The organism is Pseudomonas sp. HMSC08G10, assembly GCF_001808425.1.
In the GTDB taxonomy this organism is placed as follows: Bacteria; Pseudomonadota; Gammaproteobacteria; order Pseudomonadales; family Pseudomonadaceae; genus Aquipseudomonas; species Aquipseudomonas guariconensis.
Window position 1 is genome coordinate 20,923 of the sequence record NZ_KV793302.1, and the last position, 49,592, is coordinate 70,514.

Consider the following 49,592-nt stretch of genomic DNA (forward strand, 5'->3'; position numbering starts at 1 on the left):
GGAGGGCGGCGCATGCATGGAGAAAGCCATGATCGAAGCCACCGAAAAGCAGCTCGGCCTGCTCTGGCACACCCTGGGCCTGTGCACCGAGCGCTCTGACCGCCGCAGTATCAGCCGTAACTACTTCCTGACCAGCCCAGGCTACGACGACGCGAACAACCTGGATGTGCTGGTGGCTGCCGGTCTGATGACCTGCGGCAAGCCACCGGCCTTCTGCTCTCAGGACGAGGTGGTGTATCGCGCCACAGACGAGGGCAAGCAGTTCGCCCTCGACAAGCTCCCACCGATCCCTCCGCCAGCCAAGCGCACCAAGTTCGATGCCTACCTCGACGAGTGCGAATGCTATGACGGCTTCGCCCACTTTCTCGGCATCAACATGCCGCAGTACCAGCAGCGCGGTGAGTGGGGCGCGCGGGAATACCGCATGGTTCGTTACCCCCGTGGCAGCGTGTACCGCCAGTATCGTCGCCACTACAACTTCGCGAGCTGGTCACCCTACGAGACGCTTGAGGTTGCCGGCCAGTGGGCTCCGACCATGAAGGAAGCCAAGGCGAGCTACAAGGCGGCACTCAAGGAGTTCCGCGCCAGGCCCAATCTGCCGGCCAACGACTTCGAGCGTCTCTACTCCGCCTGACACTCCGGCGCTGCCCGCCAGCGCCTTCCCCTATTCAACGATAACGCCGACCCGGCGAAGCCAAGACCGGAGTTAGTTGGCATGATCAGAACCAGCTCAGGCATTTCTTCCTCGATAGTTTGATGAGTGCGCGCTGCAGGTCTTCAGCGTGAGGTCGAGCAGCGGAAACATATTCGTGAGCATCGTGTGACGAAGACTCCTCTATCAGCTCGAATAGCTTCTTTTGAAGGCCAAACCAGCTTTGAGAAGTCTCCGCGAACTCTTTCTCGGTGAATAGCATCTCCAGCATTGTGATGTCGGATGCCAACTCGTACCGAGTTACAGGCCAATTTCTATCAAGCTGGTCCTTTTCATGCTGCGTGAGCCCATGTATCTGATGCTCTCCATTGACTTCACTGTCAAGGAACCTATTGATTAGATCTGCCTTCTTGAGAGCCGAGCCTATTCGCTCATATCGCTCGCTCCAGAGCTTCTCCCTTTTGGTTCGAATGATGGCGAAGTAAGCGCCCACCGCCGTACCCAAAATGGCCAGCACCAGCGGTATCCAAAATGTATCCATCAACGCTCTCCTAGGGCTATCGCTGGTCTCTCAATACCCCACTTAAACGAATCACGCCACCCCGGCGAGGAACGCCCATGTCCAATCGAATCGTCTGCCAGTTCAGTTGCGGCGACGCTTCGGCGGTGGCCACCAAGCTGGCCCTGGCCGAGTACGGCAGCACGCACGACGTGCAGATCATCAACGCCTTCCTGGCCAACGAGTATGAGGACAATCGCCGGTTCGCCCAGGACTGTGAAGCGTGATTCGGTCAGCCGATCACCGTCCTGCGTGACGAGAAGTACGGTGCCGACGCTCATGAGGTATTCCGCCGCGAACGCTATATGAAAGGCCGTACCGGTGCACCGTGCACCAAGATCCTCAAGAGGCGGCTGCTCGACACGTGGAAGCAGCCGGGTGACGTGATGGTGTTCGGCTACACCGCCGAGGAGGCCGATCGGCTGGAGGATTTCAGAGAGCGAAATCCAGATCGCCCAGTTATGGCCCCGCTGATAGACCGCGGCCTGGGCAAGGACGACTGCAAGGCCATCTTGCTGCGCGCAGGCATCGAGCTTCCGCTGATGTACCGCATGGGCTACGACAACGCCAATTGCATCGGCTGCGTGAAGGGCGGCGAAGGTTACTTCCGGGCGATCCGTCAGGACTTCCCAGAGCAGTACGAGGCGCTGTGCGCAATCCAAGATGACTTGGGTGAAGGCTCATACCTCTTCCGCAACCGCACCACCAATGTGCGCTTCTCACTTCGCGACTTGGGCGATGGCCCAGTGCGCCGCAACGAGAAGCTGCCCGCCTGCTCCTTCTTCTGCGAGCTGGCCGAGGCCGACATCATCGCCCACGCCTGACACGGAAATCCATTTTTGGGGCAGTTGGTACCCACTATTGATATTGAGAAGGCATTCCCGACTCACACACATCAATTTTTGGAGATAACCATGCCATTTAACTATTTCATTATCGCGGTCCTGTTCACTGTCGTCGGCCTGATCGGCAGCTGCAGCGGGTAACTCCCTCCACCTCCTCGCGTTCGCACCGCGGGGAGGCCCCCAACCGAAAACTTTCGCATGCGAAAACTTCCATAGGCCAAAAGGCTAGGCATCCCCATGACCACAGCAATCGACCTGTTCGCCGGCCTCGGCGGATGGAGCACCGGCGCGCGCGCCGCAGGCGTCCAGGTTCTCTGGGCGGCAAACCACTGGCCGGTGGCCGTTGAATGGCACAGCGCCAACCACCCCGAGACGCAGCACGTCTGCCAGGATTTGCACCAGGCGCGCTGGGAGCAGGTGCCGGCGCACGACATCCTGCTGGCTTCGCCCTGCTGCCAGGGGCACGCCAAGGCTCGCGGCAAGAAGTCGGGCAACCCCGAGCATGACGCCTCGCGCTCGACGGCATGGGCGCCGGTATCGGCCCTTGAGTTCCACCGGCCACAAGCGGCGGTGATCGAGAACGTGCCGGAGTTCACCGACTGGGTGCTCTACCCGGCCTGGCTTCAAGCAATCCAAGCGCTGGGGTATCAGGCCGCGCCCCATATCGTGGACTGCGCCGACCTCGGCGTGCCACAGCACCGGGTGCGCCTGTTCATGGTCCTGACGCGCAGCAAGGCGCCGCTGATGCTGCAGTTACCGCAGGAGCGGCATGTGCCGGCAGCCAGCTTCCTCGACTTCGGCGCCGGGCGCTGGTCGCAGATCGAGAAACCAAGACGCGCCCAGGCCACACTCGACCGGGTCCGCAACGGGCGCCAGCGCTTCGGGGACCGCTTCATCATGCCCTACTACGGCAAAGGTTCCGGCCTCACCGGGCGCGACATCAACCGGCCGATCGGCACCATTACCACCCTGGACCGATGGGCCCTGGTCGACGGAGACCGTATGCGGATGCTCAGCGCCGACGAGGCCTTGGCCGCGATGACATTCCCGGCCGACACTCTGCGCCCGGACAACCACCGGCTGACCATGCACATGGCGGGTAACGCGGTACCGCCACTGGCTGGTCAGCGAGTAATCGAGGCGCTACTCAAAGCAGCCTAACCGCCACCATCCGACGGCCCATCGACCAATCTGAAGCGATATGTATCCGGACCACCAGGAAGCCCAAGCTTCTCGACCGCGATATGCTTGGCGCCGCATTCAGGACAGATCACGAACAGATCGTCCGAGCCGGTTTCCTGAATGATCCTTCCTTTGAACGTTGCAGCACACGCCTCGTTCTGACACCGAAACTCGCTGTTCATACGACCTCGAGAACTTTCCTCGATAAATTGTAGTCGAGCGCTACGAGGTATCCCCATGCCCACAGAAAACCCCAGCAACACTTATCGGCACACGTTCACCGCGACCTACCCTAGCGATGGTGAGATCTCATGTACAGCCTGGAAATTCGCAGCCAGGCAATGATCCGCGTCGAGCACATCAAGACAGCGACAGCGCTGATCAAACAGGCATGGCACGAGCAGATCGACGCCCAACTGGCTGAGCGCTTCGGCGTTGACCAAATGACGAAGGCGGCTCACCACGGCGACTGCATCGAGGCGATGAAGGTCATAGCTGACAACTCGTTGGTCATCGACCCACCACATGGGCTGAGTTTAGGCGCGTAACATCGACGAAACGGGAAGCAATCGAAGACTTTTGCACAGCTCGGTATCTTCTCCCGATAGGCAACACTAGCATGGTGGCAAAAGGAAACTAGTCTCTACCTTGCAAATACCCTAACTGCACAGTTCATGGAGATCAGGAATCATGTCATGGCACGTAACATTAGCTCTAATATCACTACTTGTTGCAGGATGCTCGTCCACTGAAACAAAAAAACTAGATTTTATACTTCCCGAAAGACCGGGAGACTTTGAATGGCCTCCTGACGACCCAAGAATTGACCAATACAACCAATCTTTTTGCATGACATTCTCTTACAAATCTCATGACTACTTTATTTACATTGAAAATTACGCAGAAGTATCCACAACAAGTGGCACCTGCGAAAGGCCAGGCCCAGCAATTTCTGCTGATGACATTTCGATGTACATAAGGTACAAAAACACTGGAAGAGCAACGCATGGATGCAATGGGACATCAATTTGCACATTCAGTGAACGATCATATTTGTCAGGGTCATCTATATACTGCCTCTCCGCGAAAGCTACAATTAACGGTAGTAGCGCGAGCGAGACAACCAACTTTGTCGAGTGCCCACGCTTATAGTTATCCAATTACACACTGCAAAATCCGCAAGCCAGCAGGGTCGATCAGCCTCTCTGCTGGCCTTGTCATTTAAGATTTAACTAGCAACTGGAAAGAAGGCTCAGTCAGGCGACCAAAACATCGGAACGACGAATAAATACCCATATTTTTACGCCCCACCCAATTTCACTCCTCTCCCCTCTATTCACTGCCGCGATATGGCGGCCAAGGAGCACCCGTGCGCCTGAAGAAAGCTGAGCGTGAGCAGATCCGCCTGAAATACGGCGGCCGCTGCGCCTACTGCGGCAACGCCTTGGGCGAGCGCTGGCACGCCGACCATTTCGAGCCAGTCGTCCGCAACACTGGCGAAGCGGCGAAGACGGTCCCGGCCCTTCGGCCAGCCAATCACAACATGGCCAACATGATGCCGGCCTGCGTGCCCTGCAATCTGAGCAAGCACCGCATGCAGCTGGAGGACTGGCGCCGCTGGCTGGCCGGTCACGTCAACAGCCTCAACCACTACCACCCCATCTACCGCCTGGCCAAGGCCTACGGCTTGATCGCCGAGACCGGGGCCGAGGTCGTCTTCTACTTCGAAAGGGTGCAGAACGATGCCATCCAAAACCTATCCGCTTGATGTGCGTAGCGTCGGCGAAGACACCTACATCTGCATGAGCAAGGGACACCACAACCTAGAAGAGTTCATGAAGGCTGCCGTTGCGGATCACCCTGGCTGGTGCCTGGGTGGCCCTGAGCATGTCTGGATCAAGACAACTCCGGGTCACGGCACCTACGACCGCATGTACAACATCGTGCCACAGGGTACCCGTGGCGCATGGCCGGCGACCTACTGCTGGGAGTTCGGCGAGGACTACAAGCGCTACAACGCCGAGGTGCAGCCATGACCGACCTGATCGAAGTGAAGACGGCAGACCTCACCGGCCACGCGCTCGACTGGGCCGTTGCCCAGGCCGAAGGGCTTGAGGTCTTCCTGGTAGGACCTCAGTACCACGTGCCGTGGCGGGTGTTCTGGAAGAAGCGCGGCCAGGCACTGCAGTGGGATGTGCTCTACAACCCGCACGAGGACTGGGCGCTGGGAGGGCTGCTGATCGAGAAAAACATGGTCAGCCTCCATTGCCCGCAGAGCACCGACGATGTTTGGGCAGCTTGGGTAATCACTGACAAAGGCGAGTTTTGCCAGCCGGGTGACACCGCTCTGGTCGCCGCCTGCCGCGCCATCGTTTCCGCCAAGCTCGGCGATACCGTCCAGGTGCCGAAGGAGCTGATGCCATGATCCCGCATACGGGCTGGCTACGGCGTCAGTTGGAATCGGCGCTGATCCTACTGGCTGCCTGGATTCTGGGTGGCCGCAACGTCACCAGGTCCGGGGTCGTCTCGCGCCGGGACAACAATGAGATGTTCGAGATGGACGGCGAACTGCGAGCCGTCGCCCGTCGTATCCGCAACCAGTACAGCAAATAACCCCTCCCCCAACTACTCAAGCCCGCCGACATACCTAGATGGCGGTCACGGCTTGATGGTTTTCAGGTAAACCAACGCATCGCTGAATCGCTGTGCGCGCTCTAGGCTTCCGGTCCGGATCGAGCCGAGCTCCCTACCATCATGCCCGCGAATAATCACCGTGAAGCGGCTAGACCTCGCTCGCTTCTGGTAGATAGAGATATTGTCGATGGAATTCAGGTAGATACGCCTATTGGCGTCTTTTGTAACACTTCTGGTGCTGCCGGCAGCGATAGCCCCCGCGCCAAGAGGAGCAGCAGAAGCAAAACCCGAAGCCTCTGAAATCACGCCGTCTGACAAAATGATGACCTTGTCCGTGATCAAAACAGACTGAGGTCGGAATTTCTTTCCGTAATCCTCAAAAAATGCCTGCTCGACCACCTCGGCAGCCTGCTGGCGATCACTGAAATGTGCAGCAGACGGCGCATAACTCAAACGTTGGCTACCGCAGCCTGCCACTAGAAGACTGAGCAGGATGGCTGCACACCATTTGACTCCATTCGACATGCGGCCCCCTGGCTCTGGAAAAGAAGCCGGAGATTACCCGCGAGCCGATGAATTATCCATAGCCCAACCTGCCGCCACCGGCGGCCTTGGAGACCATTCCATGGAAACCGAGATCCTTTCGGACGAAGAGTTGGCCGACCTGACCGGTTACAAGGCCAGGGGCTGGCAGCGCCGCTGGCTCAATGAACGCGGCTGGCACTTTGTCGAGAGCCGTGGCGGACGCCCCCTGGTGGGCCGCCAGTACGCCCGTATGAAGCTTGGCGTGACCCTCGAAGTCGTGCCATTGGCACCGCCCCCTCCAACTATCCCCGCGTGGACACCAGATATTTCGAAGGTGAGGTGAAATGCGCCCAAGGAAGACCGAGAACAGGGATCTGCCGCCCGGCATGTACCGACGCAAGCGCACCAGCAAGAGCAAGAAGAACCCGCACAAGGAATGGATCAGCTATTTCTACCTGGACAAGTCCGGCAAACCGATACCTCTAGGCAACGACCTGAACCTGGCCAGACTGAAGTGGGCCGAGTTGGAAGCGAAGGAAAAGCCAAAGGACCTGGTCATCATGGGAGCAATCTTTGACCGGTACATACGCGACATCATCCCGAAAAAGGCGCCTCGCACGCAGAAGGACAACCTGGCCGAGATACGCCAGCTGCGCAACTACTTCGAAAAAGCGCCAATTGACGGAATCACTCCAGCTCACGTAGCGAAGTACCGCGATGCGAGAACGGCCCCGGTCCGGGCGAATCGGGAGATCGCTACCCTCTCCCACATCTTCAACATCGCCCGGGAATGGGGCCTTACGACCAACGAAAACCCATGCCAAGGTGTTCGCAAGAACAAGGAGTTGCCGAGGGACTTCTACGCAAACGATGCCATCTGGAATGCGGTTTACGCCAAAGCGGTGGACGAATTGAAGGACGCCATGGACTTGGCGTATTTGACAGGCCAGCGGCCGGCGGACGTGCTGGTGATGAGAAGGGATGACATCGAAGGCAATGCCCTTGGCGTGAAGCAGAAGAAGACCCACAAGAAGCTGCGGATCATGCTCGAAGTGGATGGTGTGGAGAGCAGCCTGGGCGCGCTCATCAGGAAGATACTGGAGCGGAACAGGCCGCATAGCTCGCCGTACCTGCTTCTGACCGAAAACGGAAAGCGGGTTACGGCGCCGATGCTTCGCCACCGCTGGGACGACGCCAGGGAGGAAGCGGTTAAGGAGGCAGTCGCTGCCGGCGACCATGTGCTGGCAGGCCGAATCAGCCAGTTCCAGTTCCGCGACATCCGCCCAAAAGCGGCTTCGGAAATCACCGACGTCGATCACGCCAGCCTTCTGCTGGGCCACACCAAAGGCGACATCACCGAGCGCGTATATCGCCGAGTTGGAGCCTTGGCGAAACCCACCAAATAGCCAAAGTATTGTCAGCGCTGACAAATCAAACCATTACCAAGCCCATTCGTATGGGTAGGTTTTCTATGCTCCAAAAACGCAAAAAGCCCTGAATAATCAGGGCTTTAGAAGTGGCGGAAGCGTAGAGATTCGAACTCTAGGATAGTTGCCCATCGACGGTTTTCAAGACCGTTGCCTTAAACCACTCGGCCACGCTTCCAGGATCAATTTTGCGGCCGCAATCATACCGTAATGAAACAAGCTGTCAAACTCTCTGTGTCGCGGCTTGCAGCTGCTCTGGTATCCTCATTGCAACCATTCGTTTCGAAACCACAGATTCACACCACAGGAGTGTCGCCATGCGCGAACAGGATTATGCCGTCCACCACGGCCAGCAGGCCGAGCAGCAGGAAGTCAGCCGCGTCCTGCGCAACACATACAGTCTGCTGGCGCTTACCCTCGCCTTCAGCGGCGTCATGGCATTCGTGGCCCAACAGATGCGAGTCGGTTACCCGAACGTGTTCGTGGTACTGATCGGTTTCTACGGTCTGTTCTTCCTCACCGCCAAGCTGCGTGATTCGGTCTGGGGTCTGGTCTCCACCTTCGCACTCACCGGCTTCATGGGTTTCATCCTCGGCCCGATCCTCAACCGTTATCTGGGCATGAGCGGCGGCGCCGAAGTGGTGAGCTCGGCCTTCGCGATGACCGCCCTCGTATTCGGTGGTCTGTCGGCCTACGTGCTGGTCACCCGTAAGGACATGAGCTTCCTCAGCGGCTTCATCACCGCTGGCTTCTTCGTGCTGCTGGGCGCTGTCGTGGCCAGCTTCTTCTTCCAGATCAGCGGCCTGCAACTGGCGATCAGCGCGGGCTTCGTGCTGTTCTCGTCGGTCTGCATCCTGTTCCAGACGAGTGCGATCATCCACGGTGGTGAGCGCAACTACATCATGGCGACCATCAGCCTGTATGTATCGATCTACAACCTGTTCGTCAGCCTGTTGCAGCTGTTCGGCATCATGGGCCGTGACGACTGATAGCCCTGCTACTTAAAAAGAGCCCGCTTCGGCGGGCTTTTTTATGGGTGACTTTCGAGTTCCTGCACACCCCACCGCGGGGCCAGCCAGCCCTAGTGCCCTGCGAATACATGGACAACGCGTCATCCTGCTATAACCTGTCAGGCCTCAGGTACGGCCGCCTTCACGCATTTCCCCCTACCCCAATCCAGTCTTGCCCCGTAGAATGCGCTCCTTTTTTCATCCTTGGGCAGCTTCCCATGAGTTCCATCGAACACGGGCCGGGCGCGGCGGCGCCTGCCAATGAACTGGTCCTCGGTCTAGAGGACAAGCCAAGGCCGTTGATCGGCCTGCTGGCTGCACTTCAGCACCTGCTGGCGATCATCGTCCCGATCGTCACTCCTGGCCTGCTGATCTGCCAAGCTTTGGGGGTTTCCCCGCGTGATACCAACCTGATCGTCTCCATGTCGCTGGTGATTTCCGGTATCGCGACCTTCGTCCAGTGCAAACGCTTCGGGCCGTTTGGCGCTGGGCTGTTGATCGTGCAGGGCACCAGCTTCAACTTCGTTGGGCCGCTGATCGCAGGTGGTGCGCTGATGGTCAAGCAGGGCACCCCGGTAGAGAGCGTGATGGCTGCAATTTTCGGCGTGGTGATCGCCGGCTCCTTCGTGGAGATGGGCGTGTCACGCATCCTCCCGTTCGTCAAACGCCTGATCACCCCTCTGGTGACCGGCATCGTGGTGCTGATGATCGGCCTTACGCTGATCAAGGTGGGCCTGATCAGCATGGGAGGCGGCTTCACCGCCATGGGCAACGGCACTTTCGCAAACGGCGAGAACCTGCTGCTGTCGGGCGTTGTGCTGGCGATCATCGTGATCCTCAACCGCATTCCGGTGGTGTGGATGCGCAGCTGCGCCATCGTCATCGCCCTCGCCGTGGGCTATGCCCTGGCCGGCTACCTCGGCCGCCTGGACTTCACCGGCATGCATGAAGCCGCGCTGTTCCAAGTGCCGATGCCGCTGCACTTTGGCCTGAGCTTCTCGTGGGCCCTGTTCATTCCGATGCTGGTGATCTATCTGGTGACTTCGCTGGAAGCCATCGGTGACGTCACGGCCACCAGCAAAGTCTCGCGCCAGCCGGTCGAAGGCCCGCTGTGGATGCAGCGCATCAAGGGTGGCGTGCTGGTCAACGGTGCCAACTCGCTGCTGGCCGGTGTGTTCAACACCTTCCCAAGCTCGATCTTTGCGCAGAACAACGGCGTCATTCAGCTGACCGGCATCGCCAGTCGCCATATCGGTGTGTGGATTGCCATTATGCTGGTGCTGCTGGGCCTGTTCCCCAGCGTTGCCGGTGTGATCCAGGCAGTGCCTGAACCAGTGCTCGGTGGCGCAGCCATGGTGATGTTCGGCGCGGTAGCAGCGTCGGGTATCAACATCCTGGCCAGCACCCGCCTGGACCGTCGGGCACTGCTCATCATCTCGGTATCCCTGGCCCTGGGCCTGGGCGTGGCACAGGTGCCGGAGTTCCTGGCGCACATGCCGGCGGCGCTGCGCAACGTGCTGGAGTCGGGCGTGGCCACCGGCGGCATCTGCGCCCTGGTGCTGAACTGGTTCCTGCCAGAGAGCAAGGGCCAGGCCTGACGCATACTACCGTTGGCCCGAAAAGCCCGCGCCGACAGGTGCGGGCTTTTTTGCTTTATCATGGCCCCATTCCTTTGCACGAGCTTTCCATGAAATTCGCCATCGCGGTTTTTTCCCCGGCCCATGCGCCCTCCTCGCGTCGCGCCCTGCGCTTCGCTGAGGCAGTGCTGGCCGCTGGGCACGAGATTGCCCGGCTGTTCTTCTACCAGGACGGGGTACACAGCGCCTCGGCCAATATCGTTGCCCCCCAAGATGAACTGGACGTTGCTGCCCAATGGCGCACCTTCATCGATAACCATCAGCTGGATGCCGTAGTCTGCATCGCCGCAGCCCTGCGTCGAGGCGTACTGGATGAGAGCGAAGCCAACCGCTACCAGCGCCCGGCCGTAAACCTGCCGGCCCCTTGGGAGCTGTCGGGCCTCGGCCAGTTGCATGAGGCGGCACAAGTGGCCGACCGCCTGGTCTGCTTCGGAGGTGATTGAGATGGCCAAATCCCTGTTGATCATCAGCCGCCAGGCGCCCTGGAACGGCCCCAGCGCCCGTGAGGCCCTGGATATCGCCCTGGCCGGCGGCGCCTTCGATTTGCCCCTGGGCATGCTCTTTCTCGATGATGGCGTATTCCAACTCGCCCCCGGCCAGCAGCCAGGCGCACTGCAACAGAAAAATCTCGCCGCCAATCTCCAGGCGCTGCCGATGTTCGGTGTCGAGGAGCTGTTCGCCTGCGGCCACAGCCTGGCCGAGCGCGGCCTGGCGGGGGATGCGCTGGAGCTGCCGGTCGAGGTGCTGGATAGCGCAGCCCTGACCGCCCTGATTGCCCGTTTCGACCAGGTGGTAACGCTCTGATGACGACTTTGCATGTAATCAGTCATTCGCCCTTCGGCGACAATCGCCTGGACAGCTGCCTGCGCCTGCTGGGCGCGGATGACGCACTGCTACTGTGCGGCGATGCTGTTTATGCCCTGCGCGCCGGCAGTGAGCCTAGGCTCAAGCTCGAAGCTGCCGCCGTGGGTAACCGCCTTTACGCGCTCGCCGAGGATTTGCAGGCCCGCGCCATCGACAGCGCGCTGGCCAAGCCCGTGGACTACCCGGCCTTCGTCGAACTGTCACTGCACTACCACAAGGTCAACAGCTGGCTATGAGCAACCTCACTGTCGGCGATCAGCAGATCGCCCTGGACAAGGACGGCTTTCTGGCCGACTTGCAAGCGTGGTCCCCGGAGGTCGCCCAGGCGCTGGCCGCACGCGAGAACATTGCGCTGACACCTGAGCACTGGGAGGTACTGGAAGTGCTGCGCCAGTTCTACGACGAGTTCCAGCTGTCACCGGCCACCCGCCCGCTGATCAAGTACACCGCCCTCAAGCTAGGCCCGGAAAAAGGCAACAGTCCGCACCTCAATCGTCTGTTCAACGGCACTCCCGCCAAACTCGCCGCCAAGCTGGCGGGCCTGCCAAAGCCGACCAACTGCATATGACCATCGCTCGTCCACTCACTTTGCAAACCCCGGCCGAACATCCCTTCGCTGAATTCGTGCGCATCCTCGGCAAAGGCAAGCGCGGCGCCCGTGGCCTTACCCGTGAGGAGGCGCGCACGGCCATGACTCTGCTGCTCGAGGGCAAGGTCGAAGACACCCAACTGGGCGCCTTCCTCATGCTGCTGCGGCACAAGGAGGAAAGCGCCGAGGAGCTCGCCGGCTTCACCGAGGCCTTACGCGCTCACCTGCAGCCCCCTGCCATCAACGTGGACCTGGATTGGCCCACGTACGCCGGCAAGAAGCGCCACCTGCCTTGGTACCTGCTTGCGGTCAAATGCCTGGCGGGTAACGGGGTGCGCATTCTCCTGCATGGCGGCGGAGCGCACACCGCGGGACGCCTGTACACCGAGCAATTGCTTGACCTGCTGGACATCCCTCTGTGCCGTGACTGGCCCGCCGTGGCCCAGGCCCTGGACGAGCGCTGCCTGGCCTTCGCACCGTTGCAGGACTGGGCCCCGCAACTGCAGCGCATGATCGACCTGCGCAACACCTTGGGGCTGCGCTCGCCGATCCACTCGCTGGCCCGGGTGCTCAATCCGCTGGGCGCACGCTGCGGCCTGCAAAGCATCTTCCATCCCGGTTACCAGGCTGTGCATCGCGAGGCGAGCCGTCTACTGGGCGACCATGCCGTGGTGATCAAGGGCGACGGCGGGGAGATCGAGGTCAACCCCGATGTGATCAGCCATCTCTATGGCACCACCGCCGGCGCAGCCTGGGACGAAGAATGGCCGGCGCTGAGTGCCCAGCGCCACGTCAAGCCAGCCACCCTGCAACCTGAGCACCTGTTGAAGGTATGGCGTGGCGAAGCCGAGGACAGCTATGGCGAACTGGCAGTGCTGGCGACCATCGCGATCGCCCTGCGTGGGCTTGGCCAAAGCCGTGAGCAGGCCTTCGAAACCGCACGCAGCTACTGGGCGCAACGCAAAAGCATCGAATAAATCGATCTGATCACTGCAGTCTTTGCGCTATTTATTCGAACAGAGTTGCCTAGACTGAGCTCCAACGACAAACGACTATGTTCCGAGGAGCTCACCATGGGCCTTTTAATCGACGGCCGCTGGCATGACCAGTGGTATCAGAACAGCAAGGACGGCGCATTCCAGCGCGAGAACGCCCAACGCCGCAATCAACTACCTGCCGCCGAAGCCGGGCGCTACCACTTGTACGTCTCCCTGGCCTGTCCCTGGGCTCACCGCACCTTGATCTTCCGTGCCCTCAAGGGCCTGGAACCGCTGATCGATGTCTCTGTAGTGAGTTGGCTGATGGGCGAGCATGGCTGGACCTTCGATCGTCAGCACGGCTCCACCGGCGACCACCTGGACGACCTGCAGTACCTCCACCAGCGCTATACCCAGGATGACCCACACTACACCGGCCGCGTGACGGTACCGGTGCTGTGGGACAAACAGCAAAAGCGCATCGTCAACAACGAGTCGGCAGAGATCATCCGCATTTTCAACAGCGCCTTCGATGAGCTGACAGGCAACCGGCTGGATCTCTACCCCGAGCCGCTTCGCCCAACCATCGATGCACTCAACGAACGCATCTACCCGGCAGTGAACAACGGCGTGTACCGTGCAGGCTTCGCCACCACCCAAGAGGCCTACGAGGCGGCGTTCGATCAAGTGTTCGCTGAACTGGATCACCTCGAGACCCTGTTGGGCCGTCAACGTTACCTGGCGGGGGAATATCTCACCGAGGCCGACGTACGTCTGTTCACTACCCTGGTGCGCTTCGACGCCGTGTACCACGGCCACTTCAAGTGCAACCTGCGTCGCCTGACCGACTACCCGAACCTGTCCAACTGGCTGCGCGAGCTGTACCAGTGGCCGGGCGTGGCCGGGACCGTGAACATGGAGCACATCCAGAAGCACTATTACATGAGCCACAAGACCATCAACCCGAATGGCATCGTGCCCAAAGGACCGCTGCAGGATTTCAACCAGCCGCATGACCGCGAGCGACTGGCGGGCAAAGGCATCTGGCAGGCTTGAAACAGCTGGGGCCGCTTAGCGGCCCCAATCATGTCACCCTTGTTGTGATCCTTCGAACCACGCCAGCTTCTCGCGTAGCCGCACCACCTCCCCGACAATCACCAGCGTCGGCGCATGCACTTCATGACGCGCCACCAGCTCCGGCAGATCCGCCAGGGTCCCAGTGAATACCCGCTGGTTACGTGTGGTCCCCTGTTGCACCAACGCCGCCGGGGTACTGGCCGCGCGGCCATGGCGAATCAGTTCGGCGCAGATAGTCGGCAGGCCGACCAGGCCCATGTAGAACACCAGAGTCTGGGCAGGCGCCACCAGATCATCCCAAGGCAAGTTGCTGGTGCCATCCTTCAGATGCCCGGTGACGAAGCGCACCGACTGGGCATAATCCCGATGGGTCAGCGGAATTCCGCCATAAGCTGAGCAACCACTGGCCGCGGTGATGCCCGGTACCACCTGAAACGGGATACCCTCCTCGGCCAGCTCTTCGATCTCCTCACCACCACGGCCGAAGATGAACGGGTCGCCGCCCTTCAGGCGCAGCACTCGCTTGCCCTGGCGCGCCAGGTCCACCAGCAGGCGATTGATCTGCTCCTGCGGCACCGCATGATCGGCGCGGCGCTTGCCAACGTAGATCCGCTCGGCATCACGTCGGCACATCTCGATGATCGCCGGCGCCACCAGTCGGTCATACAGCACCACGTCGGCCTGCTGCATCAGGCGCAAGGCACGGAAGGTCAGCAGGTCCGGGTCACCCGGGCCGGCACCGACCAGATACACCTCTCCCCCTTGCTGCACCGGCGCACCATCGACCTTCGCCTGCAACAGGCGCTCGGCCTCGCTGCCCTGCCCGGCCAACTGGCGTTCGGCGATCGGCCCCTGGAAGACATCCTCCCAGAAACCTCGACGCTGGTTGACGTCCGGATACAACGCCTTGACCTTGTCGCGAAAACGCGCGGCCAAACCGGCCAGCTCGCCATAGGCGGCTGGAATCCAGGCCTCCAGGCGCGCCCGGATAAGCCGCGCCAGCACCGGCGCATCGCCGCCACTGGACACGGCCACCACCAAGGGCGAACGATCGACGATCGCAGGGAAGATCACCGTGCACAGGGCCGGCGCATCCACCACGTTGACCGGCAGGCTGCGCGCCTGGGCATCGGCAGAGACCTGGGCATTGAGCACGGAGTCGTCGGTGGCGGCGATCACCAACCGGCAACCGACCAGGTCGCCTGGCTGATAACCGCGCACCAAGACCTCACCGCCACCCTCGCGGGCCAGCGCGGCCAGCTGGCCGTCGACCTCCGGTGCCACTACCCGCAGCGCGGCGCCGGCGTCGGCCAGCAGACGCGCCTTGCGCAGGGCGATCTCACCGCCACCGACGACCAGTACCCGACCACCCTGCAGCTTGTGGAACAGCGGCAGGTAATCCATTTAGCGGATGACCTCGACACCACCCATGTAGGGCTTGAGCACTTCCGGCACGCGAATCGAGCCATCGGCCTGCTGATAGTTCTCCAGCACCGCCACCAGGGTGCGGCCGACCGCCAGGCCTGAGCCGTTGAGGGTATGCACCAGCTCAGGCTTGCCGGTCTCCGGATTGCGCCAGCGGGCCTGCATGCGGCGGGCCTGGAAGTCGCCGCAGTTCGAGCAGGAGCTGATCTCGCGGTACTTGCCCTGGCTCGGCACCCAGACTTCCAGATCGTAGGTCTTCACCGCGCTAAAGCCCATGTCGCCGGTGCACAGGGCCAGGACACGGTACGGCAGCTCCAAGGCCTGCAGCACGCGCTCGGCGTTGGCGGTCAGGCCTTCGAGCGCTTCCATCGACTTGGACGGCTCGACGATCTGCACCATCTCGACCTTGTCGAACTGGTGCTGGCGGATCATGCCACGGGTATCGCGCCCCGAAGCACCGGCTTCGCTGCGGAAGCACGGAGTGTGGGCGACGAACTTGATCGGCAGTTGCTTGGCATCGATGATCTCGCCGGCGACGATGTTGGTCAGCGACACTTCGGCGGTCGGAATCAGGTAGAAGTCCGCCTCGCCTTCACGGGCGATCTTGAACAGGTCTTCCTCGAACTTCGGCAGCTGGCCGGTGCCCTGCAGGGCCGGCGCTTGCACCAGATACGGGGTATAGGCCTCCTCGTAGCCGTGCTCGCTGGTGTGCAGGTTGATCATGAACTGGGCCAAGGCGCGGTGCATGCGGGCGATCGGGCCACGCAGCAGGGCAAAGCGTGCGCCGGAGAGCTTGGCCGCAGTCTCGAAGTCCAGGCCGCCGCTGATCTCGCCCAGCGCCACGTGGTCCTTGATCTCGAAATCGAAGTCACGCGGGGTACCCCAACGGCGCACCTCGACGTTGGCCTCCTCGTCCGGGCCGACCGGAACGCTGGCGTCCGGCAGGTTGGGGATGGTCAACACGATGGCGTCGAGTTCGGCCTGGATGGCATCCAGCTCTGCCTTGCCCTCGGCCAGCTCGCCAGCCATGCGCTCGACATCCGCCATCAGCGGCGCGATGTCTTCACCCTTGGCCTTGGCCTGGCCGATCGACTTGGAACGAGCGTTACGCTCGGCCTGCAGTTGCTCGGTACGGGTCTGCACGGCCTTACGGCGCTCTTCTAGGGATTCGATGCGCGCGACATCCAGGCTGAAGCCACGGGAGGCCAGGCGATCCGCCACTTCCTGAAGTTGGCCGCGTAACAGTTTGGAATCGAGCATATCGTTCTCTCGTTATGTGAGTGTTGGTTCAGAATTTGGTCAGCGACAGGCCGGCCCAAGTGGCAAGCAGCCCGCCGATTACGCTAATACCGGTATAGCCCAAGGCCAGCGGAACTTGCCCACTTTCCATCAGGCGCACGGTATCGAGCGAGAAAGAAGAAAAAGTCGTCAGGCCACCCAGAAAGCCGACGATCAGCCCGGCGCGCAGCTCGACCGGCGCCAGCGGCTTGTGCAGGAACAAGCCATAGAGCAGGCCGATCAGCAGGCAGCCGATCAGGTTGACCGCCAGCGTACCGAGATAGAAGTGGCGTGGCCAGTGGGCCGCCACCCAATTGCTGGTGGCAAAGCGCAACAAGGTTCCGGCGATACCGCCCGCACTGACCGCGGCAATGAGAGCGATCATGGCTTTCTCCGTTGCCGGGGGCTGGTGCGGTCCAACTCGGCCAGGTGGCGCAGTTTTTCCCCTATCTTGAGCTCCAGGCCCCGGGGTACCGGCTGGTAGTACTGGCGTGGCTCGAGCTGTTCGGGGAAGTAGTCTTCGCCTGCGGCGTACGCATCGGGTTCATCGTGGGCGTAGCGGTATTCCTCGCCATATCCCAGCTGTTTCATCAACTTGGTCGGAGCGTTGCGCAAGTGCAACGGCACTTCCAGGGAGCCGTGCTCGGCGGCCTCGCGCATGGCAGCCTTGAAGCCCATGTACACGGCATTGCTCTTCGGCGCACAGGCGATGTAGGTAATGGCCTGGGCCACCGCTAGCTCGCCCTCGGGGCTGCCCAGACGCTCCTGCACGTCCCAGGCAGCCAGGCACAGGCTCAAGGCGCGAGGATCGGCGTTGCCGATGTCCTCGCTGGCCATGCGCACCACTCGACGAGCGATGTACAGCGGATCGCAGCCGCCATCGAGCATACGCGCATACCAGTACAACGCCGCATCGGGATTGGAGCCACGCACAGACTTGTGCAACGCCGAGATCTGGTCGTAGAAGGCCTCGCCCCCCTTGTCAAAGCGACGCCGGCTGTCGCCGAGTAAGCTCTGCAACAGATCGACGCCGATCTCGCCGCCATCCTCAGCGAGATCCGAAGCGTTCTCCAGCAAATTGAGCATCCGCCGGCCATCGCCGTCAGCTGCCGCCATCAGCATTTTGAAAGCTTCGTCACCGACACTCAGCTGGCGTGCACCAAGGCCGCGTTCCTCGGTCAGGGCGCGGTTGACCAACTTGCGCAAGGCCGCTTCGTCCAGGCTCTTGAGCACATAAACCCGAGCCCGAGACAGCAAGGCGTTGTTCAATTCGAACGAGGGGTTCTCGGTGGTGGCACCGATGAAGATCAGCGTGCCGTCTTCCACATAAGGCAGAAAGGCATCCTGCTGGGACTTGTTGAAGCGGTGCACCTCATCGACGAACAGGATGGTCCGGCGACCATACTGGCCCGCCTGCTGCTTGGCCACCTCAACCGCCTGGCGGATCTCCTTGACCCCGGCCAGCACCGCCGACACCGTCTCGAAGTGAGCGTCGCAGAACTGCGCCAACAACCGCGCCAGGGTGGTCTTGCCCACTCCAGGCGGCCCCCAGAAGATCATCGAGTGCAGCGCGCCCTGTTCCAGCGCCTCACGCAGCGGCTTGCCACGCGCCAGCAAGTGCTCCTGGCCGACGTACTCGTCCAGGTTGGACGGACGCAGCCGGGCGGCCAGTGGCTGGGCGACAGGTTCGCTTCGAAACAGGTCCATGATGCGCTCTCATTACTCCTGGATGACGTCGGCGCCTTCCGGGATCTTGAACTGGAACTTGCTCGCCGGGATCGCCTCGTTGGCCTTGACCCCGTTGAACAGGATATTGGTGCGCTGGCCCACGCTGTCGACCAGTTGCATGTCGTTGATCAGACCTCGGCGGAACGACACACGCAGGGAGTCGAACAAGGTGTCCTTGGTCTTGGGTTTCAAGGTGAAGTCCATGACTTCGCCTTGCTCCTTGGAGGTGATATCGAAGCTCTGGCTGATCTTGGACACATCACCGGACAGCAACAGCGCCGGGGTCTGGTTCAGACGCACGTCGAGCTTCTTGATGGTGGCCTGCTCCAGGTCCGGGTCCCACAGGGTGACCTTCTGCCCGTCGGACACCACCACCTGCTCCTGAGGCGCATCAGTGTGCCAGTAGAACAGGCCTGGGCGCTTGACGGACATCTCGCCACTGGTTTCCTGCAAGCTCGTGCCGCTGGCATCGAGGGTAAGTTGTGAGAAACGAGCCGAGATGGTCTGCGACTTCTCCAGCAACTGGGTCAGGCGTGCAACGTCCTTCTCATCGGCCTGGGCCGATACAGCGCCCAGGGCCAGGGCAGAAACCAACAGCATGCGAATCGCGCGCATGGGAGTCCTCGTTGAACAGTGAGTGGGCCGGGCGCCGCCTTCGACGTCCGGCAAGGTGATCATCAATCGCGTGGGCCGCCCGGGGCAATCACTTCCCGCGAGCCGTTGCTGTTCATGGGGGTGACCACACCGGCCATCTCCATCGCCTCGATCATCCGCGCGGCGCGGTTATAGCCGATCTTCAACTTGCGCTGCACCGCGGAAATGGACGCCCGACGACTTTCCAGTACGAACTGCACGGCTTCGTCGTACAACGCATCGGCTTCCGGATCGTCGCCATCGCCGCCGCCACCGCCGCCGCCCTCGAAGCCGCTACCGGCTTCCTCGACGCCGTTGAGGATGTCGTCGTTGTAGTCCGGCGCGCCGCGCAGCTTCCAGGCTTCGACGACCCGGTGCACCTCGTCGTCGGAGACGAACGCACCATGCACACGGATCGGCAGGCTGGTGCCTGGCGGCATGTAGAGCATGTCACCGTGACCGAGCAACTGCTCGGCACCACCCTGGTCGATGATGGTCCGGGAGTCGATCTTGCTGGACACCTGGAACGCCATCCGGGTCGGAATGTTGGCCTTGATCAGGCCGGTGATCACATCCACCGACGGACGCTGGGTGGCAAGAATCAGGTGAATACCGGCGGCCCGCGCTTTCTGGGCGATACGGGCGATCAGCTCTTCGACCTTCTTGCCGACGATCATCATCATGTCGGCGAATTCGTCGACGATCACCACGATGGTCGGCAGCGTCTTCAGCGCAGGCGGCTCGTCGTCCATACTCTCGCGGCGGTACAGCGGGTCGTGGATGACCTCGCCGGCCTCCTGGGCGTCCTTGATCTTGCGGTTGAAGCCCGCCAGGTTCCGCACGCCCATGGCGGCCATCAGCTTGTAGCGCCGCTCCATCTCGGCCACGCTCCAGCGCAGTGCATTGGCGGCGTCCTTCATGTCGGTGACCACCGGGCAGAGCAGATGCGGAATACCCTCGTAGATCGACAACTCGAGCATCTTCGGGTCGATCATGATCAACCGCGCATCTTCAGGACTGGATTTGAACAGGATCGACAGGATCATGGCGTTGACACCCACCGACTTACCGGAACCGGTGGTACCGGCCACCAGCAGGTGCGGCATCTTGGCAAGGTCGGTGATCACCGGCTTGCCGCCGATGTCATGGCCCAGGGCAAGGGTGACCGGCGACTTTTGCTCGTCGTACTGCGGCGTGGACAGCACCTCGGAGAAACGCACCATCTGCCGGTTTTCGTTGGGGATCTCGATACCCACGGTGGTCTTGCCCGGGATGACTTCAACCACGCGCACGCTGGTCACTGCCAGCGAACGCGCCAGGTCCTTGGCCAGGTTGGCGATGCGGCTGACCTTCACGCCGGCGGCCGGCTGGATCTCGTAACGCGTGATCACCGGACCCGGATGGATCGAGTCCACCGCAACTTCGACGCCGAACTCCTTGAGCTTGATTTCCAGCAATTGGCCGACACCGGCCAGGGATTCTGGCGAGTACTCGATCTTCTTCTGCTCGGCCGGGTCGAGAATGGAGATTGACGGCAAGGTACCTTCCACGGCGCTGTCGACGAACAGCGGTGCCTGCTTCTCCTTCATCACCCGCTTGCTCGGCTCAGGCGCCTTGACCGGGGTTGGCGGCATGATCACCGGGGCGACCGGTTGCTCGCGTGGCACCACAGGTTCGCGTGGCAGCACAGGCCGGGCGGGCGTTTCGTCACGTTCGCTGATGCGTTCGCGCGGCTGAGTCTTGATCGACTCGCGCTTTTCGGCGGCCATCGGCGCCACGTCGAGGATCGGCTCATCCACCTCGCGCAGTTGCGCAACCAGGCGCTTGCGCTCGTTGCGCGCTTCCCACCAACGGTTGGCCGCGCTCTGCACCAGTTCGAACAGATCGAGCGTGATCTTGCCGGTAATGTCCATCACCTTGAACCAGGACAAGTCGGTGAAGACCGTCAGGCCGAACAGGAACAGGGCGATGAACATCAAGGTGCTGCCCTGCACGTTCAACAGGTTGCGCGCCAGATCGCCCAGGCTCTCGCCCAAGGCACCACCGGCAGAGAACGGCATGCTCGCCGGTGGATGGAAATGGATATGCGCCAGCGCCGCGCCCGACAGCACCAGGAATACCAACCCGATCAACCGCCAGGAAAACAGCCAGCCGCTCCACTGCCAGGGCTGGTGACGCTCGCGGAAGATCTGCCAGGTCTTGATCGCCAGCAGCAACGGGAAGATATAGGCGAAGTAGCCCAGCACCATGAACAGGATATCGGCAAAGTAGGCACCGGCGCGGCCAGCGGCGTTCTGCACCTGTTCGGCATTGCTGGTGTGACTGAAGCCCGGGTCCGACGTGTCGTAGGTCAGCAGTGCCATCCACAGGTACAGGCACAGGGCGCCGACAGCGATCAGCGCACCTTCCTTGAGGCGGTAATGCAACTGCTGTCGCCACAGGGGCACGGGCAAAGGGGGCGGGGTTGCGGTGGATTTCTTCAAAACGCGTCTATTCCTGCGCTTGCTGCGCGTCCAGTAGTGATCGACCTGGTGTCCGGTCAATGAACCACTACTTTTAACATTACTGCCCGCCAGCCGCCATGGCGGCACGCCAGGTGAGGCTGGAGCGGCGCGGATTTCCTATGGGTGCAATTTGAGCACGCATTTTCTTTCGTGACAAAGGCTTATGCTGTGTTTTTGCACAGGTATGACAGCAAATGTGCCGGATGGTGCCGATGGACGCCTGAATGGGCAGGAAATTACCTCGCAAAGTGCCAGCCTGCACCCCAGACGCGCCAACGGCTGACACCACAAGGCCACACATTGACCTCAAACCAACAGCGCGCCATGCTGGTTGCCCTCCCCTCCCCCACCGCCGAAAGACCATGCTCACCTGGCTGACCCGCGACTCGTTGACCTTCCCGCCCCTGGAAAAAGCCCTGCACGACCCCAACGGCCTGCTGGCCGCAGGCGGCGACCTGACGCCGGAGCGTTTGGTGCAAGCTTATCGCCATGGCTGCTTCCCGTGGTACCAGGATGGCCAACCGATCCTGTGGTGGTCACCGGACCCTCGCACCGTGCTTTTCCCGGACGAGCTGCACGTATCGCGCTCATTGGCCAAGTTCATCCGCCAAGGCCATTACCAGGTCAGCTTCGACACCGACTTCCCCGCCGTCATCGCCGCCTGCGCCGAGCCACGCGATTATGCCGACGGCACCTGGATCACCGACAACATGCAGGCGGCCTATTGCGAACTGCACCGACGTGGCATCGCCCACTCGGTCGAGGTGCGCCGCGATGGTCAACTGGTGGGCGGGCTATATGGCCTGGCCATGGGCCGACTATTTTTCGGCGAGTCAATGTTCAGCCGCGCCGACAATGCGTCCAAGGTCGGCTTCGTAGCCCTGGTCGAGCACCTCAAAGCCGCCGGATTCGTGCTGATCGACTGCCAGATGCCGACCAACCACCTGCACAGCCTCGGCGCGCGCGCCATCAGCCGGGCCCGCTTTGCAGAGCACCTGGCACGCTATCTCGACACCCCAAGCACGGCGACCTGGGCTCGCTAGGCGAGTTCTGCCAGCTGGCTTACACTTAAGTCAAAGTCTTACCGAGGGGTTGATCATGACAGAGCTGGCGCGGTTGAAGTTCTATGCCACTCAACCCCACTCCTGCAGCTATCTGCCAGAGGAGCAGGCCACTACGCTGTTCCTGGATCCCAGCCAACCGATGGACGTGCATGTGTATGCCGACCTGTCGGAAATGGGCTTTCGCCGCAGTGGCGATCACCTTTACCGCCCACATTGCCAGAACTGCAACGCATGCGTACCCGCGCGCATTCCGGCTGCGCGCTTCATCCCCAACCGCCAGCAACGGCGCATCCTCAAACGCAACGCCGATCTGACCGTCACCGCCGCCCGCCCGGCGTTTCGCGAAGAATATTTCGACCTGTACCGCCGCTACATCGAGCAACGCCATGCCGATGGCGACATGTATCCACCCAGCCGTGACCAGTTCTCCACCTTCCTGGTGCGCGACCTGCCGTTCTGCTGGTTCTATGAGTTCCGCCTGGAAGGCAAACTGATGGCAGTGGCCGTGAGCGATCTGTTGCCCAACGGCCTGTCGGCGGTCTACACCTTCTATGAGCCCGAGCAAGAGCGCCGCAGCCTGGGGCGCTATGCCATCCTCTGGCAGATCACAGAAGCCCTGCGGCAAAACCTCGATGCGGTCTACCTCGGCTACTGGATCAAAAACTGCAAGAAAATGAACTACAAGACCCAGTACCGGCCCATTGAACTGCTGATCAACCAGCGCTGGGTTACCCTCAATTGAAAGCATTGGCTTGAAACACAGTTTTCGGGCATAATCCACGCCACTTTTTTGCCCGGTGCAGTTGCGTATCGGGCCATTCACTGGATACCGAGGGCTTTACTGCATGTCGAAAGAAGACAGCTTCGAAATGGAAGGTACTGTCGTCGACACCCTGCCCAACACCATGTTCCGCGTGGAGTTGGAAAACGGGCACGTCGTAACCGCGCACATCTCCGGAAAGATGCGCAAGAACTACATCCGCATTCTCACTGGCGACAAGGTCCGCGTCGAACTGACGCCATATGACCTGAGCAAGGGCCGCATCACCTATCGCGCCCGATGAGTCTCAGCCAATAAAAAGCCCGGCCAATGTGCCGGGCTTTTTTTGTGCTCACTCGAATGCAGAAGGTCGCTTTCTGCTGTTTTGGCGACAGAAGGCCACTCCCACAGGAAAAGCCTTAATGTCGCGAAAGGGGCTGCAAGCAGCCCAGACCTCATGCAACCTCAGCCGTGGTCTCGAAGTCGAACACCAGCTCGCCATCACGCAGGTCGACATGCACCACGCCGCCATGCTCGGAGAGCTCGCCGAACAGGATCTCTTCAGCCAGCGGCCGCTTGATCTTGTCCTGGATGAGCCGCGCCATCGGCCGCGCCCCCATCTGCACGTCATAACCAGAAGCCGCCAGCCAACCGCGGGCATCATCACTGACTTCCAGCAGCACGCGCTTGTCTTCCAGCTGCGCCTGCAGCTCGATGAGGAACTTGTCGACGATGCTCTTGATGGTTTCGTGGCTCAGGCGGCCGAACTGGATGATGGTGTCCAGACGGTTGCGGAACTCCGGCGTGAAGCTCTTGCGGATCACCTCCATAGCGTCGGACGTGTGGTCCTGCTGAGTGAACCCGATCGAGGCCCGCGCGGCAGTTTCAGCACCGGCGTTGGTGGTCATGATCAGGATCACGTTGCGGAAGTCCGCCTTGCGCCCATTGTTATCGGTCAGGGTTCCGTGATCCATCACCTGCAGCAGCAGGTTGAAGACTTCCGGGTGGGCCTTCTCGATCTCATCGAGCAACAGCACACAATGCGGCTGCTTGGTGATCGCTTCGGTCAGCAGACCACCCTGGTCGAACCCGACATAGCCAGGAGGCGCACCGATCAGACGCGATACGGTATGCCGCTCCATGTACTCGGACATGTCGAAGCGCACCAGCTCCACCCCAAGCGCCTTGGCCAGCTGACGGGCCGCCTCGGTCTTGCCCACACCCGTGGGGCCTGCGAACAGGAACGAGCCAACCGGCTTGTCCGGCGACTTGAGCCCGGCACGGGACAGCTTGATGGCAGTGGCCAGCGAATCGATGGCGGCATCCTGACCAAACACGGTGAGCTTGAGATCGCGCTCGAGGTTGCGCAGCAGCTCCTTGTCGGAGCTGGTGACATGCTTGGGCGGGATCCGCGCGATCTTGGCGACGATGTCCTCGACCTGAGGCACATCGATGCGCTTGACGCGACTGCCCTCTGGCTGCAGGCGCTGATAGGCACCCGCCTCGTCGATCACGTCAATGGCCTTGTCCGGCATGTGCCGGTCATTGATATAGCGCGCAGCGAGTTCGGCGGCGGCGCGCAAGGCTTCGTCGCTGTACTCGATGTTGTGATGGCTCTCGAAGCGGCCCTTCAGGCCCCGCAGGATGCCCACGGTATCTTCGACCGACGGTTCGGTGACGTCGACCTTCTGGAAGCGCCGCGCCAAGGCGCGGTCCTTCTCGAAAATGCCACGGAATTCCTGGAAAGTGGTCGAGCCGATGCAGCGGATGTCGCCCGACGACAGCAGCGGCTTGAGCAGGTTGGAGGCATCCATCACGCCGCCGGATGCAGCACCTGCACCGATGATGGTGTGGATCTCGTCGATGAACAGAATGGCCTGCGGACGCTTGCGCAGCTCACCGAGCAACGCCTTGAAGCGCTTCTCGAAATCGCCGCGGTACTTGGTACCGGCCAGCAATGCGCCAAGGTCCAGGGAATACACCACGCTCTGGGCCAGCAGATCCGGTACTTGGCCGTCCACGATGCGCTTGGCCAGACCTTCGGCAATGGCCGTCTTGCCCACGCCAGCCTCGCCGACCAGCAGCGGGTTGTTCTTGCGCCGACGAGCAAGAATCTGCGCGACGCGCTCGACCTCCTGCTCACGCCCCACCAGCGGATCGATGCGGCCCAGACGGGCCAGTTCGTTCAGGTTGCTGGCATAAGCATCCAGCGGATTGCTCGAGGAAGCGGATTCGCCGCCCTCCTCGTCCTGCATGTCCTGATCGTTTTCGCTGTGCGAGCCGTGGCCCGGCACCTTGGAGATGCCATGGGCGATGTAGTTGACCACGTCGATGCGTGCAACGCTCTGCTGCTTGAGCAGAAACACGGCCTGGCTTTCCTGCTCGCTGAAGATCGCCACCAGCACGTTGGCGCCGGTGACTTCGCGCTTGCCGGAGCTCTGCACATGGAACACGGCACGCTGGAGCACACGCTGGAAGCCCAGGGTCGGCTGAGTCTCGCGGTCCTCGTCATGGACAGGGATCAGCGGCGTGGTGGAATCGATGAACTCTTGCAGGTCGTGCTTGAGCTTGTCGAGATTGGCGCCACAGGCGCGCAGAACGGTCGCGGCGGCCTCATTGTCAAGGAGTGCTAGCAGCAGGTGCTCGACGGTCATGAACTCATGACGCTTCGAACGAGCCTCCTTGAAGGCCAGATTGAGGGTGACTTCGAGCTCGCGGTTTAACATAGCTTCACCTCATACCCAAGTGGTCGGCGATTAACCGTCCTTCTCGATTTCACAGAGTAGCGGATGCTGGCTTTCCCTGGCGTATTGGTTGACCTGCATGGCCTTTGTCTCGGCGATGTCACGGGTAAACAATCCGCACACTGCCCGCCCTTCGGTATGGACGGTCAGCATGATCTTGGTCGCCAGCTCGCGGTTCAGATTGAAGAACGTCTCGAGCACTTCGACGACGAAATCCATTGGCGTGTAGTCATCGTTGAACAAAACCACCTTGTACATCGGTGGCGCCTGCAGGATCGGCTTGGCTTCCTGTACCGCCAGACCGGAGCCGTCGTCCTCGTTAGATTGCGGGCGATCCTGATTGAATGTTAGTCGAATCTGGCTGAGTGGTTGCATGGAAAGAATTTCATCATAACGACAAGTTAAGGTGATGGTTTGACCGCGTAGGCCGCTGCCGGCGCGGGGGCCGTCTGACCTTGACTATCGGCAAAACGGTGTTACAACCAATAAGAACCCACCGTGGTCGATAAAGATCCGCGCAGTCAACCAGATTTTTTCGCATGGTTCGTATGCGGATGACGTGGATGATACTCCAGTGATGGAGTCCTTTGCAGAGGGACATGAGGATGGCGAGCGGTAAAGTCAAGTGGTTCAACAATGCCAAGGGCTATGGATTCGTCAACGAGGAGGGCAAGAGCGAAGACCTGTTCGCCCACTATTCGCATATCCAGATGGACGGCTACAAGACACTCAAGGCTGGCCAGTCCGTGACCTTCGACATCGTCCAGGGACCCAAGGGGCTGCACGCCGTCAACATCTGCGGCGCCGGCGCCACGGCATCGAAAGTCGAAGTCCAGCCGGTCGAGAGCATCGTCCAGGCCTGATCCACCCCTGACCTTCTGCAGGCACATCGGCAACCGGCCAGCCCCGCAAGGGCTGGCCGGTTTTCATTGCCCTCACATGTGCTTGATCATCTCATCACCAAAGCCGGAGCTGCTGACCAACTTGGCGCCGTCCATCAGGCGCTCGAAGTCGTAGGTCACGGTCTTGGCCGCGATGGCGCCGTTGGTTCCCTTGATGATCAGGTCGGCTGCCTCGGTCCAGCCCATGTGGCGCAGCATCATTTCGGCCGACAGAATCACCGAGCCCGGATTGACCTTGTCTTGCCCGGCATACTTGGGCGCCGTACCATGGGTCGCCTCGAACATCGCGACGGTGTCGGACAGGTTGGCGCCCGGGGCGATACCGATGCCTCCGACCTCGGCCGCCAGGGCGTCGGAAAGGTAGTCGCCGTTGAGATTCAGGGTGGCGATCACATCGTACTCGGCCGGTCGCAGCAGGATCTGCTGGAGCATGGCGTCGGCAATCGCATCTTTGACCACGATCTGGCGCCCGGTCTTGGGGTTCTTGAAGCTCATCCACGGGCCGCCATCGAGCAGCTCGGCCTTGAATTCGTCCCGTGCCACCTCGTAGCCCCAATCCTTGAAGGCTCCTTCGGTGAACTTCATGATGTTGCCCTTGTGCACCAGAGTCACCGACTCGCGGTCGTTGTCCACGGCATACTGTAGCGCCTTGCGCACCAGGCGCTTGGTTCCCTGCTCGGAGACCGGCTTGACGCCGATGCCGCAGTTCTCGTCGAAGCGGATCTTGGTGACACCCATTTCCTCTTTGAGGAACTTGATCACTTTGTTGGCCTCGGCAGAGCCGGCCTTCCATTCGATGCCGGCATAGATGTCCTCGGAGTTCTCACGGAAGATCACCATGTCGACGTCACCAGGCTTTTTCACCGGGCTCGGCACGCCCTGGAACCACAGCACCGGACGCAGGCACACGTACAGATCCAACTGCTGGCGCAAGGCCACGTTCAGGGAACGGATACCCCCACCGACCGGCGTGGTCAGCGGCCCTTTGATCGACACCACGTAATCGCGCACGGCATCGAGGGTTTCCTGGGGCAGCCAGGTGTCCTGGTCGTAGACCTGCGTGGCCTTCTCGCCGGCATACACCTCCATCCAGGCGATCTTGCGCTTGCCGCCGTAGGCCTTCTGCACGGCAGCATCCACTACCTTGATCATCACCGGCGAAACATCGACACCGATACCGTCGCCCTCGATGTACGGGATGATGGGATTGTCGGGAACATTGAGCGAATGGTCTGCATTGACGGTGATCTTCGCGCCGTCTGCTGGAACCTTGATTTTCTGGTATCCCATGCTGCACTACTCCGCTTTTCCAGGTGTGATTGGACATCCTGCGATCCAATGAGCCTAAACCAGCTTTCCTGAGCTGCAAGCTTCACGCTGCAAGTTGCAAGCTGACCGGCAGCGACCACTGACAAGCCCACTCACAGTTTGGCAGCGCGCAGACGCCGAGGGCTGCGGCATCGCGCCACATTGCCCTTACGCCTTTCGTCTTATAGGCGGTCCGATATCACTTAGCCCGAAGGGTTTGGTATACTCCGGCCCTGACCGTAGGGTCATTGGGGCGACCCCTTGGAAAAACGCGGCTCGCCCTCGGCCAAGAATGGCCAAAAAGCCTGGGCTGTTACCGCCGCCCAGCCGTTTGACGCTCGACTGATGCATCCACCATCACCGCTCGCAAGCCTCTCGACCAATTGCCCATGGCGCTGCCAGGGCGTAGCGCCTACCCTGCGCATCTCGAGACTTCGAGCACGCTCAGCAAAACAGAGAGTTAACCCGCATGCCCACCCGTTCCAAGATCATCTATACCTTCACCGACGAAGCTCCCGCCCTCGCCACCTATTCCCTGCTGCCGATCATCGAAGCCTTCACCGCTTCGGCTGACATCTCCGTCGAAACCCGTGACATCTCCCTGGCTGGCCGTATCCTCGCGGCGTTCCCGGAGCAACTGGGCGCCGAGAAGCGCGTAGGCGATCACCTGGCGGAGCTGGGCCAGCTGGCCACCACTCCGGAAGCCAACATCATCAAGCTGCCGAACATCAGCGCCTCGGTACCGCAGCTCAAGGCCGCGATCAAGGAACTGCAAGGCAAGGGCTTCAACATCCCTGACTACGCTGACGAGCCGAGCACGGAGCAAGAAAAAGAATCCCGCGCCCGCTACGACCGCATCAAAGGCAGCGCCGTGAACCCGGTTCTGCGCGAAGGCAACTCCGACCGCCGCGCTCCGCTGTCGGTCAAGAACTACGCCCGCAAGCATCCGCACAAGATGGGCGCCTGGACTGCCGACTCCAAGTCGCACGTCGCCCACATGACCCAAGGCGATTTCTACGGCAGCGAAAAAGCCGCACTGATCGAAGGCGATGACAGCCTGCGCATCGAGCTGGTCGGCAAAGACGGCGTTACCACTGTCCTGAAAGAAAAGACCGCCGTCAAAGCCGCTGAAGTCATCGACTGCGCCGTCATGAGCCGCAAGGCCCTCAAAGTCTTCATCGCCGAGCAGATCGCCGATGCCAAGGCCTCCGGCGTGCTGCTGTCGGTCCACCTGAAAGCCACCATGATGAAGGTCTCCGACCCAATCATGTTCGGCGTCATCGTCGAAGAGTTCTACAACGACGTGCTGGCCAAGCACGCCGCAGCCCTCGCCGAAGTCGGCTTCAACGCCAACAACGGCATCGGCGACCTGTACGCCCGCATCAAGGACCTGCCAGCTGACAAGCAGGCCGAGATCGAAGCCGACATCCAGGCCCTGTACGCCGTCCGCCCGGCCCTGGCCATGGTCAACTCCGACAAGGGCATCACCAACCTGCACGTACCGAGCGACGTCATCGTCGACGCCTCGATGCCTGCGATGATCCGCGACTCGGGCAAGATGTGGAACACCGCCGGTGAACTGCAGGACGCCAAGGCCGTCATCCCGGACCGTTGCTACGCCGGCATCTACCAGGCCGTGATCGAGGACTGCAAGGCCAACGGCGCCTTCGACCCGACCACCATGGGCAGCGTACCGAACGTCGGCCTGATGGCTCAGAAGGCCGAAGAGTACGGCTCCCACGACAAGACCTTCCAGATCAAGGCCGACGGCGTCGTGCGCGTGGTCGATGGCAAGGGCAAGGTGCTGCTGGAACAGAGCGTCGAAGCCGGTGACATCTTCCGTATGTGCCAGACCAAGGACGCGCCGATCCAGGACTGGGTCAAGCTGGCCGTCAACCGCGCCCGCCTGAGCAACACCCCAGCGGTGTTCTGGCTGGACCCTGCCCGCGCCCACGACGGCGTGATGATCGAGAAGGTCCAGAAATACCTGAAGGACCACGACACCAGCGGCCTGGACATCCGCATCCTGGCGCCGGTCGATGCCATCAAGTTCTCCCTGGCCCGCATCCGCGAAGGCAAGGACACCATCTCGGTGACCGGCAACGTCCTGCGCGACTACCTGACCGACCTGTTCCCGATCATGGAGCTGGGCACCAGCGCCAAGATGCTGTCGATCGTCCCGCTGATGAATGGCGGTGGCCTGTTCGAAACCGGCGCCGGCGGTTCGGCTCCGAAGCACGTGCAGCAGCTGGTCGAAGAGAACTTCCTGCGCTGGGATTCGCTGGGTGAGTTCCTGGCCCTGGCCGCTTCCCTGGAGCACCTGGGCAACACCTACGACAACCCGCGCGCCAAAGTCCTGGCCAACACCCTGGACCAGGCCACCGGCAAGTTCCTCGACACCAACAAGTCGCCATCGCGCAAAGTCGGCGGTATCGACAACCGCGGCAGCCACTTCTACCTGACCCTGTACTGGGCCGAGGCTCTGGCTGCCCAGACCGACGACGCCGCCTTGCAGGCGCGCTTCGCACCGCTGGCCAAGACCCTGGCCGAGAACGAAGCGACCATCGTCGCCGAACTGGCTGCCGTCCAGGGCAAGCCGGCCGACATCGGTGGTTACTACGCGCCGGATGCCGAGCTGACTGCCAAGGTCATGCGCCCAAGCCAGACCCTCAACAGCGCCATTGCCGCACTGTAAGGTTCTGATGTAACACCACAAACCCCGGCCACGCACCGGGGTTTGTGCTTTTTCAGCCGCAGGTTTCAAGCTGCAAACCACAAGCAAGCGCAGTCTGCATAGCATCTTGACTGGTGGCTTGCAGCTTGGACCTTGTCACTTAGGGAGAGCACCGACCGTGTCCTGGCAACCCCACATCACCGTCGCCACCATCGTCGAACACGAGGGCAAGTTCCTCTTCGTCGAAGAGTTCAAGGCCGGCCAACACGTCTTCAACCAACCTGCCGGGCATCTTGAGCCCAACGAGACCCTGACCCAGGCCGCCCTACGCGAGACCCTGGAGGAAACCGCCTGGGAAGTCGAACTCACTGGCGTGGTTGGCATCTACCTCTATACCGCCCCCAGCAATGGCGTTACCTACCAGCGCATCTGTTTCGCCGCGCGCCCTGTGCATCACCACGCCGACCGCCCCCTGGACAGCGATATTGTCCGTGCCGTCTGGCTGACCCGCGAGCAACTGCTGGCCGACCCCACACGCTGGCGCAGCGAGCTGGTACCGCGCTGTATCGACGATTACCTGGCCGGCCCACTGCATAGCCTCGCCTTGCTACGCGACTGACGTCCGGCCCTTGGCCTGATAGAATCGGAATTTTTCCCCCAGATACACACCGGTAGCCATGACCAGCCCAGCACTCAAAGACCCCGCCAAGACCCGCGTTATCGTCGGCATGTCCGGCGGCGTGGACTCTTCCGTCTCCGCCCTTTTGCTCATGGAGCAGGGCTATCAGGTGGAAGGTCTGTTCATGAAGAACTGGGAAGAGGACGACGGCACCGAATACTGCACCGCCCGCGAGGACCTGGCCGACGCCCAGGCCGTGTGCGATCGCATCGGTATCAAGCTGCATACCGCCAATTTCGCGGCCGAATACTGGGACAACGTGTTCGAGCATTTCCTGGAGGAGTACAAGGCCGGACGTACACCGAACCCGGACATCCTGTGCAACCGCGAGATCAAGTTCAAAGCCTTCCTCGACTATGCCCTGTCCCTGGGCGCCGACCTGATCGCTACCGGCCACTATGTGCGCCGCCGCGACACCGGCGAGCTCACCGAACTGCTCAAGGGGCTGGACCCGAACAAAGACCAGAGCTATTTCCTGCATGCTGTCGGCGGCAAGGAGATCGCCCGCACCCTGTTCCCGGTCGGCGAGCTGGAAAAGCCCGAAGTACGTGCCATTGCCGAGAAGCACGGCCTGGCCACGGCCAAGAAGAAAGATTCCACCGGTATCTGCTTCATCGGTGAACGCCGCTTCAGCGATTTCCTCAAGCAGTACCTACCCGCCCAGCCGGGCGACATCGAGACCACCGACGGAGAAGTCATCGGGCGTCACCACGGCCTGATGTACCACACCATCGGCCAGCGCCAGGGCCTGGGCATCGGCGGCCTGAAGGACGCCGGCGACGAGCCGTGGTACGTGCTGCACAAAGACCTGACCCGCAACGTACTGGTGGTCGGTCAAGGCAACGAACACCCTTGGCTGTTCTCCCGCGCCCTGCTCGCCTCGGAGATCTTCTGGGTCAACCCGATCGACCTGAGCAGCCCGCGCAGGCTGACCGCCAAGGTGCGCTACCGCCAGAGCGACCAGCAATGCACCCTGGAGCGCACCGAGCATGGCTATCGCGCGGTCTTCGACGAGCCGCAACGCGCTGTCACCCCGGGGCAGTCGGTGGTGTTCTATGACGGCGAGGTATGCCTGGGCGGCGGCGTGATCGAGACCGCCGAGCCTTGGAGCCCTCGCCAATGAATACTCTCCAGGAGCAGTTGGTCGCCCTGGGCGGCGTGTTCCAGGCCGCAGTGCTGGTTGACCGCATCGCCCGGACCGGCCAGGCCAGCGAGGCCAATATCGGCTGCATGCTGGGTAGCCTGTTGGTGCGTGACCCCAAGGACACCCTGGAGGTGTTCGGCGGCGATGACCTGAACCTGCGCGACGGCTACCGCGCCCTGGTCGGCGCCCTGGAGCGCGACCCCAGCAGCCTTCAGCGCGAACCGCTGCGCTATGCCCTGTCAATGCTCGGCCTGGAGCGCCAGCTGGCCAAACGGGACGACATGCTCGAGACCATCGGCAAGCGCCTGCCCCAGATCCAGGCCCAGGCCGATCATTTCGGCCTGGTTCACGATAATGTCATCGCATCCAGCGGAGCCCTGTACCAGGACACCCTGAGCACCTTGCGCCAGCGCATCCAGGTGCATGGCGACATGCGCTTCCTTCAACAGGCTGGCAATGCCTCGAAGATCCGCGCCCTGCTGCTCTCCGGCATCCGCGCTGCGCGTCTGTGGCGTCAGCTGGGTGGGCACCGCTGGCAGCTGGTGTTCAGCCGTCGCAAATTGCTCAACGAACTGTACGACATGATGCGAGGGTAAGCTGCATGCATCCAGCAGAAGCAGCACGTCGGCTTTTACGTGCTGCTTGCAGCTAGAAGCTCGCCGCCTACCTTTTTCATGTATGATATGCGCCCTTCCAAAAGCCTGACTGTCCGAGAACACCCCATGCAGCTCTCCTCGCTCACTGCGGTTTCCCCTGTAGACGGCCGCTACGCCGGCAAAACCCAGGCCTTGCGCCCCATCTTCAGCGAGTACGGCCTGATCCGTTTCCGCGCCTTGGTCGAGGTGCGCTGGCTTCAGCGTCTGGCCGCCCACCCGCAGATCGGCGAAGTGCCGGCGTTCTCCGCCGAAGCCAATGCCCTGCTGGACACCCTGGCCACCGATTTCAAACTCGAGCACGCCGAGCGCGTCAAGGAAATCGAGCGCACCACCAACCACGACGTCAAGGCCATCGAATACCTGCTCAAGGAGCAGGCCGCGACCCTGCCGGAACTGGCCAAGGTCAGCGAATTCATCCATTTCGCCTGCACCAGCGAGGACATCAACAACCTGTCCCACGCCCTGATGCTACGCGCCGGCCGTGACGAAGTGCTGCTGCCACTGATGCGCCAGATCGCCCAGGCAATCCGCGCCCTGGCCCACGCCCACGCCGACGTGCCGATGCTGTCGCGCACCCACGGTCAGCCGGCTTCGCCGACCACTCTGGGCAAAGAGCTGGCCAACGTGGTCTACCGCCTGGAGCGCCAGATCGCCCAGGTCGCCGCCGTGCCGCTGCTGGGCAAGATCAACGGCGCCGTGGGCAACTACAACGCCCACCTGTCGGCCTATTCGCAGATCGACTGGGAAGCCAACGCCCGCGCCTTCATCGAAGACGAACTGGGCTTGCAGTTCAACCCCTACACCACCCAGATCGAGCCGCACGACTACATTGCCGAGCTGTTCGACGCCATCGCCCGCTTCAACACCATCCTCATCGACTTCGACCGCGACGTCTGGGGCTACATTTCCCTGGGCTACTTCAAGCAGAAGACCGTCGCCGGCGAGATCGGCTCCTCGACCATGCCACACAAGGTCAACCCGATCGACTTCGAGAACTCCGAAGGCAACCTGGGTATCGCCAACGCCCTGTTCCAGCACCTGGCCAGCAAGCTGCCGATCTCCCGCTGGCAGCGTGACCTGACTGACTCCACCGTACTGCGCAACCTGGGCGTGGGCTTCGCCCACAGCGTCATCGCCTACGAGGCCAGCCTCAAGGGCATCGGCAAGCTGGAAGTGAACGTCGCTCGCATCGCCGAGGACCTGGACGCCTGCTGGGAAGTCCTGGCCGAGCCGATCCAGACCGTCATGCGCCGCTACAACATCGAGAACCCCTACGAGAAGCTCAAGGAGCTCACGCGCGGCAAGGGCATCAGCCCCGAAGCGCTGCAGGCGTTCATCGATGGGCTGGACATGCCAGCTGAAGCCAAGGCCGAGCTCAAGCAGCTGACTCCGGCTACCTACATCGGCAACGCGGCGGCCCAGGCCAAACGCATCTGACCTGCGCCCCGTGATCAACGCCCGGCCTGGCCGGGCGTTTTTATTCCCGGATGAAAATTACGTTTTTTCAATAGGTTGAACATGAATCCTGATACTCCACTGCAGCTGCTAGGCGGCTTGACGGCCCGTGAATTCCTTCGCGACTACTGGCAGAAGAAGCCCCTGCTGGTGCGCCAGGCCTTCCCGGACTTCGAAAGCCCGATCGACCCTGACGAACTGGCCGGCCTTGCCTTGGAAGAGGAAGTCGAGTCTCGCCTGGTGCTCGAGCACGGCGAGCGCCCGTGGGAGCTGCGCCGCGGCCCCTTCGCCGAAGACACTTTCGCCACCCTGCCAGAGCGCGATTGGACCCTGTTGGTCCAGGCAGTGGATCAGTTCGTCCCGGAAGTCGCCGAGCTGCTGGAGCATTTCCGCTTCCTGCCAAGCTGGCGTATCGATGACGTGATGGTCAGCTTCGCCGCGCCAGGTGGCAGCGTCGGCCCGCACTTCGACAATTACGACGTGTTCCTGCTCCAGGGCCACGGCAAGCGAAACTGGAAAGTCGGCCAGATGTGCGACAGCGACAGCCCGTTGCTGGAACACACCGACCTGCGCATCCTCGCCGAATTCGAACAGAGCAGCGAATGGACCCTGGAGCCTGGCGACATGCTCTACCTGCCGCCGCGCCTGGCCCACTACGGCGTGGCCGAAGACGACTGCCTGACCTATTCGGTGGGCTTCCGCGCCCCGAGCGCCGCTGAAGTGCTGACCCACTTCACCGATTTCCTCAGCCAGTTCCTGCCGGACGAGGAGCGTTACAGCGATGCTGACGCCCAGCCTGCCGCAGATCCTCACCAGATCCAGCACGATGCCCTGGACCGCCTCAAGGCCCTGCTGGCCGAGCACATGGGTGACGAGCGCCTGCTGCTGACCTGGTTCGGCCAGTTCATGACCGAGCCGCGCTATCCGGAACTGGTGTCCGGTGAAGAGCTGAGCGAGGAAGACCTGATCGACAGCCTGGAGCAAGGCGCCATCCTGATCCGCAACCCGAGCGCGCGCATGGCCTGGTCGGAAGTCGACGACAACCTGCTGCTGTTCGCCAGTGGCCAGAGCCGCCTGCTCTCGGGCCATCTGCGTGAGCTGCTCAAGCTGATCTGCGCCGCCGACGCGCTGCACATCGAAAACCTTTCTCAGTGGCTCGAAGACGAAGAAGGTCTGACATTGCTGTGCCAGCTGGTCAAACAAGGAAGCCTGGGATTTGCCAATGAATAAGATCAGCGTTCGCCTCGCCGACTGGCATAAAGACAACGCCGATATCCGCCGCATCCGCGAGGCGGTGTTCGTCGCCGAGCAGCACATTCCACCAGAGCTGGAGTTCGACGCCGAAGACCAGGACGCCCTGCACTTCCTGGCCCTGGAAGGCGACTACCCGATCGGCACCGCACGCCTGCTGCCCGATGGCACCATCGGGCGGATCTCGGTGCTGAAGGACTGGCGCGGGCTGAAGGTCGGCGACACCCTGGTGCGCGCAGTGATCGTCGAAGCGCAGAACCGTGACCTCAAGCAGCAGATGCTCAGCGCCCAGGTACACGCCACGCCATTTTACGAGCGCCTGGGATTCCGCGTGGTCAGCGAGGAATTCCTCGAGGCCGGCATCCCGCATGTGGACATGGTGCGCGACTCCCGCGAACCGGCCTGACCCGCAAGTCGGTCTGATTCGACGGACCTATTCGCGGGTAACCCCGCTCCCACAGGGCTCAGCGAAGCACCTGTGGAAGCGGGTTTACCCGCGAACAGTCAAGGAGGACGCTGAAACGCGCCCTGACAAAAAGCTGTATATCCATCCAGACAAAGCTTGCTTCCGCGCCCTGGCTTGCGCATCCTAGCGCCCTCATTTGCGATGAAGCGTTCCCGGCCATGCGCCTGTTCCTCTGCGAAAAACCCTCCCAGGCCAAGGACATCGCCAAAGTCCTCGGCGCCACCCGCAAGGCCGATGGTTGCTGGCAAGGCACCGACGTCTGCGTGACCTGGTGCATCGGCCATCTGCTCGAAACCGCCCCGCCCGACAGCTACGACGAGCGCTACAAGCGCTGGAACCTCGCGGACCTGCCGATCATTCCGGAAAAATGGAAGATGCTGGTCAAGCCCAAGACCGCCAGCCAGTTCAAGGCCGTCAAGCGCCTGCTCGGTGAAGCCCGGGAACTGGTGATCGCCACCGACGCCGACCGTGAAGGCGAGATGATCGCCCGCGAGCTGGTGGAGCATTGTCGCTACCGCGGCCCGATCCAACGCCTGTGGCTCTCGGCCCTGGACGACGCCTCGATCCGCAAGGCCCTGGCCCGCCTGCTGCCAGGGGAGGAGACTTTCAGCCTCTACCATTCGGCCCTCGGCCGTTCCCGCGCCGACTGGTTGATCGGCATGAACATGAGCCGCCTGTTCACACTGCTGGGCCGCCAATCCGGCTACCAGGGCGTGCTGCCGGTGGGCCGGGTACAGACGCCGACCCTGCGCCTGGTGGTCGACCGCGACCGCAGCATCGCTGACTTCGTGCCGGTACCCTATTGGGCCATCGAAGTGCAACTCCAGAGCAGCGGCAGCGTCTTCACCGCCCAATGGCGAGCGCCCGAAGATGCCTGTGACGACCAGGGCCGCTGCCTGAACCCGGCACTGGCCCAGCAGGCCGCCGTTGACATGCAGGCCGCCGGCAGCGCCCAGGTGACCAAGGTGGCCACCGAACGCGTGCGCGAAGCGGCGCCCCTGCCGTTCGACCTGGGCACCCTGCAGGAAGTCTGCTCGAAGAAGCTCGGCCTCGGCGCCCAGGAGACCCTGGATATCGCCCAAGCCCTGTACGAAACCCATAAGTTGATCACCTACCCGCGTAGCGACTGCGGCTACCTGCCGCTCAGCCAGCACGGCGAGGCGCCGATGATCCTGGCTGCCCTGCAACGCGCCGATGCGAGCCTTGCGCCTTTGCAAGCGCACCTGGAGCCCCAGCGCCGCTCGCGGGCCTGGAACGATGCCAAGGTCAGCGCCCACCACGGCATCATCCCCACCGCCGCCGCCAGCGACCCTTCGCGCCTGCCACCCAAGCACAAGGCCGTCTACACCTTGATCCGCGCCCGCTATCTGGCGCAGTTCCTGCCCAATCACGAGTTCGATCGCACCCAGGCCGAATTCGACTGCGCCGGCCACGCCCTGCGCGCGGTAGGCAAGCAGATCGTCGAGCCCGGTTGGCGCCGTGCCCTGCCTGAGGCGCTGACCCCGGCCAAAGGCCGCGAAGCGCCACCGCCTCAGGTGTTGCCAACCTTGAACCAAGGCCAGGCCTGCGCCGTGCATGACCTGCAACTCAAGGACCTGTGGACCCAACCGCCCAAACCCTTCACCGAAGGCGATCTGATCAAGGCAATGAAGAACGTCGCCAAGCTGGTGGACGACCCACTGCTCAAGCAGAAGCTCAAGGAAACCACCGGTATCGGCACCGAGGCCACCCGGGCCAGCATCATCCAGGGCCTGCTCGACCGCGGATACCTGGTCAAGAACGGCAAGGCCCTGTCCGCCACACCGGCTGCCTTCAGCCTGATCGACGCCGTACCCCGCGCCATCGCCGACCCGGGTACCACCGCCATCTGGGAGCAGGCGCTGGACATGGTGCAGAGCGGCGAGATGAGCCTGGAAGAGTTCGTCGCCCGACAATCGGCCTGGATGGGCAAGCTGGTGCAGCGCTGCAGCGGCATGCGCCTGACCATCAGCGGGCCGCCGGTGCCGGCGGGGGGCAAGGGGGCGCCTTGGAAGAAAAAGCGGCGCAGCGGCGGAAAAGGCAAGACTGCTGGCGACAGCGCCAAAACCACGGCTGGCAAGCCGAGGCAACCACGGCGCAAGGCGTCCCGTTGATGCGTCGCCTGTGCCGGCCTTTTCGCGGGTAAACCCGCTCCCACAGGTACAGCAGTGCTATTGAAAGCACCGAAGAACCTTGAGAATGGGTTTACCCGCGAAAGGGCAGGCACAGGCAAACGTCCCTCTGTCAGGTCCCGCTCTTGAGCCGGCTGAACGCCCGGGTCAGCTCCCGGTTGAAGGCTTTGGCATTGTCGTTCTTGCTGTACAACCGCGCCCTCACGTCGGCTGGTGGATAGGTCCCAGGCGCATTGCGGATCTTCGGGTCCACCAGAGCGTCGGCCGCCGTGATCGCGTTGGCATAGTGAATGGTGTCGGTGATTGGCGCGATCACCTCCGGCCGCATCAGGTAGTCCATCAATTTCCACGCCGCCTCCGGATGCGGCGCATCCTTAGGCACCACCAGCGCATCCAGCCAGATCAACGTGCCTTCCTTGGGAATGCTGTAATCCAGCGTGAACGGTTTTCCCGCCTGCTCGGCCTGGGCTTGGGCGATGGCCACGTTGCCGTTCCACGACATTGCCACGCAGGTCTCGCCGTTGGCCAGGTCGTTGATATTGCGGTCGTTGTCGAAATAGCGGATATGCGGACGCACCTTGCGCAGGTGCGCCTCGGCGGTCTTGAGGTCCTCCAGGCGCTGCTGGTTGATGTCCAGCCCCAAGTAGCGCATCGTCGCGGCGAACACCTCGTTAGGGTCGTTGAGGAAACTCACCCCACAATCGGCGAACTTCGCCACAACCTGCGGATCGAGCAGCATCGCCCAGCTGTCGCGCGGCGCATCCTCGAGCCGCGCCGCCACCGCCTGCTCTTGATAGCCCACGCCCGTGGTGCCCCAGGCGTAGGTGCCGGCATAGCGGTTGCCCGGGTCGAACACCGCCATGTGCTGGCGAAACTCCTCGCCGATGCCCGCCAAGTGCGGCAACTTGCTCTTGTCCAGCGGCTGCAGGGCACCGCTGGCAATCGCCCGGCTCAGGTGCTGGCCGGCGCTGAGCACCACGTCGTAGCCACTGCCACCGGTGAGCAACTTGGTCTCGGCGGTTTCCAGGGAGTCGAAGTGGTCGGCCACCACGCGGATGCCGGTCTGCTTCTGGAAGTTGGCCAAGGTGTCCGGGGCGAGGTATTCGCCCCAGATGTAAAGATTGACGGTCGGCTGTTGTGCGTCGGCTGCCTGGGCCGCCGACGCTGCGCAACCCAGGGCGACCGCCAAGACCAGCGGGGCGAGTTTCATCAGCGACCTCCAGCGGCGTATTGCGGCATGGTGATGCAGGCGACGTTGCCGCCACCGAGCAGGATCTCCCGCGAGTTCTCGATACCGATGATGCGATGATCAGGGAACAGCTCGGCCAAGGTGGCCTGCGCCACGCTGTCATTGCGATCACCGAACAGCGGCACGACGATGGCCGAGTTGCCGGCGTAATAATTGATGTAGGAGGCGCAGATCCGGGTGCCGGCCTGGCGCAGGTGGGTGCCGTCGACCTGGTCCAGCCCGGCCGCTTCCTCGGCGGTCCATTCCAGCACCTGGGGCTGTGGCAGCTTGTGTACCTTCAGCTCGCGGCCACGGCTGTCACGGGTGCTGCGCAAAATGTCATAAGCCTCTTGGTAGATCTCCCACTGCGGATCGTTGCGATCATCGGTCCACTGCAACACCACCTCGCCTGGGCGCACGAAGCAGGCCAGGTCGTCGACGTGGCCATCGGTCTCGTCGAACTTGCAGCCACGCGGCAGCCAGATCACCTGCTCGGCGCCCAGGTAATCCTCGAGCCTGCGGGTGACTTCGTCCTTGCCCAGGTGGGCGTTACGGTTGCGGTTGAGCAGGCACTGTTCGGTGGTCAGCAGGCTGCCCTGGCCATCGCTCTGAATGCCACCCAGCTCGGCGATCAGGGGTGCGCGGTAGCGGTCCAGGCCCTCGATTTCGAGCATCTTCTGGGCGATCTGATCGTCTTTGTCCCAAGGATAGTAGAGGCCGCCGTCCAAACCGCCGTAGGCATTGAACTCGAAATCCACACCGCGCACTTCGCCGGTACCGTCATTGACCACGAAGCAGGCGCCACTGTCGCGGAACCAGGTGTCGTTGCAGGTCATCTCCACCACCCGCACATGAGCTGGCAGCAGGCGCCTGGCATTGGCGTATTGGGCGGCGGAGGCGCACACGGTCACCGGTTCGCTGGAGGCGATGGCAGTGACGATGTCGACCCAGACCTTCTGCGCAGGCTTGCCGCCGTTGCGCCACACATCCGGACGCTCCGGCCAGCCGAGCCAGCAGCGCGTCTTGCGCTCGAATTCGCCAGGCAGGCGGAAACCATCGGCCTTGGGGGTGGTGGTGAGCGAACGTGCCATGGGTCAACCTCGTCATCGGTGAGTGATGACTGCACGCTACGCCGCGCGGGCTCAGGCTTCCAACGATGAAAACTTGCCAATAGCTGAATTCAATTCAAGGTTCGGTGATCTGTTCGGTGAACCAGTCGATGAATTCGGCCACCGCGCCCCGCTCCAGGCGCAGGCGCTCACACACCAGCGCGTACTGGCCCTGAGCGGTCACGCTGGCGCTGAACGGGCGCACCAGGCGGCCACTTTGCAGGTCGGCCTGGCAGGTCAGGTTGTCGCCCATCGCCACCCCCTGCCCCAGTACCGCCGCCTCCAGGGCCAGCGCCGCATGGGGGAAGTACAGCTGGCGGGTGGGCAAAGCGTCCTCGGCGTGCGTGGCCAGCCAGGTGGTCCAGGTGCGTCCGTCCTGATCATCGTGCAGCAGACAATGGCGTACCAAGTCCCGTGGGCGCTTGAGCCCGCCTTGGTTGAACAGGCCCGGGCTGCACACGGGGAAGAACTGCAACAGCGGCAACGGGCGTACGAAGTGGGTGCTGGCATCCAGCGCACTGGTGCCGTAGGTGATGGCGATGTCGATATCCAAAGCCGGAGCCCCCGCGTTGATGGGCTGTTCGTGCAGGTGCAAGGTGATGTGCGGATAACGGCTGCTGAAGTCGGCAAGCCGTGCGACCAACCATTTCTGCGCCAGCTCCGCCGTGACCGCGACCCGCAGCACGGCCTGGGAGGCAGGGTCGCGCAGCTCGTCACAGGCCTTGCCGATCAGCTCGAAAGCCTGTTGCAAATGGTGCAGCAGGCGCTCGGCCTCGGTGGTCGGACGCACCTGGCGCCCCGCCCGTTCGAACAGGGCCACGCCAAGCTGATCCTCCAGTTGGCGAATCTGGTGGCTGACCGCGCTGTCGGTCACGCACAGCTCGGCGGCAGCACGGCCAAAGTGGCCATGGCGGGCGGCGCATTCGAACGTGCGCAGGGCAGTCAGGGAAGGCAGACGGCGCATGGAGGTCTTTCCGCGGGTCGAGGTAATCAGAGCCGAATCATATAGGGCATTTTCAGACTCCCGTTAAGCCTTTACCCATGAAGGGGCTGGCGTCGTGAATTTTTTCTGTTACTTTTTCATGAAATTAATAACAACAAATTTCACGAGGCCCGCATGTTCAAGCAGTCCGCGCAGCACGTTGCCAGCTACTACGCCCAGACCTACCCCACCACGATCCCGCTGCGCCCTGCCCTGCAAGGCGCATTGGACACCGACGTGTTGATCATCGGCGCCGGCTTCAGCGGCCTGCACACGGCACTGCGCTTGGCCCTGGCCGGCAAGCGCGTGGTCGTGCTGGAGGCCAGCCGGGTGGCCTGGGCCGCTTCCGGGCGCAACGGTGGCCAGGCGTTGCTGGGCTGGTCCTGTGACATGCCGCCGCTGGAAAAGGCCTTGGGCGTCGAACGCGCCCGGCGCCTCTGGGACAGCATGCGCTGGGCCGCCGAAGAGATGCGCGAGCTGCCGGAACGCCACGGCTTCGACGTGGACTACCGGGTCGGCAGCCTGTGGACGGCAGTGATGCCTCGCCGCGTGAAAATACTCGAAGAAGCCAAGCACGAAGCCGAACGGAAATGGGGCTACGACTGCCTGCGCCTGATCGGCCGTGACGAGCTGCCCGACTGGATCGACAGCCCCCGCTACCAGGCTGCCCTGTACGACCCCAGCGGTGCCCACCTCAACCCCCTCAAGCTGGCCCAGGGCCTGGCCGCCGCCATCGAAGCCGCGGGCGGACAGATCTTCGAGCAAAGCCAGGTGCTCGACTACCACGAAAGCCCGAGCGGCTTCGTCGCCCGAACAGGCCTGGGCGAAGTCCGCAGCCAGGTGCTGGTGTTGGCCTGCAACGCCTACATCGATCGCCTCGACCGCGACCTGTCGCGCCGTCTGCTGCCGGTCGGCTCCTACCAGGTGGCCACCGCGCCCCTGGATCCGGCCATGGCCCGGTCGTTGCTGCCACGCAACAGTTGCGTGATCGACAACCAGTTCGTCCCCGACTACTTCCGCCTCACACCTGACCATCGCCTGCTGTTCGGCGGCGGTTGCACCTACCTCGGAGGCATCCCCAAGGACGTCGCCAGCGCTACGCGCCCCTACCTGGAGCGTGTGTTCCCGCAGCTCGCCGGGGTGAGCCTGGACTACGCCTGGGGCGGTCATCTGGATTGCAGCATCCAGCGCACCCCGGATATCGGCCGACTGGGCCAACGCTACTGGCTGCAGGGCTTCTCGGGGCATGGCGTGCTGCCGACCCTGGCCGCGGCCCGGGCGGTGAGCGATGCGATCCTCGGCGACGAAGACCTGCTGGGACTGTACCAAGGCATCGACAATGGCCGCTTCCCTGGTGGTGAGCTGATGGCCGCGCCCCTGGAGGCGGCGGCGAAGGCCTGGTACCGATTGCGCGACTACGTCTGACCGGAACAGGCAACAGGGATCTGCGGGAGCCGGCGTAGCCGCAAGGAGGCGCTCCCAGATCCCAAGGGCTTTATCTACTCCATGACATGACTGGTATTCCCCGTCCCCGAGGACTACCCTGTACCGCCTCTAGCGCGGCCTTTTGCCGCACTCGCCGCCCTGTCTGTAAAAGCCCCATGCCTTTCGAACTCACCGTAGAACCGCTCACCCTGCTCATCCTCGCCCTGGTCGCCTTCGTGGCCGGTTTCATCGACGCCATCGCTGGCGGCGGGGGGCTGCTCACCACCCCGGCCTTGCTCACCGCCGGCATGCCGCCCCATCTGGTGCTGGGCACCAACAAACTCAGCTCCACCTTCGGCTCGGCCACCGCCAGCTTCACCTACTACCGACGCAAGCTGTTCCACCCCGCGCAGTGGCGCCGGGCGTTGGTCGGTACCTTGGTCGGCGCGCTGCTGGGGGCGCTGGCCGCCCACTACATGCCGGCCGATTGGCTGAACAAGATGCTGCCGGTAATCGTCTTCGCCTGTGGCGTCTACCTGTTGTTCGGCGGGACGCCCAAGGCACCGTTGGATGCTGACGCGCCGATCAAGAAGAAGTGGCAGTTCCCCCAGGGCTTTGGCCTGGGCTTCTATGACGGCGTGGCCGGCCCCGGCACCGGAGCGTTCTGGACGGTCAGTACCCTGCTGCTCTACCCCATCGACCTGGTGCGTGCCAGCGGCGTGGCGCGCAGCATGAACTTCGTCAGCAACATCGCGGCACTGACGGTGTTCATCATTTCCGGGCAGGTGGATTACATCGTCGGCCTGTGCATGGGCCTGTCGGTGATGGTCGGCGCCTTCTTCGGCGCACGCACGGCGATCAGCGGCGGCAGCAAGTTCATCCGCCCGGTGTTCATCGCCGTGGTGCTGGCGTTGACTGTGCGCCTAGTGTGGCAGCACTGGGTCGGGTAGCCCCAGGCGACGCGCCACGTAGAGGTCGATCAGGTAACGGGCGATGGAACGCCCGGCAGGCAGCGGCGGCAGATCGTGCACATTGAACCACTGGGCGTCCTCGATCTCGTCCGGTTGCATGACGATCTCGCCGCCCGCGTACTCGGCATGGAAGCCCAGCATCATCGAGTGCGGGAACGGCCAGCACTGGCTGCCCACGTACTGGATGTTCTTTACCTCCACCGCCACTTCCTCGCGCACCTCCCGCACCAGGCAGTCCTCGGCCGATTCGCCCGGCTCGGCAAAGCCGGCCAGGGTGCTATAGACGCCCGTGACGAAACGCGGCGAGCGCGCCAGCAGCACTTCATCCCCCCGGGTGATCAGCACGATCATGCTCGGCGAGATGCGCGGGTAGCTGCGCAGGTCGCACGGCTGGCAGTACATCGCCCGCTCCCAGCGGATCTGGGTCATCGGCTGGCCGCAACTGCCGCAGAAGCGATGCTCGCGCGCCCAGGTGCCGATCTGCGCGGCATACCCCAAGAGGGTGTAGGTCAGCATGTCGCCTTCGAGCATGAACTGGCGCAGGCCGCGCCAGCTGCAGCCGGACACTTCGGCACTGCCACGCAGCTCGAGCAGGAACACCGGCTGGCCGTCCAGGTGGCCGATGCCATGCTCGCAGAGCACGTCCAGGTCTTGCTCCTTGAGCCAATCGCGGGGGAACAGCGCGCCGTTGTCATCCATCAGGAACCCTTCCGGGCCACGGGCGACGGCCAGGCCGCCGGTGATCTGCGGGTCGAGTACTGCGGTAGTCCAACGTGCTGACATTTCGGGATCCTTAAAAGCGCGTCCCCCGCCCCGGTCAGTCGGCGAAGGTCGGTTTCTGTTTGCTCATGTGCGCCGCCATGGCGACCCGCAGGTCTTCAGACTGCAACATGGCGGCGTTCCAGGTGGCGATGTACTCCAGGCCATCGTCGATGCGATGGTCGCGCATGTAATTGAGCATCTCTTTGGTGCCGCTCACCGCAATCGGCGATTTTTGCGCGATTTGCGCTGCCAAGGCAAAGACTCCTTCCCGCAGTGCGGCCTGGTCGTCGAACACCTGATTGACCAGGCCGATGCGCTGGGCCTCGTGCGCCGCGACATGACGTCCGGTGTAGGCCATTTCGCGCATCACACCGTCGCCGATGATACGCGGCAAACGTTGCAAGGTCCCGACATCGGCGGCCATGCCCATGTCGATTTCCTTGATCGAGAACTGCGCATCGGCACTGCAGTAGCGCATGTCACAAGCCGAGACCAGATCGATCGCACCGCCCAGACAGTAGCCCTGGATCGCTGCCAGCACCGGTTTGCGGCAGTTGTCCACGGCATTGAACGAGGCCTGCAGGCCCAGGATGGTGCGCCGAAGCAGACGCGCATTGCGGCCCACGTCCTTGCCCATTTGCCCGGCCAGCTGAGCCAGCAAGGCCAGGTCGATACCTGCACTGAAGTGCTGGCCCGCGGCGCTCAGCACCACCACGCGCACCGCGTCGGTGTCGTCGATCCATTGGAAGATGTCGATGATTTCCTTCCAGAAGTCGCCGTTCATGGCATTGAGCTTTTCCGGACGGTTGATCTGCACATGGGCAATGTTGTCGGTCAATTCAACCTTGAATGCGCGGTACTCGGTCACGGGCGGTACTCCTGTAGGTAAAAGGTTCACGCGCCGGACTATAACGCACCCTCAAGGCCGTGCTTGTGCCAAAAGCGGGACTGAACGCCTTGCACCTGACGCCCGCATCGGGCACCTTGCGCGACTGCTGAATCAAAAGGATACAAATTCATGTCCCGCTCCCTGACCGGCGCTCTCGCCCACAACTTCCTGGGCCAGTCGCCGCTCTGGTACAAGGCCGTCATCTGCCTGTTCCTCGTGCTCAACCCTGTGCTGCTGACAACCTTCGGCCCGGTGGTCACCGGCTGGGTGCTGGTGATCGAGTTCATCTTCACCCTGGGCATGGCGCTCAAGTGCTACCCGTTGATGCCCGGCGGCTTGCTGCTGATCGAGGCGCTGCTGCTGGAGATGACCACGCCCCAGGCCCTGTATGAAGAGCTGCAGCACAATTTTCCGGTGATCCTGCTGCTGATGTTCATGGTCGCCGGCATTCACTTCATGAAGGAACTGCTGCTGTTCCTGTTCTCCAAGATCCTGCTGGGCGTGCGCTCGAAGGCCATCCTGGCGCTGCTGTTCTGCGTGCTGTCGGCATTCCTGTCGGCGTTTCTCGATGCCTTGACCGTCACGGCGGTGATCATCAGCGCCGCAGTGGGTTTCTATGCGGTCTATCACCGCGTCGCCTCCGGCGCCAACCCGCGCGAGGAGTCCGAGCTCGACAGCGACCACCAGGTGACGCAACTGCACCGTGAAGACCTGGACCAGTTCCGCGCCTTTTTGCGCAGCCTGTTGATGCATGGCGCGGTGGGCACGGCCCTGGGCGGGGTGTGCACCTTGGTGGGCGAGCCGCAGAACCTGCTGATCGGCCATGAGATGGGCTGGCATTTCGCCGACTTCTTCTACAAGGTGGCGCCGGTGTCGATGCCAGTGCTGGCGGCTGGCCTTGTGACGTGCGTGTTGCTGGAGAAGCTGCGGTTGTTCGGTTACGGCACGCTGATGCCCGAGCGCGTGCGCCAGGTGCTGGCCAACTATGCGGCCGAAGACGATGCCGCGCGGACCTCGGCCCAGCGCGTCGCTTTGCTGGTACAGGGGATCGCCGCATTGATCCTGATTGTCTGCCTAGGCCTGCACGTTGCCGAGGTCGGCCTGATCGGCCTACTGGTGATCGTGCTGATCACCGCCTTCACCGGCATCACCGACGAACACCGTCTGGGCCGTGCATTCCAGGACGCCATGCCGTTCACCGCACTGCTGGTGGTGTTCTTCGCGGTGGTCGCGGTGATCCATCAGCAGCAGTTGTTCAGCCCGTTGATCTCTTGGGTGCTGGCCCTGCCGGCCGACCAGCAGCCGGGCATGCTGTACCTGGCCAATGGTTTGCTGTCGGCAATCAGCGACAACGTGTTCGTCGCCACGATCTACATCACCGAGGTCAAGCAGGCGTTTCTCAACGGCGCCATGAGCCGTGAGCATTTCGAGACCCTGGCGGTGGCGATCAACACCGGCACCAACCTGCCCAGCGTGGCCACACCCAATGGGCAGGCGGCATTCCTGTTCCTGCTGACCTCGGCGATCGCACCGCTGGTGCGGTTGTCGTACGGGCGGATGGTATGGATGGCATTGCCCTATACCGTGGTCATGGGCGGGCTGGGCTGGTGGGCGGTGACCTACTGGCTCTGAGCGGCTAGCGCGGGCGAAAGGCGATGGCTTTGCAAGCGAGACTGTCGGGTCGAAATCAGCCCTCGGTACGCCCCGTCCCTTCCCGATCGCCCGTGTAATGTCGGGCGAACGGGAACGCCGGCAACCACGCTTCACGCCGAACGGTCCAACTTTCGTAAGTTGGCGTGAACTGATCTGGCGCATCCAGCGCTCCGAGGTGGACCTCCACCTCATCCCCGCTTCGCGAAAACACCGACGAACCGCAGCGCGGGCAGAAAAACCGTCCGGCATAGTCACCCGTCCGGCCTTCGACCTTCACCGCCTCTTCGGGGAAAATCGCCGACGCGTGAAACAGTGCCCCATGGTGTTTTCGACAATCGAGGCAATGACAAAGCCCCACTCTATAGGGCTGCCCCGAAGCCTCGAAGCGGACCTGGCCGCAAAGGCAACCGCCTGTGAACAGGTGCATACCTGACCTCCTTTGGTCGTGATCTTGACGTCGCTGAAAAGGATAGCCCTGCGAAGATTTCACTAGGTGTTCCGGCTCATCTTCTGGCCAACGGCCAAATCGACAGCCCGCCATGGCGTCGTAACAAGGACGTGCCAGGACGGTCTGGGAATAGGAAGCCCCCTTTGGCCGGCAGGATAATCGCCGCTTGGCGGCTCGGCCTGACCGGGTCGCACGTCGTCGCGTAGCGGCAAGCACAACAACAACAAACCTGCAGCGGCCAGGCACCCACAAAAGGGGCATTACGACACATGGCAAAGGAAGAGAACGTTGAAACACTCGCCCTTGGCGTGACAGATCCTTCGCAGACCGAAGAAGCCAAGAAGGATCGTCACCTCGAAGGCAAGATCGACTGGATTGTCTTCGGCATCACCAGCATCCTCGCAGTCGCATTCGTCATCTGGGGCTTCGTCAGCCAAGCGAGCCTGGCCAAAAGCGCCTCCACCGCCCAGTCGTGGGTCATCGTCAATTTCGGTTGGTTCTTCGTTCTCACCTCGACCTTGTTCGTGGTCTTCGTACTGTGGCTGGCCGCAAGCCGCTATGGAAAAGTCCCGTTGGGGCGCGATGGCGAGGCGCCGGAGTTTCGCACCGTGTCCTGGGTAGCGATGATGTTCAGCGCCGGCATGGGCATCGGTCTGATGTTCTTCGGCGTGGCTGAGCCACTGTCGCATTACGTCTCCCCGCCTCCAGGAACCGCCGTCGGACAAACCAGCGAGGCGATGCAGGTGGCCATGGCCACCACCCTGTTCCACTGGACGCTGCACCCCTGGGCCATGTACGCCATCGTCGGCCTGGTGATCGCCTACGGCACCTTCCGGCGCGGGCGCTCGCAGCTGATTTCCACGGCGTTCCGACCACTGATCGGCCGCCATGCCAACGGCCCCATCGGCCGCGTGATCGACATGATGGCGATCTTCGCCACCTTGTTCGGCTCCGCCGCCTCCCTGGGCCTGGGCGCCCTGCAGATCGCCGGCGGCCTGGAGTACAACGGCTGGATCGAGCATCCCGGCAAAATCTTCTACATCTCGATCATCACCCTGCTGACCGTGGCCTTCGTCGCCTCGGCGGTGTCCGGTATCGGCAAGGGCATCCAGTGGCTGTCCAACACCAATATGGTGCTGGCGTTGGTGCTGGCGCTGTTCACCTTCATGGTCGGCCCGACGCTGCTGATGCTCAACCTGCTGCCGACCTCGATCGGCGTGTACATCAAGATGCTCCCGGAAATGATGGCGCGCACCAGCGCCAGCGGTGGCGAGCAGATGGACAACTGGCTGGCCGGCTGGACCGTGTTCTACTGGGCCTGGTGGA

Annotated in this window: 53 protein-coding genes and 1 tRNA gene; 35 read left to right on the forward strand and 19 right to left on the reverse strand. The window is 62.3% G+C overall.

The genetic code is table 11. The features are described 5' to 3' along the window. Positions 1–28: 28 nt before the first annotated feature. The gene (locus tag HMPREF3173_RS09125) at positions 29–634 is read left to right on the forward strand and encodes a hypothetical protein (RefSeq protein ID WP_083299974.1); all 606 of its coding nucleotides are present in this window, start codon (positions 29–31) and stop codon (positions 632–634) included. 85 nt (positions 635–719) lie between these two features. On the opposite strand, the gene HMPREF3173_RS09130 is transcribed toward HMPREF3173_RS09125, so the two are convergent. Continuing rightward, positions 720–1,193, reverse strand: a complete 474-nt coding sequence (locus HMPREF3173_RS09130) for a hypothetical protein (RefSeq protein WP_070572515.1) — start codon at positions 1,191–1,193, stop codon at positions 720–722. A gap of 77 nt (positions 1,194–1,270) precedes the next feature. On the opposite strand from HMPREF3173_RS09130, the gene HMPREF3173_RS24905 reads away from it, so the two are divergent. The 3 genes from HMPREF3173_RS24905 to HMPREF3173_RS09140 all read left to right on the forward strand — a co-directional run bounded on the left by HMPREF3173_RS24905 (position 1,271) and on the right by HMPREF3173_RS09140 (position 3,217). After that, positions 1,271–1,438 (forward strand): hypothetical protein, encoded by a 168-nt coding sequence (locus HMPREF3173_RS24905; protein ID WP_256544209.1) that lies wholly within the window; start codon positions 1,271–1,273, stop codon positions 1,436–1,438. A 78-nt stretch (positions 1,439–1,516) separates the two neighbouring features. Then, entirely contained in the window at positions 1,517–2,035 is a 519-nt protein-coding gene (locus HMPREF3173_RS09135; RefSeq protein WP_256544210.1) for a hypothetical protein, read from the forward strand. 258 nt (positions 2,036–2,293) lie between these two features. After that, positions 2,294–3,217 carry a DNA cytosine methyltransferase gene (locus HMPREF3173_RS09140; protein ID WP_070572517.1) on the forward strand — a complete coding sequence of 308 codons (924 nt, stop codon included), beginning with the start codon at positions 2,294–2,296 and terminating at the stop codon, positions 3,215–3,217. On the opposite strand, the gene HMPREF3173_RS09145 is transcribed toward HMPREF3173_RS09140, so the two are convergent. Continuing rightward, on the reverse strand, positions 3,214–3,420 hold the full coding sequence (locus HMPREF3173_RS09145) for a hypothetical protein (RefSeq protein ID WP_070572519.1): 207 nt from the start codon (positions 3,418–3,420) through the stop codon (positions 3,214–3,216). The genes HMPREF3173_RS09140 and HMPREF3173_RS09145 overlap by 4 nt on opposite strands. Before the next feature lie 129 nt (positions 3,421–3,549). Here HMPREF3173_RS09145 and HMPREF3173_RS09150 point away from each other — a divergent pair, with 129 nt between their 5' ends. The 5 genes from HMPREF3173_RS09150 (at position 3,550) to HMPREF3173_RS09170 (ending at position 5,851) form a co-directional block, all read left to right on the forward strand. Further along, positions 3,550–3,786, forward strand: coding sequence for a hypothetical protein (locus HMPREF3173_RS09150; RefSeq protein WP_256544211.1), 237 nt, complete (start codon positions 3,550–3,552; stop codon positions 3,784–3,786). Positions 3,787–4,607: 821 nt separating this feature from the next. Beyond that, the gene (locus HMPREF3173_RS09155; protein ID WP_070572521.1) at positions 4,608–5,006 is read left to right on the forward strand and encodes an HNH endonuclease; all 399 of its coding nucleotides are present in this window, start codon (positions 4,608–4,610) and stop codon (positions 5,004–5,006) included. Then, positions 4,981–5,274: a hypothetical protein gene (locus HMPREF3173_RS09160; protein WP_054912489.1), complete on the forward strand. Its 294-nt coding sequence runs from the start codon at positions 4,981–4,983 to the stop codon at positions 5,272–5,274. Before HMPREF3173_RS09155 ends, HMPREF3173_RS09160 begins: the two co-directional genes overlap by 26 nt. Next, the gene (locus tag HMPREF3173_RS09165) at positions 5,271–5,663 is read left to right on the forward strand and encodes a DUF2591 domain-containing protein (protein WP_070572523.1); all 393 of its coding nucleotides are present in this window, start codon (positions 5,271–5,273) and stop codon (positions 5,661–5,663) included. Before HMPREF3173_RS09160 ends, HMPREF3173_RS09165 begins: the two co-directional genes overlap by 4 nt. Continuing rightward, complete coding sequence (locus HMPREF3173_RS09170; protein ID WP_070572525.1) at positions 5,660–5,851, forward strand: hypothetical protein; 192 nt, start codon at positions 5,660–5,662, stop codon at positions 5,849–5,851. The genes HMPREF3173_RS09165 and HMPREF3173_RS09170 overlap by 4 nt, the downstream gene beginning before the upstream one ends. Positions 5,852–5,896: 45 nt before the next feature. On the opposite strand, the gene HMPREF3173_RS09175 is transcribed toward HMPREF3173_RS09170, so the two are convergent. Continuing rightward, a complete protein-coding gene (locus HMPREF3173_RS09175) occupies positions 5,897–6,397 on the reverse strand; it encodes a hypothetical protein (protein ID WP_070572527.1) in 501 nt (166 codons plus the stop codon). A 100-nt stretch (positions 6,398–6,497) separates the two neighbouring features. On the opposite strand from HMPREF3173_RS09175, the gene HMPREF3173_RS09180 reads away from it, so the two are divergent. Both HMPREF3173_RS09180 and HMPREF3173_RS09185 read left to right on the forward strand, forming a co-directional pair. After that, positions 6,498–6,740: a DUF4224 domain-containing protein gene (locus HMPREF3173_RS09180; RefSeq protein ID WP_070572529.1), complete on the forward strand. Its 243-nt coding sequence runs from the start codon at positions 6,498–6,500 to the stop codon at positions 6,738–6,740. 1 nt (position 6,741) lies between these two features. Then, entirely contained in the window at positions 6,742–7,803 is a 1,062-nt protein-coding gene (locus tag HMPREF3173_RS09185; protein ID WP_070572531.1) for a tyrosine-type recombinase/integrase, read from the forward strand. A gap of 111 nt (positions 7,804–7,914) precedes the next feature. Here HMPREF3173_RS09185 and HMPREF3173_RS09190 read toward each other — a convergent pair. Further along, positions 7,915–8,002, reverse strand: a tRNA-Ser gene (locus HMPREF3173_RS09190). A 139-nt stretch (positions 8,003–8,141) separates the two neighbouring features. Between HMPREF3173_RS09190 and HMPREF3173_RS09195 the strand changes: the two genes are divergently transcribed. The 8 genes from HMPREF3173_RS09195 to HMPREF3173_RS09230 all read left to right on the forward strand — a co-directional run bounded on the left by HMPREF3173_RS09195 (position 8,142) and on the right by HMPREF3173_RS09230 (position 13,957). Continuing rightward, complete coding sequence (locus HMPREF3173_RS09195) at positions 8,142–8,813, forward strand: Bax inhibitor-1/YccA family protein (RefSeq protein WP_043212266.1); 672 nt, start codon at positions 8,142–8,144, stop codon at positions 8,811–8,813. 239 nt (positions 8,814–9,052) lie between these two features. Continuing rightward, on the forward strand, positions 9,053–10,432 hold the full coding sequence (locus tag HMPREF3173_RS09200; RefSeq protein ID WP_070572533.1) for a nucleobase:cation symporter-2 family protein: 1,380 nt from the start codon (positions 9,053–9,055) through the stop codon (positions 10,430–10,432). 89 nt (positions 10,433–10,521) lie between these two features. Next, positions 10,522–10,914 (forward strand): sulfurtransferase complex subunit TusD, encoded by a 393-nt coding sequence (tusD, locus tag HMPREF3173_RS09205; protein ID WP_070572535.1) that lies wholly within the window; start codon positions 10,522–10,524, stop codon positions 10,912–10,914. Between the two features lies 1 nt (position 10,915). Further along, on the forward strand, positions 10,916–11,275 hold the full coding sequence (gene tusC / locus HMPREF3173_RS09210; RefSeq protein ID WP_070572538.1) for a sulfurtransferase complex subunit TusC: 360 nt from the start codon (positions 10,916–10,918) through the stop codon (positions 11,273–11,275). Continuing rightward, positions 11,275–11,571, forward strand: coding sequence for a sulfurtransferase complex subunit TusB (gene tusB, locus HMPREF3173_RS09215; RefSeq protein WP_070572540.1), 297 nt, complete (start codon positions 11,275–11,277; stop codon positions 11,569–11,571). Before tusC ends, tusB begins: the two co-directional genes overlap by 1 nt. Then, entirely contained in the window at positions 11,568–11,903 is a 336-nt protein-coding gene (locus tag HMPREF3173_RS09220) for a TusE/DsrC/DsvC family sulfur relay protein (RefSeq protein WP_043212258.1), read from the forward strand. Before tusB ends, HMPREF3173_RS09220 begins: the two co-directional genes overlap by 4 nt. Beyond that, positions 11,900–12,901 (forward strand): glycosyl transferase family protein, encoded by a 1,002-nt coding sequence (locus tag HMPREF3173_RS09225; protein ID WP_070572543.1) that lies wholly within the window; start codon positions 11,900–11,902, stop codon positions 12,899–12,901. The genes HMPREF3173_RS09220 and HMPREF3173_RS09225 overlap by 4 nt, the downstream gene beginning before the upstream one ends. A 96-nt stretch (positions 12,902–12,997) precedes the next feature. Beyond that, a complete protein-coding gene (locus HMPREF3173_RS09230) occupies positions 12,998–13,957 on the forward strand; it encodes a glutathione S-transferase family protein (RefSeq protein WP_070572545.1) in 960 nt (319 codons plus the stop codon). A gap of 33 nt (positions 13,958–13,990) precedes the next feature. Here HMPREF3173_RS09230 and cysG read toward each other — a convergent pair whose 3' ends face one another. The 6 genes from cysG to HMPREF3173_RS09260 all read right to left on the reverse strand — a co-directional run bounded on the left by cysG (position 13,991) and on the right by HMPREF3173_RS09260 (position 21,585). Further along, the gene (gene cysG, locus HMPREF3173_RS09235) at positions 13,991–15,382 is read right to left on the reverse strand and encodes a siroheme synthase CysG (RefSeq protein ID WP_070572547.1); all 1,392 of its coding nucleotides are present in this window, start codon (positions 15,380–15,382) and stop codon (positions 13,991–13,993) included. Continuing rightward, positions 15,383–16,663 carry a serine--tRNA ligase gene (serS, locus tag HMPREF3173_RS09240; RefSeq protein ID WP_043212249.1) on the reverse strand — a complete coding sequence of 427 codons (1,281 nt, stop codon included), beginning with the start codon at positions 16,661–16,663 and terminating at the stop codon, positions 15,383–15,385. Between the two features lie 28 nt (positions 16,664–16,691). Beyond that, positions 16,692–17,066 (reverse strand): fluoride efflux transporter CrcB, encoded by a 375-nt coding sequence (gene crcB, locus HMPREF3173_RS09245; RefSeq protein WP_070572549.1) that lies wholly within the window; start codon positions 17,064–17,066, stop codon positions 16,692–16,694. After that, positions 17,063–18,388, reverse strand: coding sequence for a replication-associated recombination protein A (locus HMPREF3173_RS09250; protein ID WP_070572551.1), 1,326 nt, complete (start codon positions 18,386–18,388; stop codon positions 17,063–17,065). Before HMPREF3173_RS09250 ends, crcB begins: the two co-directional genes overlap by 4 nt. Before the next feature lie 12 nt (positions 18,389–18,400). Beyond that, on the reverse strand, positions 18,401–19,024 hold the full coding sequence (gene lolA / locus HMPREF3173_RS09255) for an outer membrane lipoprotein periplasmic chaperone LolA (protein WP_043212241.1): 624 nt from the start codon (positions 19,022–19,024) through the stop codon (positions 18,401–18,403). 62 nt (positions 19,025–19,086) lie between these two features. Beyond that, entirely contained in the window at positions 19,087–21,585 is a 2,499-nt protein-coding gene (locus tag HMPREF3173_RS09260; RefSeq protein WP_371906666.1) for a DNA translocase FtsK, read from the reverse strand. A gap of 323 nt (positions 21,586–21,908) precedes the next feature. Here HMPREF3173_RS09260 and aat point away from each other — a divergent pair, with 323 nt between their 5' ends. From aat to infA, 3 genes are all read left to right on the forward strand, one after another. Next, positions 21,909–22,589, forward strand: coding sequence for a leucyl/phenylalanyl-tRNA--protein transferase (aat, locus tag HMPREF3173_RS09265; RefSeq protein WP_070572555.1), 681 nt, complete (start codon positions 21,909–21,911; stop codon positions 22,587–22,589). A gap of 55 nt (positions 22,590–22,644) precedes the next feature. Beyond that, positions 22,645–23,352, forward strand: coding sequence for an arginyltransferase (locus HMPREF3173_RS09270; protein ID WP_043212238.1), 708 nt, complete (start codon positions 22,645–22,647; stop codon positions 23,350–23,352). 103 nt (positions 23,353–23,455) lie between these two features. Further along, the gene (infA, locus tag HMPREF3173_RS09275) at positions 23,456–23,674 is read left to right on the forward strand and encodes a translation initiation factor IF-1 (protein WP_002553999.1); all 219 of its coding nucleotides are present in this window, start codon (positions 23,456–23,458) and stop codon (positions 23,672–23,674) included. Between the two features lie 151 nt (positions 23,675–23,825). Here infA and clpA read toward each other — a convergent pair whose 3' ends face one another. Both clpA and clpS read right to left on the reverse strand, forming a co-directional pair. Then, positions 23,826–26,096 (reverse strand): ATP-dependent Clp protease ATP-binding subunit ClpA, encoded by a 2,271-nt coding sequence (gene clpA / locus HMPREF3173_RS09280; RefSeq protein WP_043212236.1) that lies wholly within the window; start codon positions 26,094–26,096, stop codon positions 23,826–23,828. Positions 26,097–26,126: 30 nt separating this feature from the next. Then, complete coding sequence (clpS, locus tag HMPREF3173_RS09285) at positions 26,127–26,489, reverse strand: ATP-dependent Clp protease adapter ClpS (protein ID WP_043212233.1); 363 nt, start codon at positions 26,487–26,489, stop codon at positions 26,127–26,129. 230 nt (positions 26,490–26,719) lie between these two features. Here clpS and cspD point away from each other — a divergent pair, with 230 nt between their 5' ends. Further along, complete coding sequence (gene cspD, locus HMPREF3173_RS09290; protein WP_043212231.1) at positions 26,720–26,977, forward strand: cold shock domain-containing protein CspD; 258 nt, start codon at positions 26,720–26,722, stop codon at positions 26,975–26,977. Between the two features lie 72 nt (positions 26,978–27,049). On the opposite strand, the gene icd is transcribed toward cspD, so the two are convergent. Beyond that, entirely contained in the window at positions 27,050–28,306 is a 1,257-nt protein-coding gene (icd, locus tag HMPREF3173_RS09295; RefSeq protein WP_070572558.1) for an NADP-dependent isocitrate dehydrogenase, read from the reverse strand. Between the two features lie 487 nt (positions 28,307–28,793). Between icd and HMPREF3173_RS09300 the strand changes: the two genes are divergently transcribed. From HMPREF3173_RS09300 to HMPREF3173_RS09335, 8 genes are all read left to right on the forward strand, one after another. Continuing rightward, positions 28,794–31,019 carry an NADP-dependent isocitrate dehydrogenase gene (locus HMPREF3173_RS09300; RefSeq protein WP_070572561.1) on the forward strand — a complete coding sequence of 742 codons (2,226 nt, stop codon included), beginning with the start codon at positions 28,794–28,796 and terminating at the stop codon, positions 31,017–31,019. A gap of 157 nt (positions 31,020–31,176) precedes the next feature. Further along, on the forward strand, positions 31,177–31,617 hold the full coding sequence (locus HMPREF3173_RS09305; protein WP_070572563.1) for an NUDIX hydrolase: 441 nt from the start codon (positions 31,177–31,179) through the stop codon (positions 31,615–31,617). Positions 31,618–31,675: 58 nt separating this feature from the next. Further along, positions 31,676–32,800, forward strand: a complete 1,125-nt coding sequence (gene mnmA, locus HMPREF3173_RS09310; protein WP_043212224.1) for a tRNA 2-thiouridine(34) synthase MnmA — start codon at positions 31,676–31,678, stop codon at positions 32,798–32,800. Next, positions 32,797–33,417, forward strand: a complete 621-nt coding sequence (hflD, locus tag HMPREF3173_RS09315) for a high frequency lysogenization protein HflD (RefSeq protein ID WP_043212222.1) — start codon at positions 32,797–32,799, stop codon at positions 33,415–33,417. The genes mnmA and hflD overlap by 4 nt, the downstream gene beginning before the upstream one ends. A 126-nt stretch (positions 33,418–33,543) precedes the next feature. Then, positions 33,544–34,914, forward strand: coding sequence for an adenylosuccinate lyase (gene purB, locus HMPREF3173_RS09320; RefSeq protein WP_043212220.1), 1,371 nt, complete (start codon positions 33,544–33,546; stop codon positions 34,912–34,914). 81 nt (positions 34,915–34,995) lie between these two features. After that, positions 34,996–36,162, forward strand: a complete 1,167-nt coding sequence (locus HMPREF3173_RS09325) for a ribosomal protein uL16 3-hydroxylase (protein ID WP_070572565.1) — start codon at positions 34,996–34,998, stop codon at positions 36,160–36,162. Next, positions 36,155–36,589: a GNAT family N-acetyltransferase gene (locus HMPREF3173_RS09330; protein ID WP_043212214.1), complete on the forward strand. Its 435-nt coding sequence runs from the start codon at positions 36,155–36,157 to the stop codon at positions 36,587–36,589. The genes HMPREF3173_RS09325 and HMPREF3173_RS09330 overlap by 8 nt, the downstream gene beginning before the upstream one ends. A gap of 218 nt (positions 36,590–36,807) precedes the next feature. Next, the gene (locus tag HMPREF3173_RS09335; protein WP_070572567.1) at positions 36,808–38,781 is read left to right on the forward strand and encodes a DNA topoisomerase III; all 1,974 of its coding nucleotides are present in this window, start codon (positions 36,808–36,810) and stop codon (positions 38,779–38,781) included. A 130-nt stretch (positions 38,782–38,911) separates the two neighbouring features. Here the strand turns inward: HMPREF3173_RS09335 and HMPREF3173_RS09340 are convergent, their stop codons facing one another. The 3 genes from HMPREF3173_RS09340 to HMPREF3173_RS09350 form a co-directional block, all read right to left on the reverse strand. Beyond that, positions 38,912–40,009 (reverse strand): extracellular solute-binding protein, encoded by a 1,098-nt coding sequence (locus HMPREF3173_RS09340; RefSeq protein WP_070572569.1) that lies wholly within the window; start codon positions 40,007–40,009, stop codon positions 38,912–38,914. Then, complete coding sequence (gene aguA, locus HMPREF3173_RS09345) at positions 40,009–41,118, reverse strand: agmatine deiminase (protein ID WP_070092671.1); 1,110 nt, start codon at positions 41,116–41,118, stop codon at positions 40,009–40,011. The genes HMPREF3173_RS09340 and aguA overlap by 1 nt, the downstream gene beginning before the upstream one ends. A 94-nt stretch (positions 41,119–41,212) precedes the next feature. Next, on the reverse strand, positions 41,213–42,100 hold the full coding sequence (locus HMPREF3173_RS09350; protein ID WP_043212206.1) for a LysR substrate-binding domain-containing protein: 888 nt from the start codon (positions 42,098–42,100) through the stop codon (positions 41,213–41,215). A 153-nt stretch (positions 42,101–42,253) separates the two neighbouring features. Between HMPREF3173_RS09350 and HMPREF3173_RS09355 the strand changes: the two genes are divergently transcribed. Continuing rightward, a complete protein-coding gene (locus tag HMPREF3173_RS09355) occupies positions 42,254–43,543 on the forward strand; it encodes an NAD(P)/FAD-dependent oxidoreductase (protein WP_070572572.1) in 1,290 nt (429 codons plus the stop codon). 176 nt (positions 43,544–43,719) lie between these two features. Continuing rightward, positions 43,720–44,493, forward strand: a complete 774-nt coding sequence (locus tag HMPREF3173_RS09360) for a TSUP family transporter (protein ID WP_043212203.1) — start codon at positions 43,720–43,722, stop codon at positions 44,491–44,493. Here HMPREF3173_RS09360 and nudC read toward each other — a convergent pair. Together nudC and HMPREF3173_RS09370 are read right to left on the reverse strand one after the other, a co-directional pair. Beyond that, positions 44,467–45,297 carry an NAD(+) diphosphatase gene (nudC, locus tag HMPREF3173_RS09365; RefSeq protein WP_070572574.1) on the reverse strand — a complete coding sequence of 277 codons (831 nt, stop codon included), beginning with the start codon at positions 45,295–45,297 and terminating at the stop codon, positions 44,467–44,469. The two genes, HMPREF3173_RS09360 and nudC, sit on opposite strands and share 27 nt — an antisense overlap. Positions 45,298–45,331: 34 nt before the next feature. Continuing rightward, complete coding sequence (locus HMPREF3173_RS09370; RefSeq protein WP_070572577.1) at positions 45,332–46,144, reverse strand: crotonase/enoyl-CoA hydratase family protein; 813 nt, start codon at positions 46,142–46,144, stop codon at positions 45,332–45,334. 150 nt (positions 46,145–46,294) lie between these two features. Here HMPREF3173_RS09370 and nhaB point away from each other — a divergent pair, with 150 nt between their 5' ends. Continuing rightward, positions 46,295–47,797 (forward strand): sodium/proton antiporter NhaB, encoded by a 1,503-nt coding sequence (gene nhaB / locus HMPREF3173_RS09375; protein ID WP_070572579.1) that lies wholly within the window; start codon positions 46,295–46,297, stop codon positions 47,795–47,797. A 55-nt stretch (positions 47,798–47,852) separates the two neighbouring features. Here nhaB and HMPREF3173_RS09380 read toward each other — a convergent pair whose 3' ends face one another. Further along, the gene (locus HMPREF3173_RS09380; RefSeq protein WP_070572581.1) at positions 47,853–48,245 is read right to left on the reverse strand and encodes a GFA family protein; all 393 of its coding nucleotides are present in this window, start codon (positions 48,243–48,245) and stop codon (positions 47,853–47,855) included. A gap of 290 nt (positions 48,246–48,535) precedes the next feature. Between HMPREF3173_RS09380 and HMPREF3173_RS24910 the strand changes: the two genes are divergently transcribed. Next, positions 48,536–49,592, forward strand: a 1,057-nt coding sequence (locus tag HMPREF3173_RS24910; protein WP_256544245.1) for a BCCT family transporter, incomplete at its 3' end; no start/stop codon positions are given.

Coding starts and splice junctions, on each gene's coding strand:
- HMPREF3173_RS09355 (WP_070572572.1), top strand. CDS start 42,254: ATGTTCAAGCAGTCCGCGCAGCACGTTGCCAGCTACTACGCCCAGACC.
- HMPREF3173_RS09145 (WP_070572519.1), bottom strand. CDS start 3,420: ATGAACAGCGAGTTTCGGTGTCAGAACGAGGCGTGTGCTGCAACGTTC.
- infA (WP_002553999.1), top strand. CDS start 23,456: ATGTCGAAAGAAGACAGCTTCGAAATGGAAGGTACTGTCGTCGACACC.
- tusB (WP_070572540.1), top strand. CDS start 11,275: ATGACGACTTTGCATGTAATCAGTCATTCGCCCTTCGGCGACAATCGC.
- HMPREF3173_RS09225 (WP_070572543.1), top strand. CDS start 11,900: ATGACCATCGCTCGTCCACTCACTTTGCAAACCCCGGCCGAACATCCC.
- cysG (WP_070572547.1), bottom strand. CDS start 15,382: ATGGATTACCTGCCGCTGTTCCACAAGCTGCAGGGTGGTCGGGTACTG.
- nudC (WP_070572574.1), bottom strand. CDS start 45,297: ATGTCAGCACGTTGGACTACCGCAGTACTCGACCCGCAGATCACCGGC.
- HMPREF3173_RS09200 (WP_070572533.1), top strand. CDS start 9,053: ATGAGTTCCATCGAACACGGGCCGGGCGCGGCGGCGCCTGCCAATGAA.
- serS (WP_043212249.1), bottom strand. CDS start 16,663: ATGCTCGATTCCAAACTGTTACGCGGCCAACTTCAGGAAGTGGCGGAT.
- cspD (WP_043212231.1), top strand. CDS start 26,720: ATGGCGAGCGGTAAAGTCAAGTGGTTCAACAATGCCAAGGGCTATGGA.
- tusD (WP_070572535.1), top strand. CDS start 10,522: ATGAAATTCGCCATCGCGGTTTTTTCCCCGGCCCATGCGCCCTCCTCG.
- HMPREF3173_RS09170 (WP_070572525.1), top strand. CDS start 5,660: ATGATCCCGCATACGGGCTGGCTACGGCGTCAGTTGGAATCGGCGCTG.
- HMPREF3173_RS09230 (WP_070572545.1), top strand. CDS start 12,998: ATGGGCCTTTTAATCGACGGCCGCTGGCATGACCAGTGGTATCAGAAC.
- clpS (WP_043212233.1), bottom strand. CDS start 26,489: ATGCAACCACTCAGCCAGATTCGACTAACATTCAATCAGGATCGCCCG.
- HMPREF3173_RS09165 (WP_070572523.1), top strand. CDS start 5,271: ATGACCGACCTGATCGAAGTGAAGACGGCAGACCTCACCGGCCACGCG.
- HMPREF3173_RS09160 (WP_054912489.1), top strand. CDS start 4,981: ATGCCATCCAAAACCTATCCGCTTGATGTGCGTAGCGTCGGCGAAGAC.
- HMPREF3173_RS09250 (WP_070572551.1), bottom strand. CDS start 18,388: ATGGACCTGTTTCGAAGCGAACCTGTCGCCCAGCCACTGGCCGCCCGG.
- nhaB (WP_070572579.1), top strand. CDS start 46,295: ATGTCCCGCTCCCTGACCGGCGCTCTCGCCCACAACTTCCTGGGCCAG.
- aguA (WP_070092671.1), bottom strand. CDS start 41,118: ATGGCACGTTCGCTCACCACCACCCCCAAGGCCGATGGTTTCCGCCTG.
- HMPREF3173_RS09125 (WP_083299974.1), top strand. CDS start 29: ATGATCGAAGCCACCGAAAAGCAGCTCGGCCTGCTCTGGCACACCCTG.
- HMPREF3173_RS09180 (WP_070572529.1), top strand. CDS start 6,498: ATGGAAACCGAGATCCTTTCGGACGAAGAGTTGGCCGACCTGACCGGT.
- HMPREF3173_RS09135 (WP_256544210.1), top strand. CDS start 1,517: ATGAAAGGCCGTACCGGTGCACCGTGCACCAAGATCCTCAAGAGGCGG.
- HMPREF3173_RS09175 (WP_070572527.1), bottom strand. CDS start 6,397: ATGTCGAATGGAGTCAAATGGTGTGCAGCCATCCTGCTCAGTCTTCTA.
- hflD (WP_043212222.1), top strand. CDS start 32,797: ATGAATACTCTCCAGGAGCAGTTGGTCGCCCTGGGCGGCGTGTTCCAG.
- HMPREF3173_RS09270 (WP_043212238.1), top strand. CDS start 22,645: ATGACAGAGCTGGCGCGGTTGAAGTTCTATGCCACTCAACCCCACTCC.
- HMPREF3173_RS09300 (WP_070572561.1), top strand. CDS start 28,794: ATGCCCACCCGTTCCAAGATCATCTATACCTTCACCGACGAAGCTCCC.
- mnmA (WP_043212224.1), top strand. CDS start 31,676: ATGACCAGCCCAGCACTCAAAGACCCCGCCAAGACCCGCGTTATCGTC.
- HMPREF3173_RS09130 (WP_070572515.1), bottom strand. CDS start 1,193: ATGGATACATTTTGGATACCGCTGGTGCTGGCCATTTTGGGTACGGCG.
- HMPREF3173_RS09335 (WP_070572567.1), top strand. CDS start 36,808: ATGCGCCTGTTCCTCTGCGAAAAACCCTCCCAGGCCAAGGACATCGCC.
- icd (WP_070572558.1), bottom strand. CDS start 28,306: ATGGGATACCAGAAAATCAAGGTTCCAGCAGACGGCGCGAAGATCACC.
- tusC (WP_070572538.1), top strand. CDS start 10,916: ATGGCCAAATCCCTGTTGATCATCAGCCGCCAGGCGCCCTGGAACGGC.
- aat (WP_070572555.1), top strand. CDS start 21,909: ATGCTCACCTGGCTGACCCGCGACTCGTTGACCTTCCCGCCCCTGGAA.
- HMPREF3173_RS09350 (WP_043212206.1), bottom strand. CDS start 42,100: ATGCGCCGTCTGCCTTCCCTGACTGCCCTGCGCACGTTCGAATGCGCC.
- purB (WP_043212220.1), top strand. CDS start 33,544: ATGCAGCTCTCCTCGCTCACTGCGGTTTCCCCTGTAGACGGCCGCTAC.
- HMPREF3173_RS09195 (WP_043212266.1), top strand. CDS start 8,142: ATGCGCGAACAGGATTATGCCGTCCACCACGGCCAGCAGGCCGAGCAG.
- crcB (WP_070572549.1), bottom strand. CDS start 17,066: ATGATCGCTCTCATTGCCGCGGTCAGTGCGGGCGGTATCGCCGGAACC.
- HMPREF3173_RS09220 (WP_043212258.1), top strand. CDS start 11,568: ATGAGCAACCTCACTGTCGGCGATCAGCAGATCGCCCTGGACAAGGAC.
- clpA (WP_043212236.1), bottom strand. CDS start 26,096: ATGTTAAACCGCGAGCTCGAAGTCACCCTCAATCTGGCCTTCAAGGAG.
- HMPREF3173_RS09185 (WP_070572531.1), top strand. CDS start 6,742: ATGCGCCCAAGGAAGACCGAGAACAGGGATCTGCCGCCCGGCATGTAC.
- lolA (WP_043212241.1), bottom strand. CDS start 19,024: ATGCGCGCGATTCGCATGCTGTTGGTTTCTGCCCTGGCCCTGGGCGCT.
- HMPREF3173_RS09340 (WP_070572569.1), bottom strand. CDS start 40,009: ATGAAACTCGCCCCGCTGGTCTTGGCGGTCGCCCTGGGTTGCGCAGCG.
- HMPREF3173_RS24905 (WP_256544209.1), top strand. CDS start 1,271: ATGTCCAATCGAATCGTCTGCCAGTTCAGTTGCGGCGACGCTTCGGCG.
- HMPREF3173_RS09360 (WP_043212203.1), top strand. CDS start 43,720: ATGCCTTTCGAACTCACCGTAGAACCGCTCACCCTGCTCATCCTCGCC.
- HMPREF3173_RS09330 (WP_043212214.1), top strand. CDS start 36,155: ATGAATAAGATCAGCGTTCGCCTCGCCGACTGGCATAAAGACAACGCC.
- HMPREF3173_RS09325 (WP_070572565.1), top strand. CDS start 34,996: ATGAATCCTGATACTCCACTGCAGCTGCTAGGCGGCTTGACGGCCCGT.
- HMPREF3173_RS09380 (WP_070572581.1), bottom strand. CDS start 48,245: ATGCACCTGTTCACAGGCGGTTGCCTTTGCGGCCAGGTCCGCTTCGAG.
- HMPREF3173_RS09150 (WP_256544211.1), top strand. CDS start 3,550: ATGTACAGCCTGGAAATTCGCAGCCAGGCAATGATCCGCGTCGAGCAC.
- HMPREF3173_RS09140 (WP_070572517.1), top strand. CDS start 2,294: ATGACCACAGCAATCGACCTGTTCGCCGGCCTCGGCGGATGGAGCACC.